Origin of the sequence: Paraburkholderia bannensis NBRC 103871, assembly GCF_000685015.1 — a bacterium.
GTDB lineage: Bacteria > Pseudomonadota > Gammaproteobacteria > Burkholderiales > Burkholderiaceae > Paraburkholderia > Paraburkholderia bannensis.
Window position 1 is genome coordinate 57,473 of the sequence record NZ_BAYA01000015.1, and the last position, 57,274, is coordinate 114,746.

Consider the following 57,274-nt stretch of genomic DNA (forward strand, 5'->3'; position numbering starts at 1 on the left):
TTTGACCGGATTGCCCGCCACTTTAATGTGCCCCCACACGGGGTCGTCGATCGTCATGAGCATTTTCCGGGCGGCAACATGAGGACATTCAAACAGATCCGGGACATCGTTCACGTTCGAGCACGGCACGCCGCCGGCGCGCAGTATTGCAAGCGCCGACTCGCGGGAACAATCGGCCAGCCACGCGTCGATCTCGACATTCAGGGCGTGCACATGCTGTTTGCGCAACATGCCATCGGCGAATCGCGGGTCACTCGTCAGATCAGCCCGGCCGATCGCGTCCGCGAATCGCTTCCAGATGTGCTCGCCCAGCACTGCAATGACGATATAACCGTCTTTCGCACGATAGGTGCCAAACGGCGCGGTGACCGCATGGACGCCAGGGGGCGACGTCTGCTTCGTTGCGGAATACATGGCGACCGAGATCTCATTGAGAACCAGCGAGGCGTCGTACATCGAGATGTCGATCTTCTTGCCTGTCCCCGTCGTCTGCCGATGAAAAAGCGCCAGCACAACGCCATAGAGCGCCAGAATTCCACACTCGATATCGGCAAGCGAAAAGCCGAGATAGGTCGGCCGGTCGCTGGTGCGTTCCGGGCGATACATCAGTCCACTCATCGCCTGGCCCACGATGTCGAACGCCGGAAAGTCGCCGTACGGACTGGACAATATGTCGTCGTGTCCGAAACCGGAAATCGCACCGTAGATCAGCCGCGGATTAATCCTGCTCAACTCTGCGTAGCCAATCCCGAGTCTGTCCATGACATTCGGTCGAAGGTTTTCGATCACGACGTCTGCCTGCGCCGCGAGTTCCTTGAAGAGGCGCTGCCCCTCGGCGTGCTTGAGGTCGAGCGTGACGCTTTTCTTGTTCCTGTTCGTGCGCAGAAATGCGAGGCCGTTCGGCTTGCCATCGACGTCTGCCTTTACCGGACTCGTGCTGCGCGCAAAATCGCCGCCCTCCCGCGCCTCGATCTTGACAACTTCGGCGCCCGCATCCGCAAGCCACATAGAAGCAAACGGGGCTGCGATGAAGTTTTCAACCGTCAGTACCCGTATGCCCTCCAACGGACGCCCAGCGCCGATCTTCGCGTCGACACGCGCGCCCTGAAATGCCTCGTCCATCTCGTCTCCTTTTCGATCTTCTCGTGAACATCTTTTGTGTAGGCCAATGCTAGGTGCGTCGACGATCACGTTCAAATGCTGATTCGCGAAACCGGCGTTGCAGAATCGCGAACGCGAAAAACGCCTGATTCGAAAAAGATCAACAGGGGATTCGAAAAACGGCACTCGAATTAAGACTCCCCGCTGCCTAAGATGGGTCATCCAGCCTGGCGACGTTGCATCGAGCTTGTACAAGCGCCGCCAGCGTTTTTCCACGATTTAAAGGCAAATTCCGATGAGCAGTCTTGCAGGAAAGGTAGCCGTAGTGACCGGTGGAACCGGCGGGATCGGCAAAGGAATCGCGTTGCAGCTTGCCGCTCGCGGTGCAACCGTCGTGATCAGTGGACGAAATGCAGCAAAGGCGGAAGTCGTCCTTGGCGAACTACGCCAGGCAGGCGGCAAAGCAGATTTTCTGGCTGGCGATGTTCGATCGAAAGCGGATATGGACGCGTTGGCCTCGGAAACTGCGCGCCGTTATGGCGGCATCGACATTGTCGTCGCCAATGCGGGCGGCAATGACGACGAGGCTCGTTCGCCCGACGTGCGTGGCCCATTCGCCAATATCGATCTCGCGCGTGTCGCCGCATTGGTCGCGGAAAACACGGCTGCCAAGTTGCTGCCCGTGCAAGCCGTGTTGCCATTCATGCGTCCGCGTGGTGGCGGTAGCGTGATCTTTGTCACGTCGGAAGGTGGCCGTGTACCGACACCGGGCCAAACTGCCGTCTCGACGTTTGCGGGGGGACTGATCCGGGCGAGTAAGGTCATCGCCAAAGAACTCGCACAGGACAGGATCAGGGTGAATTGCGTGTGCGTGACGGTCGTGCGCGATAGTCCGTCGTGGGACGCCGTGTTCGGCGCCGACAGCAAGGTCTCTGCACAGCATCGAAAACAATACGAAAAAGTCGTCGCTGGCTGCCCGCTTGGCGTTGCCGCGCCCACCGATATCGGTCAGGTCATCGCCTTCCTGGCATCCGACGAGTCTGCTTACCTCACAGGTGCAACGCTTAGCCCGACGGGCGGACTCACCATTCATTGAGCAGGTCGCCCGGCGCCAGCTGAAATGCGCGCGTCCGTTCAAGTACAGTTGGAGAAAACATAATGCGCGGCATGGTGTTCCAGGGAGATTGCAAGGTCGATGTTCTCGATTTTGAAGACCCTACGCCTGGTTACGGAGAAGCCATCATCGAAATGAAGGCGTCCGGGATGTGCGGAACCGACCTTCACTATTACCGTCACGGAATGGCGGATTCTCTGGCCATGCTCGGCATGCGCGATCGCATGGACTCCGAACAGATTATCGGCGGTCATGAGCCATGCGGCGTCATTGCTGCGCTAGGCCCGGGTGTGGATCCGAAGGCGTTTCGCGAAGGCGACCGCGTCATGGTGTTTCACTATTCCGGATGTAGTTGCTGCGACCATTGCCGCACCGGCTGGACTCAGCTTTGCGACCACGGATCGCGCATCTATGGCGTCCTGAGTCACGGCGGACACGCCAATTATATGAAGGTCCCCGTATCGTCGCTGGTACATCTGCCGCAAGAGTTGTCGTTTAAGGCGGGCGCGGCCATTGCGTGCGGAACCGGCACAGCATACGGTTCGCTGTTACGCCTGGGAATCAGTGCCCGCGACACTTTGGCGGTATATGGCCTCGGCCCCGTTGGTCTTTCGACAGCTCAACTCGCAGCCGCTATGGGCATCGAGGTGATCGGCGTCGACATCAACCCTGGACGCGTCCAGCGTTCGAAGGAATTCGGCGTCACGCACGGCATCGACGCGAGCCAGGTGGATCCCGTTGAAGAAATCCTCAAGCTGACTGGCGGTAAAGGCGTCTCTTGCGCAGTCGAGTGCGCGGGAGCCGAACTACCCCGCACTCAGGCCATTCGCAGTACGAAAGTCTGGGGACGTGTCGCACTCGTCGCGGTAGGCGGAAACCTCACGGTCGACGTGATGAAAGATCTGATCGGGAAGCAGAGAACGCTGATCGGATCATTTACCTTCTCCGAAGTCGGGATGACAGACTGTGCCCACTTCATCGCTAATCACGGCGTCGAAGTGGACAAGCTCTTCACCGATGAATGGAAACTTGAGCAAGCTGGTGAGGCCTATGCTCACTTCAATCAACAGGCAAGTGGCAAAGGCGTCATCGTTTTTTGACGGCACCTGTACCGGTGTTGTCCCGAATCTGGATAGTGCCCTTTTGTAAGGGCGATGGAGAGTTTAATGACCAAGAGAACGATCGAACTTAAACATCCTCGAGAGTTCTATATTGGCGGCAAGTGGGTGGCACCGTCCACCTCCGGCACTTTCGACGTACTCGATTGTTCGACGGAAGAAGTCGTCGCAACCGTGGCGAAAGCCGAATCGGCAGATATGCAGCACGCCATCCGCGCAGCACGCGAAGCCTTCGATAAAGGGCCGTGGCCGCGAATGACGCCGCAGGAACGCGCTGTCTATCTGGAGCGATTCGCGGAACGCCTTGAAGCGCTCAATGACGAATTTGCCCGCGTATGGTCGATTGAGACGGGAATCGTCTACAAGGTTGCCCAACCGCGCCTTGGCCTGTTTATCAGCGGCGCATTTCGCCAGTACGCCGCCATGGCATCGACTTTCTCGTTCGTCGAAGAACATCGATCGGTGACCGGAAATGCGGGCTATCGCGTCTACGAACCGGTCGGCGTCGTGGGCGAAATCATTCCATGGAATGGCCCAGCCGGTTTGATGGCCTACAAGACGGCGCCAGCGCTGCTGGCAGGCTGTACGCTGATCATCAAATCGTCGCCCGAAGCGCCCTGCTCGGCCTATCTGTTCGCCGAGATTTGCGAGGAGATTGGCTTGCCGCCTGGCGTGGTCAATGTCGTGACCGCCGATCGCGATGTGTCCGAAGAGCTGGTTCGCCATCCCGACGTGGACAAGATCACGTTCACGGGATCGACTGGCGCGGGCCGCCGCATCGCTTCCATCGCTGGCGATCGCGTGGCGCGCGTCACGCTCGAACTGGGTGGCAAATCGCCCGCCGTCATTCTCGACGATTACGACATCGAGACCGCCGCGAATGTGCTCGGGCCGTCCTATTTCGGCTACAACACCGGTCAGATCTGCCACAGCCTGACGCGCGTAATCGTTCCCCGTGCGAAACACGATGCAATGGTTGAAGCGTTGTCGGTTGCCGCCAGACGGATCGTGGTGGGCGATCCGTTCGCACCTGAGACGACGTCCGGCCCGCTCGCGACTGCACGGCAACGAGAAACGGTCGAGCGCTTCGTCGCCAGGGGCATCGCGGAAGGCGCAACGCTGGCAACCGGCGGCAAACGGCCAGCCGGATTGGAGCGCGGGTTCTTCTTCGAACCGACGGTGTTCGGCAACGTGGACAATCGTTCGACGATCGCGCAGGACGAAATCTTCGGCCCGGTGCTCAGCGTCATTCCCGCCGACGACGAAGCCAGCGCAATTCAGATGGCGAACGATACGCCGTTCGGACTGAATGCGGCAGTCTTCACAAACGATAGCGCCCGCGCGCTGGACGTCGCGCGGCAGATCCGTGCGGGTACGGTCGGCCACAACGGCCCGCGCACTGACTTCTCGATTGGCTTTGGCGGTTTCAAGCAGTCGGGCATCGGGCGCGAAGGTGGCGTTGAAGGCCTGACTGCCTTCATGGAGTCGAAAACCATCGTCATGGCTTGACCGCCTGCGTGTGCAATCCGGCGAGCGCTTCGCTTCGTCGGGTGGAATCGGGGCGGTCGCGCGAAAGGCGCCCCACGGGAGGCCGCCCCACGGAAGGCCGCCCCCTCGCACCGCACACGCTTGCGCATCGGCGTCATGCCGACCACGACAGTATTTCCTCAGGTGTAACCAATAGCCTAATCGCGAGGGCCCTCCAGCCCTCGCGCCATCGTATGGACGAGACATTTACTTCGACTCTCTTTGGTGCTGCCCCCGTCAAGCCACGACTCGAGAGCGCGGATGCGTCGCTGCGGCGGCTATCCAGGGCACTCGAGCGGATCAAGAGTCATTACACCGAGCCACTCAAGGTTGCTGAACTCGCAGCGCTAGTGGGAATGAGTCCTTCCGCGTTTCACGCGCATTTCAAGCTCGCCACCTCCCTGAGTCCGCTCAACTATCTCAAGACGCTACGCCTGGAAAAATCGCGCGACTTGATGCTGACCACCCTGCCACGCGTACATGACGCTGCACGCGCCGTAGGTTACGTCAGCGCTTCGCAATTCAGCCGCGAATACAGCCGCCTGTTTGGTGCGCCGCCGCTGCGTGACATTCGACGCCTGCGTGCCGCCATGAGCGACCGCCACTCCCAATAGCAGATCATGAAGCTAGCAGTATCCCGCATGCGTCTGTTCACGCTCAGACACCTGCGCAGGGACTTATTGCCCTGGGTCGTCGCGCTCGCAGTCGGCATCGACTATTTCGACAGCACGATCTTTTCGTTCTTTGTGAACTACATTGCCGGCGGCATCAATGCGTCCGCAGACGAACTTGTCTGGGCGGCAACCGCCTATGCGACCACATCCGTTCTCGGTATTGTCCAGCAGCAATGGTTAATTGAGCGGCTGGGCTTTCGGCTCTATCTTGCTGGCTGTTTGCTGATGTTCTCGCTGGGATCGCTCGCTGCGTCGCTTGCCGATTCGTCGATTGAACTCGCGATTGCACGCGGTTTTCAAGGCTATTTCATGGGGCCGATGCTGGGCACCTGTCGCATCATGCTGCAAACCTGCTTTACGCCGCAGGAGCGCTCGCCAGCCACACGCCTCTTCCTGACACTGATCCTGCTTGCAAGCGCACTCGCACCGTTGACCGGCGGTTATCTTGTCGCGCATTTCGACTGGCGCGCATTGTTCACGGCCTCCACGATAATGAGCGCCGTGTTGGTGTGTCTTGCCTTCGTCATCGTTCCGCACGTCGGAAAGCGGCCTTCCGAGCGACGGAGCGCGACGCACCTGTGGCCTTACCTCGTGTTCGCGACTGCCCTTGGCGCTTTGCAGATCGTCGCTCAACAGGTGCGTTTCGAACAACTCAGCAACTCTCCGCTGCTCGTCATCATGACGGCAACCGGTGGCTTCGCGCTCATCTGGTTCGCGTTGCACCAATGGCGCGACCCCAAACCCCTGGTGCGCCTGAATGCCCTGCGCGAGGGCCCATATAGAATCGGCATGGTGCTGTATGCGCTCTACTACATCATCAGCAACGCGCTCGGCTATTTGATCTCCCGGTTTCTCGACAGCGGGCTGGGCTATCCGGTCGAATATGCTGGCATGCTGGTCGGGCTGACTTCGCTAACGGCCATCCCGGTCGCTCTTGCCTACATTCGCTACTCGAAGCGCGTCACACTCAAAAAGTGGCTGATTGTTCCTGGGTTCCTGATCGCAGCGTTCATCGGCGCCTGGATCGCACGCTTATCGCCGGACGTCAGTACGCCGTGGCTTCTCTTGCCGCTCACGTTGCGCGGGCTCCTGCTGATGTTTATCGCCCTTCCCACCGGGAGCATCGCATTCCAGGTGTTTTCGAAGGACGAATTCACGCACGGCTACCGGTTCAAGAATATCGTCAAACAACTATCGTATTCACTATCGACGGCCTGCATCATCATCCTCGAACAGCATCGCCTGGCGCTTCATACAACACGTATTAACGAATTCGCGAGTGCCGGCAATCCCCTTTTTCAGAACACGCTGAATCTGGTGACGCACACGTACGAAGCCCTTGGGTATGACGCCGGCAATGCCCAGACGCTCGCGCTTTCCCAGCTGGCGCGGCTCGCGCTGCATCAGGCGGAATTCGCCAGCGTACTGGATGGATTTCAGCTCATGGCCGTGATCTCGCTATTGGGTGGCGCCATTGCCCTGTTCCAGCGGCATGTTCGATAAGACATCGATTGCGCATTGTTATGCGTACCAGTGCGTAAACCGCCTGGATTGGGGCTATCCCCGATGGCAGCCACTTGCCCGTCCGAATACATTATCTAACTAACGTTAGCTCAATAACCGGATCGGCGTGAAAACTCCTGTCACGTTGGCGGGCCTCGTCAAGGGCATCGCGAAGCAGTCTCTATCGGCTATCGCACCGTCCTGCAAACTGCACACGCAAACTCAGACAGCAATGGAAACCACCCCTATCTCACTCAGCCTGAAATCGGTTCGCGACGAACTGGATCTTCGGCCTGGCCGCTTATTGATCGATGGCGAGTGGCGCGCGTGGGACGATCAGAGGTTCGACCAGGTGCACCCCAGCACCAACGAAGTGATCGCTAATTTCGCCGATGCTGGCCCGCGCGGAGTCGAACAGGCCGTCGCGGCGGCACGGCGTGCCTTCGACGAAGGGCCGTGGCCGAAGATGCGCGCTCAGGATCGCAAGCGGATGCTTCAGCCCATCGTCGAACGTATCTACGCAGCGGAAAAGGAAATCGCCGAGCTTCAGACGCTCGACAACGGCGTCCCGTTCACCTTCAGCCGTCACTCGCGTCTGTCGCCCACCGCTGCCGCAGATATCTTCGACCACTTTCTCGGCTGGATTGACAAGATCAATGGCGAGACCTACCCGCAGTTTTCCAGCGCGTCGAATATGCAGTACATGACGTTCCGTGATCCGGTTGGCGTGGTCGCTGCGATCCTGCCTTATAACGGGCCGGTGATGACGTTCGCGATGAAGGTTGCGCCAGCGCTCGCGTGCGGCTGCACGGTGGTCGTCAAGCCGTCGGAGTACACAAACCTCGCGGTGCTCAGGCTCGCGGAAATCATCGCGCAAAGCGATCTCCCGCCTGGCGTATTCAACGTCGTCACGGGCGGCGCCGAAACAGGCATGGCGCTGTCGTCTCACCCGGGCATCGACAAGGTCACCTTCACCGGCAGCCCGGCTGTCGGCGAGCAGATCACGATTGCCAGCGTGTCGAACATGAAGCGCCTGTCGCTAGAGCTCGGCGGCAAGAGCGCCGCATTGGTGTTCCCCGACACGGAAAGCGTCGCCGCTACCGCCAGAACGCTGATGAGCCTGTGTTCGACATTCCTTTCGGGGCAGGTCTGTTCGACGCCGACGCGCGCCGTCGTGCACCGGTCGATCATGGACGAGTTCCTGCACCACGCCGCAGAGCAGGTCAAACAAGTGCGATTCGGCGATCCGTTCGATCCCGCCACCACGTCAGCCCCCATCATTTCAAGGCGTCAAAGGGAGCGCATTCTTGGTTACATCGACATTGGCAAACGGGAAGGCGCAGAGCTGAAATTCGGCGGAGGAACGCCCGGTGGCGCGCTGGCCGATGGCAACTGGATAGAGCCCGCGCTATTTGCGAATGTACGCAACGACATGACGATCGCGCGCGAAGAGATCTTCGGCCCGGTTCTCAGCGTGATTCCGTTCGAAACCGAAGAAGAAGCGATCCGTATCGCCAACGACAGCCCATTTGGACTGGCTGGCTGTGTCTATACCGCCAGCGTCAAGCGTGCGTTCCGCGTCGCGCGCGCAATACGCAGTGGTTCGATAGGAGTGAATGGCTATGCGAGTGCGCCCAATGCGCCGATGGGTGGCGTGAAGCGCTCCGGCGTGGGTCGCGAAGGCGGCTGGTCGACGATCGAGGCCTTCACCGAACTCAAGACCATCAACTTCAATCTCGACGACTGAGACAGCGACATTTCGCGGGAGCTTCCACTCATGACTGACACGTTCGACTATGTGATTGTGGGCGCAGGGAGTGCCGGCTGTGTGCTGGCTATGCGCCTGTCTGAGGCGGGTCACTCCGTGTGCGTCCTGGAGGCAGGCCCGCGCGACCGCAGCCCCTATATCCACATCCCGGCTGGCTACATCAAGAACCTGTTCAATCCCAAAGTCATCTGGGATTTCAAAAGCGAGCCCAATCCCGCCACGGCGAATCGCGCGCTCAGCCTGACACAGGGCCGCGTGCTGGGCGGCTCGGGCTCGATCAACGGCATGGTCTACAACCGCGGCCAGCATGCCGATTTCAACGGATGGGCCGAGCGCGGCAATCCTGGCTGGCGCTATGAGGACGTGCTCCCCTACTTCAAGAAGGCCGAGACGCGTATTGGCGAAGGCGACGATCGCTATCGCGGTCGCCATGGCCCGCTGCCGGTCACCGACCCTGTCCCGTCGAGCCCGCTATGCGATCTTTTCGTCGAAGCCGTGAAAAGCCTCGGCTTTCCCTATGTACGCGATCACAACGCCGAGGCTCAGGATGGCGTCGGGCCGTGGCAGTTCACGATTGACTCGCGCGGCCACACGATGCGTCGTATGAGTGCGGCCCAGGCCTATCTGCGCCCAGCGGTCAAGACCGGCCGCGTGGACGTTCGTCCAGACAGTCCAGCCACGCGCGTGCTGCTGGAGAACCGACGTGCGGGCGGCGTGCGCTATCGCGCAGGTGGCACCGGTTCGCCGGAGCGCGAGGTACGTGCGAGACGCGAGGTCATCGTCGCGGCAGGCGCGCTGAATACGCCGCGCCTGCTGCAGATTTCCGGCATCGGTGCGGTCGACCATCTGCATTCGATAGGCGTGAAGGTCGCAGTCAATCTGCCGGGCGTCGGCGCGAATCTATGCGATCACTACAACTTGCGCGTCGCTGCGAAAGTCAACGATATATCGACGGTGAACGAACGAGGCCGCGGGCTGCCGCTTGTCTGGGAAATCGCGAAATACTTCGCTGGTCGGCCGAGCATCCTCAGCATGGGGCCGGTGCCGATGCGCTTCTTTTTCCGATCGGATCCCTCATTGCCGACACCGGATTTACAGGTGTCGTTTACGCCTGGCAGCTATCGTGAAGGCTTGCCCGGCCTGCTCGACCATTATCCGGGCATGACGCTTGGCGGCCATAAGCAGCGTCCGGAAAGCCGTGGGTATGTAAAGGCCCTATCGACAAACATCGACATCGATCCGCTGATCCAGCCGAATTATCTGGCAACGCAGTCGGATCAGACGGCCATGATTGCGGTCGTGAAGATGGCGCGCAGGGTGTTGCAGGCGCGTCCTTTCGCGCCCTACTACGTCGACGAGATTTTCCCGGGCAACGACATCCGCACGGATCGGGAAATTCTCGACTTCGCTCGCGAGCGCGGCGGCACCGTGTACCACCACAACGGCACCGCGCGGATGGGCCCGGACAGCGATCCGTATGCTGTCGTCGACGCGCGCCTGCGCGTAAGAGGCATCGAGGGCCTGCGCGTTGCGGATGCCTCCATCATGCCCGCGCCGATATCCGGCGCAACCAATGCCTCCGTCATCATGATTGGCGAAAAGGCCGCGGACATGATTTTGCAGGACGCCGCCCAGCCGTTGCAACGCGGCGCAGCGCACCCGGCGAACGAAAGCGGCGCCACGACCGGGTGGGAAATGACGGCGCGCTCATGCGCGTTCTAGTCCGACGCTCGACGCTCCGTGCAGCCACGGTGCGTCAAGCGGTATCGAGTGCATCATCGCGCACGGGGAACCATCCCGCGGTCGCCTTGATCGCGCCCCATAGTTTGTCAGGAATGCGAAGCTCTGCGGGTTCACGGGTGAGATCCAGCGCGATATCGATCGCCGCGTCGCTTCGCATCCGGCTGAGTTCCACCCATTCCGGCGTCGTGGCCAGGCCTCGCCCCAGCGCCACCAGCGGCAAACCGAGCGTCAAGGCCTTGCGTGCCTGCTCCGGCTGGCCAATGCCACCCGCCGCGATCAGCGGCACACGCTGGCGGACACGCTCGACGATCTGCTCGATCGTGGTCTGATTGCCCGCATAGTCCTGCGGCTTGCCAGCAAGCAGGTCGTAGAGCGAAACGTGCAGGTAATCGATACCCATGTCGATCAGCCGATCCACCAACGCGAACGCGTCGCCGATCCGTAGTGCCCCTTCTCCCGACTCTTCCGGAGACAGGCGATAGCCCACGAGGAACGGACGTTCCGTATGCGCGGCTACGACGCGCTTGACTTCTCGCACCACTGCCAGCGGAAAGCGCAGGCGATTTTCCAGCGATCCGCCCCATTCGTCGGTGCGCTGGTTATACAGCGGAGAGAGGAAGTTCTGGATCAGGAACCCGTGTGCGCCATGCAGTTCCACACCATCGAAACCCGCTTCTATCGCGCGCCGCGTGGCTTCGCCGAACGCACGAATCACCGCCAGTATTTCGTCATGATCCAACGCCCGGCTGCTGTGCTGGCCGTCGTTGAACGGCCCGGGCGTCGCTTTCGTCGCGCTGGCGCTCACCATGTGTCCACCAGGGATCAAGCCATGCACAGCCTTGTTCCCCGCGTGAAATATCTGCAATACGGCTGGCGCGCCACCGCTTTTAGCAGCCTGCGCAAGCTGGCTCAAACCGGGAATATACCGATCATCGTAGGCGGCAAATTCGTGCGTGAAACCAACGCCGTTTTCCGTCACGTGCGTGCAACCGGTCAGCACCAGCCCGACAGCACCGGCTCGGGCACGATACCAGGCGAGTTCCTGATCGGAAACCGTCGCGTCCGCGTTGGCTGACCAGGTCGTCATCGGCGCCATGACAAGACGGTTGCGTAGCGTCATGCCGTTGGGAAAGGAAAATGCCTCGAACAAGGGATCGATTGTCTGAATCATGGGCTGCAATGACATCAAATAAGGTTGGTCGCCGTCGTTGTGCGATACACGATCGACCGCGCGACAGGGACACCGCATCGGCGGTGTCCCTGCACGGATTACAGATGTTCCTTGAAGAACGGCACCACGCTCTTGAGCGCCAGCGCAACCGGCTCGGGCTTGTCGTACAGGTCGTAATGCGACCAGCCTTCGGCCACGACGATATGCTTGTCCTTCGATGCCGCACGGCCGTAGATTTCCCAGCCATCGCGATATGCACCAAAAGCGCCGGGCTTGTCGCCGATCACCACCATCAGCGGCTGCGTGAGCAGCACTTCGGCATGCAGGAATGCATCCCAGCCCATCGCGGCGCTGTTGAACGAAAACAACCCACTGGTCGCGCCATTCGGTTTCTGTCCACGATCGGACTTGTAATAGTCCGTGGCTTCCAGCACGTCGATATCCGTCACGCCATTCTTGCGGCCTTCATCGACCGATGCAGGCAGATAGTTGATGACGTTGCGCGGCGCGCCCTTTGCTTCCGCCGTGCGCTGCTGGCCCATCGCCTCCAGCGCGCCGACGGGATCGAAATTGCTGAAACCCTCGCGAATCAGGCGGCCAAAGTTCACGCCGGTGATCGACGTCACCGCCTTGATGCGGTGATCGGTCATGGCTGCATGAATCGTATAGGCACCGCCGCCGCACACGCCGATCGCGCCGATGCGGTTCTCATCGACATAAGGCAGCGTGACGAGATAGTCGATGGCAAAGCGGATATCCGACACACGAATCGACGGATCTTCGATAAAACGCGGCGACCCGCCACTTGCGCCCTGGAAGCTGGCATCGAAGGCAACGACGACGAATCCTTCCCGCGCAAGCGCTGCACCGTAGACGTTGCCGGCGGTTTGCTCCTTGCAGCTGCCAATCGGGTGCGTGCTGACGATAGCGGGATACTGCTTCGTCTCGTCGAATTCGGGCGGCAAATAGAGGTCGGCCGCCGTATCCCATCCCAGGTTCCTGTAGCTAACGGTGCGAAAGTTACTGGCGTTCATGACGTGTCCTGGTTTTCAGTGACCGAGCGTGCGCTGGAAGAACGGCGCGAGTACGGAAACGGCCTCGTCGACATACTGCGGCACGTCGTACAGCGACATGTGGTTCGCGCCTTCGACAACGTGAAGCTGTTTGTCCTTGCTCGCGGCGCGAGCGAGCAGGTCATCGCTCATCCACTTGCTGCCGGCCACGCTACCCGCCACGATCTGCAGCGGTTGGGTCAGGAACGCTTCGGCCTTGTTGTAGGCGTCATAGGTGATGATCTGGTTGAGGCTGCGAGCCGTCATGAAGCCAGGCGCGTTGGGATGCTCGCAACGCGGTGTGTGGTAGTACTCCCACGCTTCGCGCAGTTCGGCGTTCGGGGCGTCTTCCTCGCGCATCGGTGCGAGCGGCAGCGTGGCCAGCTGCGCGTTGACGGCGTCGCTCGTGCGCGCCTGCGAACCGGCGCCAATGTAGGCAATCGCGTCCGCGTCCGCAACCGTGTTCTCCCAGCCATTGCGGAACATCTGGCCGATGTTGACGGCGCTCACGGTGCCCACGGCCTTGATGCGGCGGTCGTCGATCGCGGCGTTCGCGGTGTAGCCGCCGCCTGCGCAGATACCCATTGCGCCGATCTTCTCGGCGTCGACATACGGCAGCGTCACCAGATAGTCGATCACGGCGCTGATGTCTTCGGTACGGATGTACGGGTTTTCCAGTTGACGCGGCTCGCCCGTGCTCGCGCCCTGGTAGGACGCATCGAAAGCAATCGCCACGAGGCCGTTTTCCGCGAGCTTGCTGGCATACAGGCCAGCGGTCTGTTCCTTCACACCGCCGCCCGGATGCGCGACCACCACTGCCGCATACTTACGGCTGGCGTCGAAACCTTCCGGCAGATGGATATTGGCAGCCATCGTTACGCCCTGGCCGTTGAGGTTCTTGAAGGTAACGCTTTGCATGATCGGTTTGCTCCTGTGTGGGTAAGTCCGTTGCAATGGAGTTCATCATAGGCGCGTCTTTGGATAGGAAAAACCGCCTTTCCAACACATCAGTGTTAAGCTATACTTGACAATATGACGATTGAAGCCTCTCTCCTGCCCGCACTCGCCTCGTTTGTGAACATTGCCCGCCATCGCAGCTTCACCCGCGCGGCGACGGAAATGGAGGTGTCCCGTGCGGCGCTCTCGCAGCAACTCAAGGCGCTTGAACAGCAGCTCAACGTACGTCTGCTGCATCGCACGACACGCGATATGTCGCTTACGGAGGAGGGACAGCGTCTGTTCGACACGCTTGCGCCCGCGCTCGCGACGATCGAACGGGCGGTGGCTGGACTTGGCGAAGCCCATTCTGAACCCGCCGGGCAAATCCGCGTGAGCACGTCGCGCATCGCGGCGCGCCTGCTGCTGGAGCCGCACATGGCGGACTTCCTCGCACGCTATCCCAAGCTGCGTCTCGAACTCGCGATGAACGACGGTTTTTCGAACATCGTGGCAGAAGGCCTGGATGCGGGCATTCGTCTTGGCGAGAGTCTCGACGAACATATGGTGGCCGTGCCGGTCACCCCCATGCTGGAGATGGCCATTGTCGGCTCGCCAGAATACTTCGCGCGTCACGGCACGCCGGAAACCCCTGCCGATCTCATGCGCCACAATTGCCTCTCCTATCGATTCACGTCGAGCGGCACAATCGACCGCTGGTCGTTCACCACACCCGGCACTGAGGCCCAGACGGTGGTCTACGAACCGCAGGGCAACGCCATCTTCAACGACGACGACAGCATGCTGCGCGCGGCAATACAGGGCGTCGGACTCGTGCAGCACATCGACCTGTGTGTACGGCATCATCTCGCCAATGGGTCGCTGGTGCGCGTACTCAAGCCGTGGTGCCGCCCTTTTCCCGGCTTCTATCTCTACATCCCTTCGCGCGCGCAAATTCCTGCAAAAACACGTGCGCTGATGGACTTTCTGGTCACGCAACGCGAACAACTAGAACGAGAGCGTGAGTCGCTCTGATTCGCGTGCAACAGCGCTGAATGCGTCTTCCCCACTATAGGCAATTTAGCCGGGCTCGCATCGCTATCCGCAGCGTCTACCAAAGTACGGAACACGCGCACCACACGCATTGCGCCCGCCGATCACGGCGGGTTCAATGCATGTTGGTCCGTTCAAATCCGTTTTGGAATTCAGCATGCGATACGAAGAATTCGAGTACCTCCGGTTCGATCCCCAGCCCGACGGCGTCATGCTCGTTACGCTGAATCGCCCCGATTTCATGAATGCCACGAACAACCGGATGCACTGGGAACTGACCCAGGTCTGGGGCGTGCTCAACGACGATCTGCAGGTCAAGGCTGCAGTCATCACCGGCGCGGGCGACCGCGCGTTTTCCGCTGGTGGCGATCTCTCCGTCGTGGAAGAAATGTCGAACAGTCACGAAGCCACGATGCGCGTGATGAAAGAGGCCTCCGACATCGTCTACAACATGCTGGCCTGCGATAAGCCCATTATTTCGGCGATCAACGGCACGGCGGTGGGCGCTGGCCTCGCCGTGGCGCTGCTGGCCGACGTGAGTGTGATGGCGGAAGACGCACGCCTGACCGACGGTCATACGCGCCTCGGTGTCTCAGCAGGCGACCACGCCGCGATTGTCTGGCCGCTGCTGTGCGGCATGGCCAAGTCGAAGTACTACCTGATGACGGCCGATTTCATCGATGGCAAGGAAGCGGAGCGCATCGGCCTCGTCACGTTCTGCGCGCCTCGCATAGAAGTCCTGACGAAATCGCTTGCCATCGCGGCCAATCTCGCACGCGGCAGCCAGACCGCCATTCGTGCCACAAAAAAGTCGCTCAACAACTGGATGCGCCTCGCCGGGCCGATTTTCGACAATTCGCTCGCGATGGAAATGCTGTGTTTCCTCGGCGAGGATGTGAAGGAAGGGCTGGCCGCGCTGCGCGGCAAACGACAGCCTGAGTTTCCGTCGGCCCGCTTACCCTCGTAGCGCGCGGCCGGATTGCCCGACGCGCGATACTGCGCGTTTTACCTAACTAATAATAGTTAATAACATGAGACAACTCACCCTGCTGCTGGACGGTATGACGCATACCGAAGGCGCGCGCTGGCACGACGGACGCTTCTGGTTCAGCGATCTGTACTCCGAACGGGTTTGCTCGATCCTGGAGGACGGCAGCGACCTGCGAACCGAAATGCACGTCCCCGAGTGCCCTTCCGGCATTGGCTGGCTGCCCGATGGCCGCCTGCTCGCCGTCTCCATGCACGATCGCAAGCTGCTGCGGCGCGAGCACGATGGCGCGGTGGTCGTCCATGCAGACCTGTTCCCCCATCTGGAGTTCGAACCGAACGACATGGTCGTGGACGCACAGGGCCGCGCGTGGGTGGGCAATCTCGGCTTCGACGTCATGAAGCTGGCGCCGCGCCGCCCGGCCCGGCTGGCGCGCGTCGATCCGGACGGCACGGTCACCGTGGTCAGCGAAGGGCTGCATTTCCCCAACGGCCCGACCGTGATCGACCACCGCACGCTCGTGGTCGCCGAATCGTTCGGCAACCGGCTCTCGGCGTTCGATATCCAGCCCGATGGTTCGCTATCGGCGCGCCGGGACTGGGCGCGTTTCGGCCCGGTGCCGCAAAACGACGATGTGATCCAGTCGATGGCCGAAATCACCGTCGCGGCGGACGGGATCTCGCAGGTCGATGCCGAAGGCGCGATCTGGGTCGCCGACTTCACGAAGGCGCGCGTGCTGCGCGTGGCGCCCGGTGGCGACATTCTCGAAACGATCGAGACCGGCGATCGCAACTGTTATGCGTGCGCCCTGGGCGGCGCGGACGGACGCACGCTGTTCCTGTGCGTCACGCCCGCCGATTTCAACCCGGACGTGCGCCGCGCCAACCCGCTGAGCGCCGTGCTGTCCACTCGGGTCGACGTCGCCGTCGCCTGAGCGCATTACCCATTCACGTGGAGTCTTCATGACGGATTCATCCAACCCGGCTCAAGCAGCCCGCGCCAGGGCGCTCGCCTGGATCCAGCAAGGCGGCAAGCGCCTGCTCATCGGCGGACAGTGGATCGACGCGGCATCGGGCAAGACCTTCGAGGTCATCAACCCGGCGACCGAAGAGCGGCTCTGCCATGTGGCCGAAGCCGACAGCGCCGACGTCGATGCCGCTGTGATCGCCGCGCGCAAGGCCTTCGAGGCGCCATCCTGGGCCGCACTGTCACCGCACGCGCGCACCCGCGCGCTGCTCAAGATCGCCGACAGGATCGAGCAGCACATCGACGAACTGGCCGCGATCGAATCGCTCGATAACGGCATGCCGCTCTGGTTCGCCCAGGGCGCGGTGACGGCCACGGTCGACATCTTCCGCTACTACGCGGGCTGGTGTTCGAAGGTGCTGGGCAGCACGATCCCCTCGGACGGCAGCACGCTCATCTATACGCTGCGCGAACCGCTGGGCGTGTGCGGCCAGATCATTCCGTGGAACGTGCCGATCCTGATGGCATCGATCAAGTTCGCCAACGCGCTGTGCTGCGGCAACACGGTGATCCTCAAGCCCGCCGAACTGGCGTGCCTGACCTCGATCCGTCTCGCGGAGCTGATCCAGGAGACCGACCTGCCGCCTGGCGTCATCAACGTGCTGCCCGGTTTTGGCGCGACGGCGGGCGCCGCGCTCGCCCAGCACCTGGGCGTGGACAAGATCGCGTTCACGGGCTCCACGGCCATCGGCAAACAGATCGTGCGCGACGCCACGTCGAACCTGAAGAAAGTGACGCTGGAACTCGGGGGCAAGGCGCCCAACGTGGTCTTCGCCGACGCCGACATCGAAAAGGCCGTGCAGAGCGCCGTCAAAACCTTCTGCGGCAACTCGGGCCAGGTGTGCTCGGCGGGCACACGCCTGTTCGTGCAGGAGAGCATCCACGACCAGGTGTCGGAGCGCGTGGCGCAACTCGCGGCCACGTGGAAGGCCGGCGACCCGTTCGCCGCCGATACGAAGCTCGGGCCGTTGATCTCGGCGAAACAGCGCGAGCGCGTCTGGTCGTACATCGGCGCGGGCCAGGAAGGCGGCGCGTCGCTGCGCCTGGGCGGCAACGGGTGGAGCGGCGCTGGCTACTTCGTTGAACCCACCGTGTTCGACAACGTGCGCAACGGCATGCGCATCGCACAGGAAGAGATCTTCGGCCCGGTGCTCTCAATCATCCCGTTCAAGGACGAGGAAGACGCCGTGCTGCAAGGCAACGACACGAGCTACGGCCTGTCCGCCGCCGTCTGGACGCGCGACGTATCGCGCGCCCACAAGGTCGTGCGCGCGCTGAAGGCCGGGCGTCTGTGGATCAACACGTTTGGCGAGTCCGATCCGGCGATGGCATTCGGCGGCTACAAGCAATCGGGCTGGGGGCGCGAGTTCGGTCAGGAATCAATCGAGGCCTACACGCAGACGAAATCGATCATGGTCCGCATGTGAGCGCGGCTTCCCAAAACATACATCAAGGAGACACGCCGTGGATATGAGCACGCCTGCGTTCGTACAAGGCACGAAAAAACTGCTGATCGGCGGGCAATGGGTTGAACCCGGTTCGGGCCAGTACATCGAGGCCATTAACCCCGCCACGGGCGAGCGGCTATGTCAGATCGCCCGTGGCGATGCCCAGGATGTCGACCGCGCCGTGGCCGCCGCACGCCGGGCCTTCGAAGGGCCGTGGAGCCGCTTCACGGCACACGAGCGGCGCAAGCTGCTGCTGCGCGTGCACGACGTCATCCTCGACAACTTCGACGAGCTGGCGCTGATCGAAACGCTCGACATGGGCGCGCCGCTTGCGCGCACGCGTGGCTACAAGGAATGGCTTTCGCAGCTATTGCAGTTCTATGCCTCGCAGACGGGCGCGGGCACGGTGGCGGCTAGCCCGCTGTCCATTGCGCCAAATTTCACAGCGCTCAAGCAACTGATGCCAGTGGGCGTGGTCGGCGGCATCATCCCCTGGAATGGTCCGCTGATGGGCCTCTGGTGGATCTACGGCCCGGCGCTCGCCACCGGTTGCACCGCCGTGCTCAAGCCCGCCGAGGATGCGTCACTGTCCTCGCTGCGTGTGTCCGAACTGATGATGGAGGCCGGTGTTCCCGACGGCGTCATCAACGTCGTCACCGGCTATGGCAAGGACGTGGGCGAAGCGCTGGCCGGGCATATGGGCGTGGACCGCGTGGCCTTCACGGGTTCGGTGGGCACGGCGCAGGCGATCGTGCGGGCGTCGGCAGGCAACCTCAAGCGGCTGCAACTCGAACTGGGCGGCAAGTCGCCCGACATCGTGTTCGCCGATGCCGATCTCGACAAGGCCGTGCCCGGCGCGTCGATGGGCGTGTTCACCAACACGGGCCAGGTCTGCGTGGCGGGCACGCGCATTCTCGTGCAACGCGCCGTGCATGACGAATTCGTGCAGCGCATGGCCGCGTTCGCCAAAACCATCAAGATCGGCGACGGCCGCGAGCCGGGCACCCAGATCGGCCCGCTGATCTCGCAGCGCCAGCTTGAACGCGTCATGCACTACGTGGACATCGGCGGCAAGGAGGCCGAACTGGTTCATGGCGGCCGCCGTCTTGGCGGTGAACTGAACAAGGGCTTTTTTGTCGAGCCCACGGTCTTCGCCAACGTGCGCAACAACATGACCATCGCGCAGGAGGAGATCTTCGGCCCGGTGGCATCGGTGATTCCGTTCGACTCCGTGGAGGACGCGCTGCAACTCGCCAACGACACGCCTTATGGCCTCGCGGGCGGCGTGTGGACGCGCGACCTGTCCACCGCGCACAAGGTCTCGCAGGGCATCCGCTCGGGCACGGTCTGGGTCAACTGCTATGGCGTGATCGATCCGGCCGTGGGTTTCGGCGGCACGAAGATGAGCGGTTATGGCTGGAAAGGCGGCAAGGAGCACGTGGAAAGCTTCCTCTACCCCAGGGCCACTTACATCAATCTGGACTGACTGGACTAACGATAGACGCGGCCACGTCACGGACGCCGCGCATTCCAGTCACGAAAACAATTCAGGAGACACACATGAAAGGCATCGTTTTCAGGGGCGACAGGAAACTCGACATCCTCGATTTCGACGACCCCACGCCCGGCCCGCTCGACGCGGTCATAGAAATGAAAGCGTCGGGGATGTGCGGCAGCGATCTGCATTTCTATCGCAACAAACCGGCCGACGTCATCAAATCGCTAGGCTTCAAAGACCTGGCGTCGCGCGGCATGTCGGAGGACACGCCGATCATCGGCGGCCATGAGCCGTGCGGCCAGATCGTCGCGCTTGGCGCGGCGGTCGATGCGCGCGCCTTCAAGGTGGGCGATCGCGTCGCGGTATTCCACTACGAAGGCTGCCAGCACTGCGACCACTGCCGCACCGGCTGGACGCAGATGTGCAGCCACGGCGCAGATATTCACGGTGTCATCAAGCACGGCGGCCACGCGCACTACATGCGGGTGCCCGTGACCTCGCTCGTGCATTTGCCCGATGAGGTTTCGTACGCCACGGGGGCCGCCGTTTCCTGCGGCACCGGCACGGCCTGGGGCGCACTGCTGCGCCTGAACATCAGCGCGCGCGACACGCTGGCCGTGTTCGGTCTCGGGCCAGTCGGGCTCTCGGCGGTGCAACTGGCGGCGGCGATGGGCGTGGAAGTCATTGGCGTCGATATTTCCGCCGAACGCGTCGAACGCGCCAGGGACTTCGGCGCGGCACACGTGGTGGACGGCAGCAAGGAGGATCCGATCGAAGCCATCCTCAAGCTGACCGGCGGCCTGGGCGCGACCTGCGCGATGGACTGCGCGGGCGGCGACATCCCGAAGCAGCAAGCGGTGCGCTGTACGCGCCCGTGGGGACGCATCGCCCTGGTGGCCGTCAGTGGCAATCTCAACGTGGACGGCATGAAGGACGTGATCGGCAAGCAGCGCACGATCGTCGGCTCGTACACGATGTCCGAAGTCAGCATGAAAGACTGCATTCACTTCGTCGCCGATCACGGCGTGGACGTGGACAAGCTGTTTACCGACCGCTGGAAGCTGGAGCAAGCCGACGAAGCCTATCGTCTGTTCGACGGCCAGGCGGGCGGCAAAGGCGTGTTCCTGTTCTGATTTCCCGAACTCCCAGACGCATCCAGAAAGCAAGGAGACAAGCGTGACCACCGTGCACGACACCTCATCCACCACTCCGGCGAACTGTCCGCCGTTAGAGCAGGAAGTCGTTCGCTTCATTCAGGAACTGAAATACGAGCATCTCGACGCAGACGCACACGCTGGCTTGAACCGGCTGCTGCGCGACCAGATCGCCTTGCAGATCGGCATATCGAAGATGCCCTGGTCGGAGCAACTGCTCAAATACGCCAGGGCGCAGCAGCGGCTGGGCAAGAGCCGCGTGAGCGCCTCGGCCGTGACGATGAGCGCTGCTGACGCCGCGTTCGTGAACGGCTCCTATGGCCACGGCTTCGAATACGACGACGCGCACGGGCCCAGCTACAGCCATCCGGGTAGCTGCGTGATCCCGGCGGCGCTCGCGATTGGCGAGGAACTGGGCTCGTCGCTCGAAGACGTCCTCACGGCGATGGTCGCCGGCTACGAGGTCTACGCGCGCCTGGGCGTGCTGGCCCAGCCCGATCTGCTGCAGCGCGGCTTTCATCCGCACGGCACGCTCTCGAATTTCGGCGCGGCTGCTGTCGCCGCCAAACTGCGCGGCTTCGATGCGGAAACCACGCTGCACGCGCTGGCGATTGCGTTGAGCCACGTCTCGGGCACCACCGAGTACACCTCCACCGGCGGCTCCATCAAGCGCATCCACGCAGGCATCGGCACGCGCAACGGCATGCAGGCGGCCGACATGGCGCGTGCAGGCATCACCGGCCCGCGTGCGTTCCTGAGCGGCAACAAGGGATTTTTCCGCACCTTCCTGCAGCGCGCGGCGGGTGATGCGCCCGAGCGACGTTTTGCACTCGACCAGCCGTTCGAGGTGAGCACGGTCTGGCTCAAGGCGTATTGCGCGTGTTATTGCACGCATGCCTATATCGACGCGCTGCGCCCGTTCGCTACGCGCCGCGACGATATCGCCGACGTGCATCTGAAGATCACGCCGCACTTCAACGTCGTGGTCGGGACGGCCAATGCCAACGCCTATGAGCCGAAGAACATCGAGCACGTGCAGTTCAGCCTGCCCATCCAGGCCGCCTTCACCCTGCTCGACAAGGGCAACGGCTTCCTGATCCACCGTGACTATCTGGCGGGGAACGTCGATATGGCGCCCGTCATCGCGATGGCTCGTAGCATCCGCGTCAGCGAAGAGCCAGCACTGGAAAAGCAGTATCCCGGCCGATTCGTGGCCGACGTGACCGTAACGTTCAAGGACGGCCACGCGGAACATGTGTTCGTCGAAGATCCGATCGGCACCGACCGTAATCCAATGCCCGAGCAGGAACAGGACGCCAAGTTCATGGAACTGACCCGCGATATTCTGGGTGAAGGGCGCGCCCAGAAACTGCTGACGACGCTGCGTACACTCGACCCCGCGATGCAGACTGCCCAACTGACTCAGATGTGGGCGATGTAACGACAAACGGCTGGTCGAGCAGAATACACCTGCCCGCCAGCCGTTTTCTCTTGAACCCCGGCTTTACATGCCCGAGTAATTCGGGCCGCCACCGCCTTCAGGCGTAACCCACACGATATTCTGCGAAGGGTCCTTGATATCGCAGGTCTTGCAATGCACGCAGTTCTGCGCGTTGATCTGCAACCGCTGTCCCCCTTCCTCGCTCTCCTCGACAAATTCATACACCCCCGCCGGACAATAGCGCGCCTCCGGCCCGGCGTAGCGCGCCAGATTGAGCAGCGTCGGCAGGCTCGCATCCTTGAGCGTCAGATGCGCGGGCTGATTCTCCTCATGATTCGTATTGCTGATGAATACGCTGGACAGGCGATCAAAGGTCAGCTTGCCGTCCGGTTTGGGATAGACGATGGGCTTGCATTCGCTCGCGGGCTTCAGATATGCGTGATCGGGCTTGTGACGGCGCAGCGTCCACGGCATGCGGCCACGCAGCACGAGTTGCTCGAAGCCGTTCATCAACGTGCCGGTCTTCAGGCCATATCTGAACCAGTTCTTGAAGTTGCGATCCTTCTTCAGTTCGGTGTACAGCCAGCTTGCCTCGAAGGCTTCAGGATAGGCCGACAGTTCGTCATGCCGACGCCCCGCTACGACGGCGGCATAAGCGGCCTCGCCCGCCAGCATGCCGGTCTTGATGGCGGCGTGACTGCCCTTGATACGGCTGACGTTGAGAAAACCCGCATCGCAGCCCACCAGCGCGCCCCCCGGAAAGACGAACTTCGGCAACGCGCCGATACCGCTCGCGTTGATGGCGCGCGCGCCGTACGACAAGCGCCGCGCGGTGATTTCGCCCTTGTCGTTCTCGAAGTAGCGGCGAATGCGCGGATGCGTTTTCCAGCGCTGGAATTCCTCGAACGGACCCAGCCAGGGATTGCTGTAGCCGAGCCCCGTCACGAAACCCACCGCGACCCGGTTGCCGTCCAGGTGATAGAGGAAGCCGCCGCCATAGGTCGCGTTGTCCATCGGCCAGCCGGCGGTATGCATGACCTCCCCCGGCCGATGCTGCGCCGGATCGATCTCCCACATTTCCTTGATGCCGAGCCCGAAGCTCTGCGGATCGCGCCCCGCGTCGAGCCGGAAGCGCTCGATCAACTGCTTGCCGAGGTGGCCGCGCGCGCCTTCGGCAAAGATGGTGTAGCGCGCATGCAGTTCCATGCCCATCTGGAGGTTAGCGGTGGGCTCGCCGTTCTTGCCGATGCCCATGTTGCCCGTCGCCACGCCCTTGACCGAGCCGTCGTCGTTGTAGAGCACTTCGGCGGCTGCGAAACCGGGGAAAATCTCGACGCCGAGCGACTCGGCCTGCTGCGCCAGCCATCGGGTCAACGCGCCCAGGCTGATGATGTAATTGCCGTCGTTGTGCGCGAACGGCGGCAGCAGCAGATTGGGCACGCGCCATGACGATTGCTCGCCGAGAAACACATACGCGTCCTCGGTGACGGGCTGGTTCAGCGGCGCGCCAAGCGCCTTCCAGTCGGGAAACAGCTCGCTGAGCGCGCGCGGATCCATGATCGCGCCGGAGAGAATATGCGCGCCAGGCTCCGAGCCTTTTTCGAGCACCACCACGGATACGTCCTGGCCGTTTCCGGCGGCAAGCTGCTTGATGCGAATCGCCGTGGCGAGGCCGCCGGGGCCCGCCCCGACGATCGCCACGTCGTACTCCATGGATTCACGAGGGCCGAACTGGGCCAGAAGGTCTTTGCTGTTCATTGCTTTCTACTCATGTGGGACGGTCGTGCTTTGTCGATTGCACGCTTGATTTCACGCTTGATTTCACGCTCAAGCCAGCCAGGATCAAATGACGTTGCGCTGCCGCAGTCCGGCGATGGCCTGGGCGTCGTAACCGGCAGCGGCCAGAATCTCGTCGGTGTGCTCGCCCGTCAGCGGAGCCCGCGTGCGGATCTCGGGCGGGGTGCGCGACAGCGAGACAGGCGTGGCGAAAATCGGCACCTTTTTCGGCGCGCCGGGGTAGTCCATCCAGTGAATCAGATTGGCGGCTTCGATGGTCTTGTCCTGGAGCGCCTCGCGCGGCGAATTGACAGGGCCAGCGGGAATGCGCGCGCGTTCGAGTTGCGCCAGTGCTTCGGCTTGCGAGAGATCCAGGCACCACGCCGACATCACCTCGCTCAGAAACTCGCCGTGCTCGCCGCGCAGCCGGTCATCGGCAAAGCGTGGATCGTCGAGCAGTTCGGGGCGGCCTACGAGTTGCGTCCAGCGTTTGAACATCGGGCGCCCGATCACCTGAGTAATGAACCAGCCGTCTTTCGCCTTGAAGATGTCCGAGGGCGCGTAGCTGGACGCGCGGTTCAGCGTGGCGGCGCGGTCGAGGCCCAGCAGCGCTTCCTCGATCAGCGCGCCGCTGGCCATGTTCAGCCCCGTGCACAGCAGCGATGCGCTCACCTCCTGCCCCGTCCCGCTGCGCTGACGCTCATAAAGCGCGAGTACGGTGCCCAGCGCGCAGGAAAAGGCGGTGGCGAAATCCACCACGGGCACCATCGCCTTTTGCGGCTGATCCGGCGTACCCGCGATATGCACCGCGCCGCTCAACGCCTGGCCCACACCGTCGAAGCCCGGGCGGTCGCGCACCGCCTCGCTGTTGCCGAACGCGTTGGCGGCCACGAGGATGATGTCGGGCTTGATGCGGCACAGGCTCTCGTAGTCGAGCCCGAGGCTCGCGAGCGTGCGCGGCGGCATGTTGGCGATCACCACGTCGGCGTCGGCCACCAGCCTGCGCACGATCTCGCGGCCTTCCTCGCTATCGAGATCCAGCGTCATGGAGCGCTTGTTGCGGTTGACCTGCAAAAACAACGCGCCTTCACCCTGTTCCGTGACAGGGACGATGAAGCGGTCTTCGCCGCCGCCCACGCGGTCGATGCGGATGACTTCGGCGCCATAGTCCGCCAGCAGCGCCGAGCAGTACGGCCCGGCAATAAAGCGGCCAAAGTCGAGAACCTTGATTCCTTCAAGCACTTTCATTGTTGTCTCGCGTGAAGACCGGCCCGACCCGAAGTCAATGACCGATCACGTTGAATTCCGATTGCAGTTCATGCGCCATCGCCAGCAGACGCGGCCCCAGTTCGCGCGTGACGCGCGCGCGGCTCATGACGCGGCTCGCGCCGATGCAGACCAGCACAAAGGGCGCGTTCCCCTCCAGCAGAACGGAAGCGGCCAGGATGCCCAGCTCCGGCTCCCATTCGCCGATCGCGGTGCAATAGCCCGTCTCGCCGACCTGCGCGATGCCCTCCAGAACACGGCGGCGAAGCCTCGCCCAATCGCGCGGCGTGCGCCTTTCGACGTTCTCGAGCAGATAGCTGCGCTCCAACTCGGGGAGCGCTGCGAGCAGCGACCAGCCCATCGGCGACAGCGCGATGCCGACCCGCATGCCCACATGGAGCGGCAACATGAACGGCGACGCCACACTGCGCCGGCATTCGAGCACGACGAGATCGAGGCGGTCGCGCACGGCAAGACACACATGCAGCCCGTGCTGGTGCGCAAACGCCGCCATGCGCTGGGCCGCCAGCCGCTGAATGGCCGAATGCGCGATGGCCGGATAGCCGAGGCCCAGCACGGCCGCGCACAGCCGGTACTTGCGCTGCACGCTGTCGTACCTCAGATAACCCAGGCTCGCGAGCGACTGGGTGATCCGCGACACCGTGGAGGGCGGCAGCCCCGTGCGTTGCGCGAGCTGCCCGTTGCCCAGCCAGCGCTCCTGCGGCCCGAAGGCCGCAATCAGCGCGAGCGCACGCACCAGCGGCGTGACCACCTTGGTCCCTGGTGAGCGGCTCAGTGCAACCGACAACCGCTCCGCTGGCGCATCGGGCAGCGCGATCTGCACCTCGCTCAGCGGCTGGCCGACGCTCATGATCTGGTCTGCGTCAGGCCGAAGGCGCCACGGCGCGCACTTCGTCGAGCGCGGCGGGATTGTCGAGCGACGACAGATCGCCCGGCGGCAAACCGCAGTACACGCTGCGGATCACGCGGCGCATGATCTTGGAGCTACGCGTCTTCGGCAACTGCTCGACCACATGCACGCGGCCAGGCCGGAACGGACGGCCCAGGCGCTTGTCCACGTGGCTGGAAACAGCGGCCTCCAGATCTGGGCGCGCGCTCGACGAGCCGGGCTTCGGCACCACGAAGACGACGAGCTTCTGCCCCTTCTGCTCATCCGCCACGCCGATGGCCGCTGCCTCGGCCACGTCCGGCAGTTCGAGCACCACCTCCTCGACCTCGGCCGGGCCAAGGCGCTTGCCCGCGACCTTGAGCGTGTCGTCGGAGCGTCCCATCATGAAGTAGTTGCCATCGGCCGTGCGCAGCGCCAGGTCGCCGTGCACCCAGACGCCTGGGATGGTCTGCCAGTAGGTTTCCAGATAGCGGTCGTCATCGCGCCAGAACGACTGCGTCATGCCGACGAAGGGCGCGCGAATTGCCAGCTCGCCCACTGCGCCAGTCACGCTGTTGCCCGCCGTATCGACCACATCCACCGCCACGCCGGGCGAAACCGTGTTGAAGCCGCTGGGCGGAATCGGCCGGATCGGCACGCTCGCCAGCAACGCGCCCGACGCCTCGGTGCCGCCGGTGTAGTTGATGACGGGCGCCGTGCCGTCGCCGAAGCGTTGCAGGAACCAGTTGAAGTGCTCCGGCGCGATGCCCTCGCCCGCCGTGATGAGCAGGCGCACGGTGGAGCGCTCGCCCTGCAGCGCCTGCGCCTCGTGGCTCGCCATGCCGCGGATCAACGTGGGTGCGGAGCCGAAGTGGGTGACCTTGTGGCGCTCGACCACGCGCGACATGCGCGACCAGTCGGGATAGTCAGGCGCACCGTCGTAGCACACCAGTGTCGCGCCGCGCAGCAGCGCGCAGCCCAGCACGAGGGTGCCCGCGATCCAGCCCATGTCAGCGGGCCAGCAGTACACATCGCCGGGATGCACGTCGAAGTGGATCAGCGAATCGTGTGCGATCTTGATCGGGAAGCTGCCGTGCGTATGCACGACGCCCTTGGGCTTGCCCGTCGTGCCTGAGGTGTAGATCACCATGAACGGCGTGTCGGGCGTGACTGAGACAGCCTCAGTACCCTGGCCGCGCGCGGCGCTCGCCGTGTCCTGCCAGTCGAGGTCGCGCGGGTCGGCCGCATGCTGGGCGGCTTCTGCCTCGGCGCGCTTCCAGATGACGTGCTCGACCAGCGGCAACTGACGCCACGCGTCGCGCAGCGCGCCCTCCACATCGACCCGCTTCGTACGGCGCGAAAAGCCCGTGGACGCGATGACCATGCGCGCCTCGGCGGCTGCCAGGCGGGCCACGATCGCATCGACGCCAAAGCCGCTGAAGAGCGGCACGACCAGCGCGCCCAGATGCACGATCGCCAGCAGGGAGACCGTGGCCTCGATGCCGTTTTCCATCAGCAGGCCAATGCGGTCGCCGCGTTTGAGGCCGCGCTGCGCGAGGCCCGCCGCGAAGTCGCGCACGCGCGTCTCCAGTTCCGCGTAGGTCAGCGCGCTAACGCTGCCGTCCTCGCGCTCGGCCACGACCGCCTTTTGTTGCGCCGTGGCGGGATGGCGGGCCCATGCATAGATCGTGTTGACCCAGTTGAGCCGCCCGCCCGGGAACCAGCCCGGAAACTGCGGCCCGCGCGACAGATCCACGTAGGCCGTGGGCGGCTCGTCCCAGACGAACGCGCACTCGCGCATGACGGTAGTCCAATAACGCTCGGGCTCATCGATCGACACGCGCATCAGTGCTTCATACGAGGGCACGTCCAGCGCCCGCATCAGCTTCACGATGCCGGCGTTCTGGAGTTCGCGCTCGCCCGGTTGCCACACGTGGCTTGATTCAGGATTGCTCATGATCTGTATTCCGTCTTCGATGTTTTATACGGCGCGCTCGACGATCATGGCGATGCCCTGGCCGCCGCCGATGCACATCGTCTCCAGGCCATAGCGCGCCTTGCGGCGCTGCATCTCGTGCAGCAGCGTGGTCATGATGCGCACGCCCGTCGCGCCCACCGGATGACCCAGCGAAATGCCCGAGCCGTTGACGTTCAGGCGATCTTCCAGCGCCTCCATCGAACTGCCCCAACCCGAGACGCAGGCCAGCGCCTGGCAGGCGAAGGCTTCGTTGAGTTCGATCAGATCCATCTGGTCGAAGGTCAGCCCCGTGCGGGCGAGCAGCTTCTGCACCGCAGGCACCGGGCCGATCCCCATACGCGCGGGGTCGCAGCCCGCCGCCGCCCAGCCGACCAGCCAGCCCATCGGCGTCAAGCCCAGTTCTTCGAGCTTGTCTTCCGCGACGATCAGGCAAGCGGCGGCCGCGTCGTTCTGCTGGCAGGCGTTGCCCGCCGTGACCACGCCGTCCTTCATGACGGGCTTGAGCCTGGCGAGGCTCTCTGCCGTCGTCTCGCCGCGCACGCCCTCGTCCTTGCTCACGATCACGGGGTCGCCCTTGCGCTGCGGCACGGCCACGGACACGAGTTCCGCGTCCAGCTTGCCCGCCGCCTGAGCCGCCGCCGCGCGCTGATGGCTGCGCGCAGCGAAGCGGTCGGACGCTTCGCGCGAGATGCCATATTCGCGCGCCAGCGTCTCCGCCGTCTCGATCATGCCGCTGATGCGGCCAAAACGCTCCTCCGGCTGCGAGCGCTCGCGGCCGCGATCCAGACGGTCATGAAATTTGACCGAGCCCGCGCGTTTGCCCCAGCGCATATCGGTGGTGTAGTACTCGACGTTGCTCATGCTTTCCACGCCGCCCGCCAGCACGACATCGGCCGCGCCGGTCTGCACCATCATGGCCGCCGTGGCGATTGCCTGCACGCCGCCGCCGCAGCGCCGGTCGAGCTGCATGCCCGCCACCTCGATCGGCAGGCCGGCCTGCAATGCGACCCAGCGGCCCGTGCACGGCGTTTCCCCGCTGGCATAACTCTGGGCGAACACGACGTCGTCGATTCGCGCTGCGTCGATGCCGGTGCGCGACACGATCTCGCGCGCCACGGTTGCGCCCAGTTCCTCGACGGGAACGCCCTTCAACGCCCCGCCGAATGCGCCCACGGGCGTGCGCAGCGGGGAGACGATGGCTGCTCGTTTCATTTGAATTGCCTCTTGAATCACTGAAGAGTTTCGACGCCAGCGCCGGTTTGCCCTGCGCTGGCCGTTGTCATGAATGTTCGTCCTGAACGTCGATGCGCGTTCGCAATCAGCCGTAGCGGCCGCCCGTGACGTGCAGCACTTCGCCGCTGATGAAGCCCGCGCGCTCACTGGCGAGAAACGCAACGGCGTCGGCGATATCGTCGGGGCGTCCCACCCGCTTGATCGGCTGCGCGGCCACGGCGCGCTCCTTGATGGTTTCGTAGGTCGGCAGCGCCTGCACCATTTCCGTTTCCATGAAACCCGGCGCCACGCAGTTGGCCGTGATGCCGTAGCGGCCTTCCTCCATCGAAAGCGCCTTCGCCATGCCGATCAACCCGGCCTTCGCGGCGGAGTAATTCGCCTGCGTCGGGTTACCCAGATGCGCGCGCGAACTGATGTTGATGAGACGCCCCCAGCCCTGCTCGATGAAATGCGGCATGACTGCTTTCGCGGCCAGAAAAGCACCCTTGAGCATGACCGTCATGACAAAGTCCCAGTCGTCCTCGCTCATCTTGACGAGGTACTTGTCGCGCGGCGCGCCAGCGTTGTTGACCAGAATATGCACGCCGCCGAAATGCGCCACGGTTTCATCGACCAGACGCTGCACGTCGGCGGCCTGTGTGATATCGCCTACCACGCAGTGCGCGGCCAGGCCTTCGTCCCGCAGCGTTTTCGCGGTCGCCTGCGCGAGTTCCCCGTTGATATCGGTGATAACGACGCTCGCGCCTTCCTGTGCGAGCCTGCGCGCCGTGGCGGCGCCCAGTCCGCGTGCCGAACCGGTGACAATCGCCACCTTGCCGCTCAAACCCAGATCCATTTTCCAGACTCCTAACTATTGTGATGTTCAGGTCAGATCGACCCGCGCGTTGTTCAAGACGATCACGCCGCGCTCAAGCGCCGTGACGCGCAGCGACACCGTGCTGCCACGCACCCACATCTCGGTGCGCAGCGTGTCGCCGGGCCACGCCGGTGCGGTGAAGCGCACGCGCATGCCGGTGAAATGCGTGTCGTCGTAAGCCAGCACCGCGCGCAGCACGGCATGCGCCGCCACGCCCATGAGCGCCATGCCGTGCAGGATCGGGCGAGCGAAACCCGCCGCCGCCGCAACGGCCGGATCGGCATGCAAGGGATTCAGATCGCCGCTCAAGCGATAGATCAAGGCGAGCTGGGCGGGCGTGGCCAGATCGCACACGAAATCGGGCGCGCCCTCGGGCATCGCGTGCGGTGCAGGCGGCGCGCCCGCGCTGCCGCCTTCGCCAAAACCGCCGTCGCCGCGCAGCAGGCTCAACTGCGTCACGGTGGCGAGCAGCTGGCCCGTTTCGGCATCGGCAATCTCGCGCGTTTGCTGCAGGAAAGCGCCTTTGCCCTCCCCTTTGTCCCACAGGCCGGTGATGCGGGTCGCGCCCTTGACGCGGCCGCTGGCAGGTAGCGGCGCATGGAGGCGGATTTCCTGCTCGGCATGCAAAAGCTTTTGCCAGGTGATGCCGGTATCGGGCTCGCGCGCCCAGAAACCCGGATAAGCCAATACGTTGGCCATCGTCGGCACGGCGCGCAGCGACTCGCCGTCCTTGCCCTCGTAGACATAGCGCAATTGCCCGGCGTCGAGCGGATCGGTGCCCAGGCCCAGACCCAACGCGTAGAGCTGGGTATCGCGCCGGGAGAACGCGTGTTCGACGACAGGAAACGGACGTGCCAGAAGTTGGGCGGGATTGAGCGACGTGGTGGGCATGACAGACATGGCAGCGTTGAGGATTAGCCCCCACGATGAAACCGGCCGCTTTCCCGGTCAACGGGTTTGCACCGAGCGTTCCGTACCTTGGCACGACGCACGGGCGCCAACGTAGGTGCCGCATCGCGAACGGCTCTTGCCAGGCGCATCGACGCCATTCCATTTCCCGGAACAGGCGCAGCAAAAGCGTTGCCTCGCTCGCAGGGCTGACGCAGCATGAGCCATCTTCATTCATCGATTGAACAGCCGACATGATTCGCGATCAGGAAACGCTCAACGGATTACTCGACACCATCGCCCGCTTCGTGCGCGAACGCCTCGTACCCAACGAGGAGCGCGTGGCCGAAACCGACGAAATCCCCGCCGATATCGTGGCCGACATGAAGGCGATGGGCTTGTTCGGCCTCACCATTCCCGAACGCTTCGGCGGCCTCGAACTGACCATGGAAGAAGAAGTGCTGGCCGTCTTCGAACTGTGCCGTGCTTCACCGGTTTTCCGCTCGCTGCTGGGCACGACGGTGGGCATCGGTTCACAGGGGATTCTGTTCGACGGCACGCCCGAGCAGCAGGAAAAATACCTGCCGCGCCTCGCGACCGGCGAACTGATCGCCTCGTTTGCGCTGACCGAACCGGAGTCCGGCTCCGACGCGGCGTCCCTGCGCACCACCGCAATCAGGGACGGCGACCACTACGTGGTCAACGGCACCAAACGCTTCATTACCAATGCGCCGCAAGCGGGCATCTTCACGCTGATGGCGCGCACCAACCCGGACGACAAGGGATCGGGCGGCATCTCCGCATTTATCGTCGATGCCAAAACACCCGGTATCAGCTTTGGCAAACGCGACAAGAAGATGGGGCAGAAAGGCGCCCATACCTGCGACGTGATCTTCGATAACGTGCCCGTGCCCGCCGCGAACCTGATTGGCGGCAAGGAAGGCCAGGGCTTCAAGACCGCGATGAAGGTGCTGGACAAAGGCCGCATCCACATCGCCGCCGTGTGCGTGGCGGTAGCCGAACGCATGCTGTCGATGGCACTGTCCTATGCGATGGAGCGCAAGCAGTTCGGCGAGCGCATTGCCGACTTCCAGCTGGTGCAGGCGATGCTGGCAGACAGCCGTGCGGAAATCTACGCGGCCCGCAGCATGGTGCTGGACGCCGCGCGCCGTCGCGACGACAAACTGCCCGTGAGCACCGAAGCGTCCTGCGCCAAGCTGTTCGCCTCGGAAATGTGCGGCCGCGTGGCCGACCGCGCAGTGCAGATTTTCGGTGGCGCGGGCTATATGGCCGAATACGGCATCGAGCGCTTTTACCGCGATGTGCGCCTCTTCCGCATCTACGAAGGCACGACGCAGATCCAGCAGATCGTCATCGCTCGCAACATGATCCGCGAGGCACAGTAACCCTGTCCGGCCATTGCGCCGTCTCGCGAAACAGGCTGCGATCGCGCCCCTACAGCGATCGCAGCCCGGCGTCCTGCACAAAAGAGTAAACCCCAATCGACACAGCAAGACACGCGAATTCTAATGATCGTTAGTTTGGTGATTATGCTAGCCATGCGTTTCCCAGAGACAGATCATGTATTGCTCGAATTCCTCTGATGTTCTTTCCGTGACCGAAACTCGCGCGGATAAACACGGCCCGATCGTGACGCCGTTTGCGCGCGCGCTCGCCATGCTGTGCGCGTTTACGCCCGCCGAACGCTGGCTCTGCAATAGCGATCTTTCGGAGCGAACCGGCATTCCGGCTTCGACGGTGACGCGACTGACCCGCACGCTGGTCGCTGCAGGCTATCTATGCTGCGATAGCGGCAAAAGACGTTTCCGCCTCGGGCCGTCGGCGTTGGCGCTGGGCTACCGCGCCGCAGCCGATATCGAGACCCACGAAGTCGCCCATCAACGCATGCACCTGTTCGCCGAGCGCCATCAGGTGCATGTTCATCTCTGCGCCCGCAACCGGCTCGATGTGGTCGTGATCGACAGTTGCTGCACCAGCACCATTCCGGCCTCGTTGCAACCGGCGATCGGCACGCGGTTGGCGCTCGCATCGTCGGCGGCGGGCTGGGCGCTACTCGCCAGTCTCCCCGATGGCGAGCGCGACTATCTGCTCAGAAGCGCCGCACTGCAACCTTCGCGCGAGCGCAGCGCGAGCACGAACCGCCGCCCCAGCGAAGCCATTGGCCAGGTGCGCGAAGAAGGCTTCTGCGTCGCGCTCGGGCAGTCGGGGCAACCCATGACGATGGTGGCCGCCCCGGTTCAATTGCCCGGCGAGTCGCCGCTGGCGGTCAGTTGCATGGGGCCATCCATGCTCGTCGGCCGGGCGCGCAGCGAGCGCGAGCTGGGCCCGGCGCTGGTGCGCATGGCGCAGGAAATTCAGCATTCGAGGGCCTTGTCATGAATGTCCCCACCAGCGATTCAACCGACAACTCGACGCTGATGACCGTGGAACGCGGGCTGGAAGTCCTGCGTGCGTTTCGCTCGAATCGCGCGCCGCTGAGCAATGCCGAACTGGTGCGGCGCACCGGGCTTTCCAAGGCTACGGTTTCACGCTTGACGTCCACCTTGATCCAGACGGGTTTCCTGCGGCTCGTCCCCGGCAGGCGCGAATTCGAACTCTCAATCGGCGCGCTGGGAATTGGCCATGCTTATCTGGCAACCAACGAGCTCCTGCAGTCTGCGCAGCCGCTCATGCAGGAACTGGCCGACCGTCTGGATGTGTCCGTCGCGCTGGGTATCCAGGATGGCATCGACATGCTTTATGTCGATTACCGGGTGAGCCGCAAGGTCGCAACGCTGCGGCTGGGCATCGGCTCCGTATTGCCGATGAGCACCACATCGATTGGGAGAGCTTATTTATGGGGCCTGCCTGAAGATGCGCGCGAGTCCCTGATCGAGGAGCACAAGCGACGCGCTGGAGCGCAAGGCGAGGCGCTGGAGCACGCTATCCGCGCATCGTTTTCCGAACTCGAATCCACCGGCACGTGTGCTGTGCTGGGTGGTTTCCAGCGCAGCACGTTTGGCGTGGCGCTGCCCGTGCGGCTGGGCCGCGACCGCACGCTCATGAGCCTGAGCTGCGGCAAGGCGGATGTCGATTTCAATCTGGAAGCCGAGCGCGATCGTATCGCTCCAGCGCTCAGGGAAACGGCCAACCGTCTGGAAGCGTACCTGTCAAACTGCGACAGCGGTCTCTAGCTGAATCGGAAACGCCGCTTCTGAGGCGGCGTGCAGCGCCTGCGAGATAACGCGCAAGTCAAGTACCAGCAAAACCGCGCACGCCCGCCTCCAGCGATGGCGACTGCGTCCGGTAGCAGTGCTGCATCCAGCGTTCATACCGCAAACCGTCGGCAAGAGGCAGTTCCATCGAGCGGCGCGCCATCTGCTTCATGCTGGCGAGCGCAAGCGCGTCGGCCTGGGCGATCTCCTTGGCCAGTTCCAGCGTGGCCGCTTCCAGTTGCGCAGCAGGCACGGCCTGCACGGCGAGACCAAGCGCGAGCGCTTCGCTGCCCGTCATGCGGCGGCCCGTCACCAGGTAGAGCATGGCGCGCTGCAACCCCAACTTGCGCGGCAAGCGCTGCGAACTGCCGCCGCTTGGCAGCAAATTGCGGCGAATATGTTCGTCGCCGAGTTGCGCAGCTTCATCGACAATCGCCAGATCGCAAGCCAGCATCAGCTCGAACCCGCCCGCCACGGCGTAACCGTTGACGCTGGCCAGCACGATCTGAGGGGCGGCCTCAAGGCGCTCGTAGGTGTCCTGCATCAGATCCTGATGACGCATGTGCGCGGCCCCATCGTCCAGTACGCCGCTTGCGAGCCACTTGAGGTCGTTGCCCGCACAGAAGGCGCGGCCACTGCCGCGAATCACCAGCACCTTGACCTTGCTCGCCGCCGCTGCGCAATCGAGCACCGCCTCGTTCAAGGCCCGCAAGGTGGGGCCGTCGAGCGCGTTCATGCGCTCGGGCCGTTCCAGCGTGAGGCGACGCACCTGCGGTGCGGGTTCGTCGATCGACACGGTCATGGCGCTCCCCTCCTTGTCGGGTGACGCGCCGTGCTCACGCGAAGCGCGCGAGATCGTCGACGCCCGCACGCGTGGTGCGGAACTGGTTCACCGGATGCTCGACTTCGGCGTAACCGAACGAGATGCCGCAGATCATCTGCTGCGTATCGGGAATGTCGAAATACTCGCGCACGAAATGCGCGTGGCGAGCCAGCGCGCCCTGCGGCGTAGTCGCTACGCCGTGCGCATGAGCCGCGAGCAGGAATGCGGAAATGAAACCGCCCGCATCGACGAGCGCATACGGGCCCAGCGCAACCGGCACCGTGACGATGGCCACGTGGGGCGCGTCGAACATGCGGAAGTTGCGCATGGCTTGCTCGGCGCTGCGTTCGGTGTCCTTCGGCCCAATGCCCAACGACGAATACAGCGCGATGCCCGCGCCGCGCCGGCGTTCGCCATAGACGCCCTCGTAGCGCGGCGGAAAGGGCAAATCGGATTCGTTTTCAGGGTGGCTGCGCGCGCGCTCCATCAGCGCTGCGCGAAAGCTTTCGGTGCTTTCAAGTGTTTCCGTGATGACCAGTTGCCACGGTTGCACATTGCACCACGAGGCCGAACGGCCTGCCATGCCGACAATGCGGCGGATCAGCGCGACGTCCAATGCCTTGTTCTGGTAGGCGCGGCAGGTGAAGCGGCCGTCCGTCAAGCGGTCGAATGCCGCGAGATCAGGAGTATGCGATGTCATTTAAAAGGAATCCTTATCTATTCTGGCCACGGCGCGTTCAGATGAACGTGCCCCGTGCGCGCCAGGCTTCGATGCGCTCGTCGGGCAGCCAGGCCCGCAAAGCCGCGATGGCGTTATCGGTGTTCAGTGGCGCGGGGGCGTCAGGCCGTGCGGCAGGCGTGCGCGAAAAGCGCGGGCCAGGCGCCGGATGCGTCACGCCGTCGAGATCGAAAAAGGTGCCGCGCGCCTGGAGGTGCGGATGCAATGACGCTTCATCGAAGTCGAGCACGGGCGCGAGACACACATCCAGTTCGCCGAGTTCCCGCGCCCATTCATCGCGCGTGCGCTCCCTGAAGCGGGCCGCGAGCGCCTGCTTGGCCTCGGGCCAGTTCTCGCGGTTCATCGGGTCCAGCAACAGCGGATGATCCTGCAAGCCAAGCTTGTCGAGCAGTAGCTTGTAGAACTTGCTCTCGATCGGCCCGATGCTGATGTACTTGCTGTCGGCGCAGGCATACACCTCGTAAAACGGCGCGCCGGTATCGAGCAGATTAGTGCCGCGCTCCTTGCTGAGCATGCCCGCCGCGTGCAGGCCCATGGTGACCGTCATGATCGATGCGACGCCGTCCACCATCGCCGCATCCACCACCTGGCCCTGCCCGCTGCCACGGGCTTCCAGAATGCCCGCGAGCAGCCCGAACGCCAGATACAGGGACCCGCCCGCATAGTCGCCCAGGACGTTGAGCGGCGGCGTGGGCGCCTGTCCGGCCCGGCCCATGGCGTTCAGAGCGCCGGTGATCGAGATGTAATTCAGATCGTGCCCGGCCACCTGGGACAGCGGGCCGTCCTGGCCCCAGCCGGTCACGCGGCCGTAGACCAGACGCGCATTGCGCGCGAGGCACGCGTCGGGCCCGAGGCCCAGACGCTCCATGACGCCGGGGCGAAAGCCTTCGATCAGCGCATCGGCGTCAGCGATCAACTCCATCACCATCTCGACCGCGGCGGGATCCTTCAGGTCGACGCGAATGGATTTGCGATTACGCAGGCCCAGATCGAACTGCACGGGGCGCGGCGCGCCCAGGCCCGAGGGTTCCTTGCGGTCGACACGAATCACCGTGGCGCCCAGGTCCGCCAGGAACATGGCAGCGAGCGGCCCCGGGCCAATGCCCGCAATCTCGACGATCTTGATGCCCGCGAGTGGGCCCTTGCGGGATGGCGCAGCAGGCATCATCAAATCACTCCTTCGTCACGCAACTGCTGCAGACGCTGCTCCGGCAATTTGAGCAGGCTGCGATAGATTTCGTCATTGGACGCGCCCAGCTCCTGCGCGGGCTGATCGAACTGCGCGGGCGTTTTCGAGAACTTGATGGGCAGCCCCATGCCCATGGCGTCGACATCGGCGAGCCCCGGGTGTTCCAGTTTCACCACCGCGCCACGCGCCTGCAGCACCGGATCCTTGAGCACGTCGAGCGGCGAGCGCACCGCCGCTGCTGGCACGCCGCGCTTTTCCTGCAGTTCGCGCACGACTTCTTCCGTGCTGCGCTCGCGCGTCCAGGCCTCGATGATTGCGTTGATTTCGGCCGCATGGTTCATGCGCGGGCCGCGCGTGGCGTAGCGCTCGTCCGTGGCCATGTCGGGCCGGCCGACTGCTTCCATCAGGTTGCTGAACCACTCCGGCTGAAAGGCCACCATCGCCACGTTGCCATCAAGCGTGCTGTACACGCCAAACGGCACGAGACGATCGTGGAAGTTACCCGATCGCTTGGGATAGCCATGGCCGATGAATACGTCGAAATGCTCCTCGGCCACCATCGACGAGAGGCAATCGAGCATGGAAACCTGCACGCATTGTCCTTCGCCCGTTCTGCCGCGATGGATCAGCGCGGCGAGAATGCCGTTGACGGCGTAGAGCGGCGCGATCAGATCGGCCATCGGCAGGCCCGAGCGCGTGGGCGGGCCGTCGGCGAAACCGGTCACGTCCATGATGCCGGACAGCGCCTGCACGATGATGTCCATGCCTTTGAGATTCGGGTACGGGCTGGGCTCGCCAAAGGCCTTGATGGACGCGTAGACGATCCGTGGGTTGACTTCGCGCACGCTGTCGTAGTCCACGCCCAGGCGCGCCGTGACGCCTTCGCTCGCGTTCTCGATTACGACATCAGACTCGCGCACGAGATCCATGAATAGCGCTCGGCCCTGCTCCGATTTCAGATCGAGCGTGATGCTTTTCTTGTTGCGCGCGCGATTGAGGATCGTGAGCGACACCTCGTCCTCGCGCCGCACGCCGAAGTGAATCCCTTCCTTGCCCACATACGGCGGGTTATTGCGCGCGATATCGCCGCCGCCGGGCGACTCGATCCGGATCACCTCGGCGCCCATGCCACCTAACAGGAGCGACCCATACGGCCCGGCGAGCGCGACGGTCAAGTCGAGAACGCGAATACCTTCCAACGGTCTTGTTGCGGACATGCTTGTCTCCTCTCGGCCCGGGTTCGCGTGCCGCCCCGGGGCCTGCGCGTTAGCGCGATGCTCAATGCTGTGTCTAGTATGACTTCGGCAAGCCAAGCTTGCGCTCGGCGATATTCGACAGAATCAATTGCGGCGTCACGGGCGCGATGTAGCCGATCCAGGCTTCGCGCATGAAGCGCTCGACGTGATACTCCTTCGCATAGCCAAAGCCGCCGTGCGTGAGAATCGACGTCTGGCAGGCGTTCATGCACGCTTCGGATGCCAGCAGCTTCGCCGCATTGGCTTCGGAGCCGCAGGGCACGCCTTTGTCGTAGAGATCGGCGGCCGCAAAAATCATATGATTCGCCGCCTCCAGTTCCGCCCAGTTGCGTGCCAGCGGATGCTGAACGCCCTGATTCTGGCCAATCGGACGGCCGAACACGACGCGCTCCTTCGCATACTGCGTTGCCAGCTTGAGCACGGCGCGGCCGATACCGACCTGCTCGACCGCCACCAGCACACGCTCGGCATTCATGCCGTGGAAGATGTAGCTCAGGCCCTTGCCTTCCTCGCCAATCAGTTCGTCTTTCGATACCGGCAGGTTGTCGATGAAGAGTTCGTTCGTATCGACGGCGGCGCGGCCCAGCTTGTCGATCTCGCGAATGTCGACATAGTTGCGATCGAGCTTCGTGTAGAACAGGCTCAGCCCTTCACTGTGCTTCTTGACCTGTTCGATCGGCGTGGTGCGCGCGAGAATCAGCATGTGATCCGCGACCTGCGCCGTCGAGATAAACACCTTCTTGCCCGACAGCAGATAGTTGCCGTCCGCCTGCTTTTTCGCCACCACCTTGAGCTTCGTGGTGTCGAGCCCGGTGTCGGGTTCCGTGACCGCGAAGCATGCCTTGTGCTCGCCGCGCGAAAAAGGCGGCAGCCATGCCTGCTTCTGCGCTTCGGTGCCGAAATGCACGACTGGTTGCAAGCCGAAGATATTCATGTGAATGGTGGACGCGGCCGCCTGGCCGCCGCATTCGGCCACCGTGCGCATGAACAGCGCCGCCTCCGTCACGCCCAGGTTTGCGCCGCCCACGTCTTCCGGCATGCAGATGCCGAGCCAGCCGCCGCTTGCCACGGCCTCAAAGAACTCGTGCGGAAACTCGTGGTTCTTGTCCTTGTTGCGCCAGTATTCAAGCGGAAAGTCCGAGCAGATTTTTTGCGCCGCATCGACGATGGCGTGCTGATCGGCGCTCAGTTGGTAGTCCATAGCTTCACTCTTTATGAACAGATGAAATCAGGCCGCCTGCGCGGGACGCAGCATCATCAGGCCGGTACGCACCGCCGTGCACACGATCTCGTCGCGCTGGTTCTTCGCCACGTGCTTGAAGGTGACGATGCCCGAATCCGTGCGGCTCTTCGACAGACGTGTTTCAAGAATCTCGGTTTCGACGCGAATCGTGTCGCCGTGGAACGTGGGCTTGGGGAAAGCGATTTCGCCAAAGCCCAGATTGCCCAGCGTCGTGCCGAGCGTCGTTTCGTACACCGTGATACCCGCCACGAGCGCCAGCAGAAACATGCTGTTGACAAGACGCTGACCGTAAAAGGTGTTCTTGCTGTATTCCGCGTCGATGTGCAGCGGCGCGCAGTTATAGGTCATCGCCGAAAACAGGACGTTGTCGGTCTCGGTCACAGTACGGCGGATTGCGTGCTCAATCACCATGCCCGGCTCAAACTGTTCGAAATAAAGGCCTGCCATTTTGTCTGTCTCCTGTGTGAGCCGGCGTCGGCGACCTGGCGCCTCACGCTGGCTTCGATTAAGTCGCGGCGCGCAATCAGCCGTTGAATGACTGCGCAAGTTCGATGATTTCGCGCGCAGTCTTCGCGTGAGCGATGTCGATGTGCTCGCCGTCGTAGATGCACGAGGCGCGGCCTTCGGCCTGAGCCTTGTCCAGGGCGTCGATCATCCCCTGATAAAACGCCACTTCTTCCTCGCCGGGGCTATAGGCCCGATTGACGATCTCCACGTTGGAGGGGTGCAGCACCAGTTCGCCGCTCATGCCCAGTTGGCGGTCGTTGGCCGCCGATACTTTCAGTCCGTCAAGATCGTGCACCTGCTGCCACACGCCGCCGATTGGCAATTTTCCCGCAGCGCGCGCCGCCATGACGACACGCGATTTGAGGTACTGCGTTTCGCGGCCATTGAGTGACCAGACCGTCTTGAGTGCACGGGCCACATCGGCGTTTTTCGCCGTCGCGCCCACGATTGCCGGCACGCGCTCGTGTTGAGCGATCTCGTACGCCAGTTGCAGCGAACGGGCCGTCTCCAGCAGCGGAATCACCTTCGTGTGCCCGACTTCGACACCTGCGCGATATTCCGCCTCGGCCAGCATCGACGAAACGGTGTGGATGTCTTCAGGGCCACAGGGCTTGGAGATCACGATGCCCTCAACCACCGGATTGACGATCGCGAGGATGTCATCGAAGTCGTAAAGGTGGGCGCTGCGGTTGATACGCACCCAGATTCGCTGCTTCTGCCCGGCCAGCCAGGCGAGCTTCGACTTGACGATCTCGCGCGCCTCGACCTTCTGCGCGAGCGGCACGCTGTCTTCCAGATCCAGGATCAGCGCATCGGCCCGGGAGGTGATGGACTTTTCGATCCACGTGGGCTTGTTGCCCGGAACAAAAAGAAAGGAGCGTATGGGTTTCATCTGCGTCGTCATGTCTATCTCGGCCTGTCGGTGAATTCAACTGTCAGGTTTTACCTAACAACTGGTAGTTAGTTTCGACGTAAGCGAAACAGCTGTCATTGGGGGTTTACACCAACACACCAAGACAGACGCGAATGTTGCGACGCGCCACCCGTGGTGAGTTTTTCAGGGCTTATGGATAACACTCATGGAACATCGCCTCCCTGAACACCACACTACCGAACAAACATTAGGTAGTTAAATCGCATGATCCTGGATCGAGCAAATTGGAGATGAGATGAAGAACCCCACGCAAGACATACCGACGCAAACCGTCGATAGCGCTGAACCGGCGCTATCCATCCCCAACCGCATTCGGGTCGCACACGACAGCAAACTTGCCTGGTACATCCTGGCGGTGCTGACCCTCACCTATTCGCTTGCATACATCGACCGTCAAATTCTCAACCTTCTGGTCGAGCCGATCAAAAATTCGCTGGCGATCTCAGACACGCAACTGAGCCTGGTTCAAGGGATTGCCTTTATTGCCGCTTACCTGGTTGCATCGCCACTATTCGGACGGCTCGTCGATCTGACCAACCGTCGTAATCTGCTCGTCGTCTGCATCTGTCTTTGGTGCGTCTTCACGGCACTGTGCGGGAGGGCCGATACGTTCGAAGGGCTGTTTATCGCGCGCCTGGGCGTGGGCGCCAGCGAAGCCTGTGTCTTTCCCCTTGCGCTCTCCGTTATCGCCGACTGCTTTTCGGCTAAAAAAATGGCGCGTGCGATGAGTTTTTTCGTGCTCGGCCCAATGCTGGGCGGCGGTCTTTCGCTCGTGGCCGGCGGCTTCGTGATCCAGTTTGCGCACACGCTTCATCAGCAGCTACCCATCCTCGCCCAATTCCAGACCTGGCAGCTCGCGTTCGTACTAGTTGGACTGCCGGGGATACTCTTTGCGCTGCTCGTGCTGGTGACAGTCCGCGAACCGGTGCGCAGCAGCATCAAGAGCGAACGAGTCGACGAACGACATTTCACTACCCGCGATTCGGCCGATTGGCTCTGGCAGCGACGGGGGTTTTATGTACGGATATTGCTCGGTGTCGGCATGCTCGCGATCGTCGTGCTCGGCATGCCGGCATGGATGCCGACGTATTTGATTCGCGCGCATGGCATGCCGGCTGCCGTGGTCGGGTTCCGCTTCGGTTTGCTGGTCGTTGGTTTCGGCATTGCCGGGGCGCTTAGCGGGCCGTGGATCGCACGCCATTTAGAGCGGCGCGGCTATACCGATGCGCCGCTGCGCACCGCTGCTTTTGCGATGATTCCGATGATGCTGTGCTGCGCAGCTATTCCTTTTGCACCCGGCACGACGGGCGCGCTCGCGGCGGCCGCTGGCACCGTGTTTTTCTTCAGCCTGCCCACGGGCTGCATGAGCGCGGCGCTGCAACTGGTCGCACCAAGCCGCATGCGTGGCACTATTGGCGCGATCTATTCGTTCGTTGCGCAATTGATCGGCTTTGGCGCGGGCCCGACGTTGATCGCCATGTTGACCGACCATGTATTTGGTAATACTAAGATGGTTGGCCAGTCGATTGCTATTGTGTGCCCGATCGCGTCGGTGCTTGCGGCGTGGCTGCTCTTTACCGCGCTGCCGCACTACCGCCGGTTGCTGGCTGAAGCCATCTAAGGAGGCGAGGCGCGGCTGGAGCGGATAAACAGGCACTCGGACGTCGCGCCATGCCATGCAACGCAATGCGCGACGTCAACAATGCAGGATCAGGAGGACGCGCTCAGTTCTTTCTTGCGGGAGCGCCGCGGCCGGGTCGCAGGTGCGGCGCCCTCGAAGAACATCGTGATGAACTGGTCGGCGATCTTGTCGAGCGTTCCCTTCTTGGGATCGAACCAGGTTTGCACCGAATTGATGAAACCAAGAACGAAGACGCGGCTGAGCGCGATATCGATATCTTCGCGCAGATAGCCTTGCGTGCGCAGGTCGTCGAAAACAGTCGTCCACAACTGCTGGTGCCGCTCGCGCCGCTTGATCTGGCGCTCGCGCACACTGTCCGGCAACTGGGTCAACAGGCGATTGTGCGCCAGCGCGTAGTCGCCAAACTTGATCAGCGCGCTCATCTGCCCAACCAGCGCCGCCTTGAAACGATCCACGGCATTCGCATCGGGGGGCAAGGCTTCGAAGTGCTCGTTGATGTGCTGGACGATGCTCTGCGCACCGTGCTCCATGACCACGTCAACGAGTTCTTCCTTCGACGAAAAGTGATAGTAGATACTCGCGGCCTCGATACCGGCCTGATCCGCGATGACGCGCATTGTCGTGGCCGTATACCCCTGCGTTGCAAACAGCCGGGCCGCCAGCCGCAACAGCGTTTCTCGGGTATCTGCACTGGGATTTACATTTCGCTTTCTCACGTCTGTTTATCAGCTTTGCGCTGTCCTGTTCTTCGCTGCCGCCCGGTTATGCGCCGCACAGCCGGTTTTTCGATTGCAAGGTTACCGTATTTTTTCTGCCCGGAACAGACGCCTTGTCACAGTACGGAACGTTACGCCAGGGCCCATTGACACATGCGCACCCGTGGGCAAAGTTCGGCGTCTTTGCCCCGGCAGCGCTGCAGCTCAGATCGGCGGCGATTCCGGCGTAGTCGAGAAATGGTGCTGACGGATACGCCATTCGCCGCCTTGCATGGCGAGTGTGAGCGTCGTGCGTAGACGCGAATGCGAAAGCGTTCCGCCAGACAGCACAAACGAAAATTCGCCGTAGCCCTGGGCAAGAAAACAATCTTCAGCGAGCCAGACGAACGCCTGATCGACGAGCTTGAGCGCGGCCGACTCGATCAGGCCTTCGTACGACGCGAAATAGTCGCGAATCGCGCCAGCGCCTACTGAGTGCCCCGGTCGACCACCGAAGAAAAGCGCGTCGCTGGTGTACACGTTCGTCAGCAGATCGGCGTCCCAGTGTGCCGCAGCGGCATTCCAGCTTGCCTCGATCGTGGCGAGCGCTCGACGGGCGTCGTCGGGAGTCTGAATCATCAGGAGTGTTCCTTCTTAGTGAGGACGGCGGAGCGCCACCATCGCGGGTCTCAGCAACTTTTGCGCCCGATCCTAACATTCGTTAGCTCCCGTGCAAATAGATCTCCAGGTATTAATACGCATGGCGATTCATTGCATTTATCACAAAACTAACACTAGTTAGATTGATGCCGTCCGATTGGCACGTACTCTCCAGGATTCAGGTATGCCCGAGACCATCGTTGAGCAGCTCGCCAGATTCACATTAGAAACACAGCTGGAAAACCTTCCCGCCAATGTCGTCGAAGAGTGCAAACGCATCCTGCTCGATTCGATAGGCTGCGCGTTAGCCGCAACGGGTGAACCCAAAGGCCGCATCGGCATCGACTACGCGCGCACAATGGGCGGCAATGGCGAAGCAACCATCATCGGCTCGCGCACAAGAGCCTCGATTTTCGGCGCAGCATTCGCAAATGGCGAACTGATCAACGCGCTCGACATGGACGCAGTCGTGCCGCCTGGCCACGTTACCCCTTATGTGTTGCCCGGCGCGCTAGCCATCGCGGAAACGCGCAATGCGCCCGGCACTGCGCTAATCGAAGCGATTGCCCTGTCGCACGAAATGTCGTACCGGCTAGGCAAGGCGATGGACTATCTGCGCGACACGCGCGACGGCAAGGTCGCGCCACCGCCCGTCTACGGATACAGCAGCACGGTATTCGGCGCGACGGCGGCAATCGTCAAGCTCAAGGCGCTTGCACCCGCCGTGCTCGTCGACGCGCTCGGCATTGCCGGCTGCACCGCGCCGGTGAATTCGCAGGTCGCCTGGTTCCAGCACGCGCCCAGTTCGACGATCAAATATCTGCTCGCCGGCGCACTCGTCCAGACAGCTATGACCGCCGCGCATATGGCGGAGTTCGGTCATCGCGGCGACAGCCAGATCCTGGACGACCGCGAGTATGGTTTCCCTCGCTTCATCGGTACGCGACGCTGGGAGCCGGAGCGCATCACGGCAAATCTCGGCGTCGACTGGCTCTTTCCCAGCGAGCAGGCCTATAAACCCTATCCCCACTGCCGCATCCTCCATGCGCTGCTCGACAGCCTCACGGAGATCGTCGAAACACACGACATCGCACCGGCCGAGATCGACGGGATCAAGGCGTGGGTCGAGGGCTTCGTGGAGCAGCCGGTCTGGCTCAACCGTGAGATTGCCCAGGTGCACGATGCGCAGTTCAGCATTGCGCACGGCTTGGCTCTTGGCGCACACCGTCTACCGCCGGGCAAGGCGTGGCAGGAACCGGAACGGGTGTTCAGCGCATCGGTGATGAATCTGATGGATAAGGTCACACACGAAGTCCATCCGAACTATGTCGAACTGCTGAGCGGCCATGCTGCCAGCCGCCCCGCGAAAATCGAGATCCATGCGCGCGGCAAGACGTTCGTCGGAGAACGGCGCTATCCCAAGGGCAGTCCGTCGCCCGACTCTGCCAGCTACTTGACCAACGAAGAACTCGCCGCCAAATTTCGCCGCAACGCCGAAGACGGTTTGTCCCCCGCACGCATCGAAGACGTGATCGACATCGTCTGGAATCTGGAAAAACTCGACAGCGTTGCAACACTCATGCAATTGCTCGGCCAGGACGGCAGGCAAGCTGGCTGATTCATCCACATTTTTCATCACACCCAACCCGGAGACACATAGCGTGAACGCTGAATACAACAAAACAGGAGCACGTGACTGGATGATTCATTCGCCTATCAAGGGTCTTACTGCTCTCGTTGTGGGCGCGGGCAGCGGCATGGGCGAAGCGAGCGCGAAAACCTTTGCAGCGAACGGCGGTGCAGTTGTCGTAGCCGATCTGCGTGCAGCAGAAGCCGAACGCGTCGCAGCCGAAATTACGCGCGAAGGCGGTCTGGCGATTCCCGTAGCACTCGACGTTTTACGTCAGGCGGATATCGACGCGGCCGTCGACAAGACCATACAGAAGTTCGGCAAGCTCGACGTTGTCATTAATACGGCGGCACTCGTGCGCTCCGCGATGCTGGAAAGCGTTTCCCTGGAGGATTGGCGAGCCGGTTTCCAGGTGAATGTGGACGGTGCGCTCATGGTCGCGCGCAGCGCGCTGCCGTGGCTTAAACAAAGCGCGCATGCGGCCATTGTGAACACGGCCTCGCTAGCGGGCGTACATGGCTATTCACAGGGCGGCGCATACGGGCCCAGCAAAGCGGCACTCATCACGCTGAGCCGCCAGATGGCGCACGAATGGGCGGCCTATGGGGTGCGCGTGAACGTTGTTTTGCCAGGCGTCATCGATACGCCGATGGCACGCGCTTCGGTGCCGCAGGAGATCCTCGACCAGCTCGCCACGATGCTGCCGATGAGCCGCGTTGGCCAACCCGAGGAAGTGGCGGATCTGATCGTCTATCTCGCGTCCCGGGCCGCGGGCTATATCACGGCCCAGGCAATCGCCTGTGACGGCGGCATGTCGCACATGATGTTCGCGAAGCCGATGGGGAAATAAAGCTGAGTTCCGTGCGATTCTTCCCCCGTCTCCAGTCAATCTGTTTGGAGTCCCTATCATGTCGATTCGCACGGTCACGATAATCCGATTCACGCCTCCGCTGCGCCGTGCTCGCGCTGCTCAGGCCGCACGCATCGTCGGACGACGTGGCGGCAATGGCGGGAAAACACGCCAGGCGCCGTCCTCATGTAAAAAGAAGCAGAGGGCGATGTCGCCGCCCGGCCCGCGCGCCTCCACCTCAACGTAACGGCCATGCGATGCATTGCGAAGTGCCCGGATCCGAAACGGTACGGCATGCCTGGGTGTCAGCCAGCGTTCGACAATATCGCGCAACGACATTTCAACCGATTCCATCCACGTCTCCATGCAGTCCGGCATCCCAATACCACCGCGGGTGGATGCCTGCGCTTATCGTGCGATTTGCAAGCCGTCGGCGTCAACACGCATCCAGCCGCCGTTCCGTACTCCGGGTGCCGGGGCGCTGTGCGAAGGTCGTCAAATTGCAAAGGCAACGGCAAAGGGCGCAACGCCACACGTCGTGCGTTCACCCATGCTCAAGCAGTCTGGCGGCCAATTTCACACATCGACGACGTATTGAATCGGAGTACGGAACACGCGCGCCATTGCCATTGACGCGTGACCGGCGCGAGCGGAACTTATGCGTGAGTGTTCCGCTCGACGAGCAGTGATTGTCCTGTCACGCAAAGCGGGACCGCCACCGCAGGGAAATTTACGCAGCGTAAGTAAGACAGGTTCGATGGTGATGACTTTGACGCAAGCGCATTTGCACGACACGCAGGCCTCAATGCGCGTATGGAGAAGCGCTGATGGCACACGCCTCGCTGGCGACGCCTGGGGCGACCCAACCGGCGCGCCCGTGATCTTGCTGCACGGCAGCGGACAAACCCGCCACGCCTGGACGCGCACCGCCAAGGCGCTGGCCGACGCGGGCTGCCATGCGATCACCTTCGACGCGCGCGGACACGGCGACTCCGACTGGTCGCCGGTCTGCAATTACAGCCAGGGTGCGATGGTTCGCGATCTCGACAGCATCGTGGCCACGCTCGACGGACGCCTGCCCGCACTGGTTGGCGCGGGCATGGGCGGCAGCACCAGCCTGCTCGCCGTGGGCGAGCGTCATGTGAATGCAAGCGCACTCGTGCTGCTCAACATCGCACCGCAAACGGAGAGTACGGCCGTCGCGCGGCTGCAAACGTTCATGCGGCAACAGCCCGGCGATTTCGAGGCTGCGACTGCGTTGAGCGCAGAAGGCCTCATGCAGACCGTACGCTGCGGCGAGGACGGCAAATATCGCTGGCACTGGGATCCAGGCTTCGCTGCATGGCCACGCGACCTGACGCGCCGCGAGTCGCGGCTTTCGACGTGTGCGCGCAACCTCGCGCTGCCCACGCTGCTGGTGCGCGGCGAATCTTCCGAGGTGGTTAGCGAAGCGGGTGCGCAGGCCTTTCTGCGCTTATGCCCGCGCGCGGAGTACGTGAATTTGCGCGACGCGGGACATACGGCCGCCGGAGCGAGCAACGATGTATTCGGCAAGACGGTGCTGCGCTTTCTTCTAAGGCATATCAACGCCACGTGCCAGATGTCGTAGCGCGCTATGCATCGCGCGTGCGGCTGCGGGTTAACGACTTGAATCGCAGCCCGCCCATTCAAGCCAGCTTACGCCGCCGCTTCGTTGCGTGGCCGGTCAAGTAGCTGCCGGATCAAGGCAGACGCGAGAGGATTCAGTTCGCGGCCACGCGCGGTCGCAATATGGATGTGCCGCACGGCCCAAGGCTCGGCGAGTTCCAGCACCGTGACGCGTCCGAACAGTTCGTGGCTGACAAGACATTCGGGCTGAATGGTCACGCCCAACCCGGCTTCGACGAGGCTCACGGCCACGCCCGCGCTGCTGACCGTATAGGGCGGTTCGAACTCGTCGCCCAGGCGCCGCGCTGCAACGCGCAACGCGCTTTGCATGGCGTTGACGGCAATGACGTGCTCCGGCAGCAGGTCGGCGAACGAGACGCTCGCGCGCGTACTCAGGTGATGTCCGTTGGGCACGACGGCAATCAGGCGATCGGTACGATAAGGCGTGACGTCCACGCCGCCCAGATCGAGTTCGTGCGAGGCGGCGAACACGCCGACATCGGCCTCGCCGCGCGCGACGGCTTGCACGATATCGGCGTTCTCAAGTTCGTGAACCACGAGGTCGACCAATGGGTATTCGCGCTTGAAATCGCCCAGCTCGCGCGCGACGAAGGGCACGATGATCGTGCGTGCCGACGCGATCGCCAGCTCGCCGCGCATGCCCTCGGTGAAGGACGCGACTTCGGCGCGCATGTCGTCGAGGTTTTCGAAGATCCGCCTGATGTAGCGCACGAGTACGGCGCCGGCCGGGCTCGGCACGACGCCTTTCGGGCCGCGCTCAAGCAGCTTGATGCCGGCGATGTCTTCAAGATCCTGGATGCGCTTGGTCGCCGTGGACGCCGCGATGTTCTCGCGAATGGCGGCAAGGCCGATCTGCTGCTCCTCCACCGCCGAAACAAATAGCTTCAGCGTAAACAGGTCGACCTGCCGGATCAGATGCAGCCGGTTGAAGGTGCTCATGTCTCCTCTCTTGCCCGCTTTTCTTACCCCACTGGCGAACTTGCACGGGGCGATGCGGTTATCGTACACCGTCTTGCCCCGGCTCCGCGCTCAGGGCCATGCCTGTTCCGGCATCGGCTGCGGCGTTTGAGTACGCGCTGAATGTGCTGTCAATGCTGCAAATTCAGCAGGCGTTCGAGCTGATCGTTGTCCGCGCCGATCTCGCGCGCGGCATGCAGCGGCGGCGGACGCTTGCCGTCGAACGAAAGCGGCAGGCCGACGAGACCGATCTCGTCATCGGATGGTGTTTCGATGATGCCGAGCGCGCGCGTCTGCTCGTGCCCGACCACCTCGGCCGTCGTCTGGATCGGCGCCACCGGGATGCCGCCCGCCTGCAAGCGCGCCTGCCAGGCCGCACGCGTGTCGGTCGCAAGACGCTCGCCGATCAGCCGGTCGATCTCGCCGCGATTTTTCAGGCGCGCGGCATTGGTCGCGAAGCGATCGTCACCGGCCCACTCCGGGTGGTCTAGCGTCGCACACAGCCTGGCGAACAACGCGTCGTTCGCTGCGCTGATGATCAGGTGGCCGTCCGCCGCCGCGTACGCCCGATGCGGAACGATAAAGGCCACGCCCGAACCGTGGCGACTGCCCTCCTCGCCATCCGCGCTGTAGTTCGCGATGCCGACCGACATCCACGCAATCGCGGTCTCCAGCAACGAAGCCTGCACGGTCGCGCCACAATGCTTGACCTGGCGGCGATACAGCGCGGCAAGAATGCCGATCACCGCCCACATGCCGGTGCCGAAGTCCACGATCGACACCCCGGCGCGCACGGGCGCCTGCTCCTCCTCGCCGGTGATGCTCATGATCCCCGAGAACGCCTGCATGAGCGGATCGTAACCGGGCAAGGTATTCATGGGGCCTGCATGGCCGAACGCGCCCACTTCGCAGTAGACGAGCTCGGGCTTGGTGACGCGCAGGCTGTCCGCATCGAGCCCGTACGCAGCGCTGGAACCGGGCCGCAGATTATGGATGAACACGTCCGCGTGCTCGGCGATCAGTTGATGCAGCGTCGCGAGCTGATCCTGATCCTTGATATCGAGGCAGATCGTGCGCTTGCCGCGATTGAGCGCGTGATAAGCCGCGCCACTACCTTTCCACTTGCTCGGCCCCCAGCCGCGCGCCGAATCGCCCGCCGGACGCTCAATTTTCCAGACTTCCGCGCCCAGCGCCGCGAGTATGCGCCCGCTGAACGGCGCCGACGCACTGTCGCTCAACTCCACGACCACGACGCCCGCTAATGGCAAATCACGCAACATGGTTGTTCTCCCTTGATTGGCACTGGCTATCGCCTGGCTGCGTGGAGGGCGTCCATGCGCCGCCCGAGCGGATCATCGCGTCGATCTCGACGGCGCCATAGCCGTACTCCGCCAGCAATTGCGCCGTCTGTTCGCCCAGGCGCGGCGCCGGATACCGCATTGCCGGTGCACTTTCGCTCCATTGCTGAGGAATCCCTAGCGTTCGAATGAGTCCCTCCGTCGGATGCTCCTGCTCGGCGAAGAAACCCACAGCCTTCATATGGGGATCGTCGAGCAGCGTCTGCGGCGTATTCATTTCGATGACGGGAATGTCCGCCTCGCTCAGCAGTTCCACCCATTCGGCTGTGGTCTTCGCTTCGAAGACTTCCGCGAGAAACGCGTACAGATACGCGATATGCTCGGTACGCGCGCCGATGGTAGAGAAACGTGGATCGTCGGCCATCTCCGCATGACCGGACAGCACGAAAAAGCGTCGCCAGTGATGATCGGCATATACATTGACGCCGATATAACCGTCACGTGTGCGATAGGGCCGGCGATCGGGATTCATCATGCGCGCATAGCCCCAGTCGCCAAGGGGCGGCACGAACGTATGGCCGTACAGATGATCGCCCAGTACGAAATGTGCGAACGTTTCCAGCATCGGCACGAATACCTGCTGGCCCACACCGCTTTTCTCACGCCGGTACAGTGCCATCGCCACCGCATTGCTGGTGGCCATGCCAACGACGCGATCCGCGATCGCCGTCGCCACGTAGTCGGGCGGCCCCGACTTGCGGCTTTGCAGAACTGGCATGCCCACCGCCGCCTGGATCAGATCGTCGTAGGCGGGGCGCGCCGCATAGGGGCCGTTCTGGCCAAAGCCGAACGCACCGCAGTAGATGATGCGCGGGTTGAGACGCCGCACGTCTTCGTACGCGATGCCGAGCTTCGCCATCGTGTGCGGGCGCATGCTGTACAGCAGCACGTCGGCCTGCTCAACCATATGCCTGAGCGCGCCGATGCCGTCCGGATGCTTGAGATCGAGCACGAGGCTGCGCTTGTTGCGATTCAGATGCAGGAAGATCGGCCCCATGCCGGGATGGCGCGACGGCCCGATATTGCGCGTCGTATCGCCCTCGCGCGACTCGATCTTGCAGACATCGGCGCCCATGTCGGCCAGCAGCAATGAGGCATACGGCCCCATGAAATTGGACGTCAGGTCGAGAATGCGTACGCCCTCAAGCGGTCCGGCCATGACGCCTCCCGCTGCGGCATACGCCTTGAATAGGTATCACGGTGCCTCCTCCGTCTTTGCGACTATGCCGGCGCATGGCCGGCTCACTACCGGATCTTTACTGGTCGGTCGGTACGAACAGCGGCAGTCTCTGCTCGCCGCGCTGCGCAAAACGCACTTCCACGCGCTGACCGATTGCAATGGCGTGCGGCTCGGCGTCGATCTGCGAGAACAGGAAATAGCCCTCGTCCATCTGGATGAAACCGACTGTGTACGGGACGATGCCCGCCCACACCGGAGTCGGGCCGCGCATGATCGTGCTGTACGACCATACCGAGCCGCGGCCGCCCGACTGCTGCCAGTCGAGCGATCGTGACCCGCAGTGCGTGCAGAACGAGTGCGCGGGCCACACGGCCTGCGCGCATTCGTTGCAGTGCTGGAAAGTCAGCCGGTCTTCAGCCAGCGCGGACCAGTAGGGTTCTGCGTCCGGCAAGCGGTAAGGCTGCGGCCAGCTATTGAGTGAATGGGTGTCTGTCATGTCATGCTCTCAATCGGATTAGGTCGCGGACGACAACAGCAGCACCGCGCCCGCCGCCAGCATTCCGCCCGCGCCCTGCACGAGGACGGTCTCCGGTCGCTGCGCGGGTGCGAGTCCCAATGGGTCGCCGCGCAACTGGCGTACGGCCTCGACGATACTGTCCATGTTGCACGAGATACCTGGCTGCCCGAACGATAGCCATCCGCCGTTGGTGTCGGTGGGCAGATCGCCGTCCACGCCCGTACGGCCTTCGCGATAGAGGTCGATGCCGCGCCCCTTCTTTGCAAAGCCCAGATCCTCCATCACCATCGGACCCATGTGCGCGAAGTTGACCGAAATCTGCGCCATGTCGATATCGGCCGGGCCGAGGCCCGACATCGCATAGGCCTGACGCGCCGCCTCTGCCGTCGCCGTGGTGGTCAGATTGGGAAATGCGCCGAGGCTGTCGAACCGGCACTCGCGCATGTTCATGCGATCAGTCAGATATTCGTGCGTGGTCGCCGACCCATAGCCCATCAGGTACACCGGATTGCGCGCGGCGCGCGCGTTTTCCGGCGACGTGACGACCAGTGCGCCGCCCGTGCCGCCGCCCCAAGTCGAGCACATCCAACGCCGCAGCGGTGTCGCCACATACGGCGAGGAAAGCACCTTCTCGCGATCGATCTCGCCGAACTTTGCTTTCGCCGCGTGCGGATGATGACGCCCCCAACGCTGGTTCGCGACCGCGACATCGGCAAGATCCGCCTCCGTGATGCCGAACTCGTGGAAGTAGCGATGCGCCGCCTGCGCGTAGAGCGCGGGAATTGTCGGACCGTAGGGGATTTCGAATTGCGGGTCGGCGTCGGCTTCAGCGCCCATCGCGACCGCGTCGACGAACAGTTCGGTCGCATCGCTTTGCAGGCACAGCACGTACTCGGCGCGGCCCGCAGCGATCATCTGCGACGCAATCGCCAACGTCGAGGTCAAGCCCGCGCCGTGCATCGTCAGCTCGCTCGTGAGCGTCACCGGCATCTGCATGTGCGAGATGAAGATGTTGCTCCACTGCGAACGCTTGTCGGCCCACGGCGAGCGGCCCGTGAATACCGCGTCGACCTGGTTCTTGCGAATGCCCGCGTCGGCAAGCGCGTTGAGCGTTGCCTCGGCCGCCAGTTGCAAGGGGTCTTTCCTGTTCGCGAGCGAGGCGTAGGCATCGCCCATGCCGACGATCGCCGCTACCGGTTGGGGACTCATGCCGGTGCTCCTCAGACCTTGAAGTCGGGCTGCGCTTCGGCGATCAGCGCTTCGAGGTCTGCGCGACGGCGCAGCATCAGCAGGCTCCATTCGCTGCGCTGCACGACTTCGCCGCGCTGGTTATACGCCTGGATCAGCATCGTGCCCACGCCGAATTTGTCGTCCTTTTCCTTCTTCGCGATCACTTCGGCGCTGGCGTAAACCGTGTCGCCGATCTTCACCGGATTCAGGAAGCGCATCTTGTCGACGCCGTAGTTCGCCTGGATGGCCGGCCCGAATTGCAGCAGGCCCGAGATCAGCGAGAACGTCAGCATGCCCTGCACGATACGCTCGCCCCAGCGGGTCTTCTCGGCGTATTCCTTGTTCGAGTGGATCTCGATCCAGTTGCCGGTGAACATACAGAACATCACCACGTCGCTTTCGGTCACCGTGCGGCCCGGCGAGCGAAACTTCTGCCCGACCTCCAGTTCGTCCAGCGGGATGTTGATGCTGTTGTTGACTACGCTCATTGCCACGTCTCCTGAAAATTCCTTGTGCGAGACGGCAATCACTGCCCGTCTCGTGTCTGTCTTTCGATGCTGGATTGCGCGCTTATTGGCGCATCGACTTCGCGATGATCGTGCGCTGGATCTGCGAGGTGCCGCCGCCGATGGTCGATTGGATGCTCTCGCGCAGATATCGCTCCATGTCGGCTTCCGGCAGGTTGGCGTAGCCGCCCAGAATCTGCATGCCTGCGAGCGCGCATTCCTTAAGGGTTTCCGAGCCGTACAGCTTCGCCATCGACACTTCGCGACTGCACGGCACATGCTTCGCGGCCATCTGCGCGGCGCGGTAGCAAAGCAGGCGCGCGGCGTCGACCTTGGTCTGGCAGTCGGCCAGCATGTGGCGGATCACCTGGAAGTCGTAAAGCTGATGGTCGAACTGGATTCGTTCGTGCGCGTAGCGCGAAGCCGTTGAGACGGCTTGCTGGGCGTTACCCGTGTAGGCGGCGGCCACCGCGCAGCGTTCGAGTTCGAGATGCTCGGTGATGATCTTCCAGCCCTGACCTTCTTCGCCCAGCAATGCGTCGCCCGGCACACGCACTTCGTCGAGGAAGATTTCGGTCGTACCCGTCGCGTGACGCGACAGCGTCGGCAGCTTGTTGATCACCATGCCCGGCGTGTCGTTCGGGATCAGCAGGACGGAGAGGCCCTTGTGCTTGTCGTCCGTGCTGGTGCGCACCAGCATTGCGATCACGGTGTCCTTCGCGGCCGCGCCGCTGCACCAGAGCTTCTGGCCGCTGACAATCCAGTCGCCGTTGCTGTCACGACGTGCGCGCGTCTTCGTATTGGCCGCGTCCGAGCCCGCATCGGGTTCCGAGATCGACACCGAGAAGCGGATCTTGCCGTCGATGAACGGCTGCACATACTTCGCTTTCTGCTGGGGCGTGCCGAACTTGGTGATGTTCATCGCCGTGAAAGTCGGCACGAGCACCGAACACGCAAAGTCAAAGCCGAATTTGCCGAGGCCTTCCGCCATCAGCGAATAGTCGAAAATATCGCCGCCCGAGCCGCCCTCTTCTTCCGGGATCAGGATGCCGAGCCACCCCTGTTGCGCGATCTTCTGATAAGCCTCGTACGGATAGTCGCGATTCATGTCGCACTTGCGCACGTACTCTACGGTGATCTCGTTGTCCATGAACCGGTTGACGGTGTCGAGCCACATCGTCTGCGATTCGTCCAGAAAGTTCGCTTGCATTTGTCTTCGCTCCAGTTGACGTGTTTGCCTCGTTCTTCTGCCGGGCATCACTGTTTGTAGATTAGGGCCATGCCTTTCACGATCCAACTGGTCAATTCCGAAGCCATGATTCGAATTTCCCGAAGACCGATATATCGTTTTGGTTACCTAATCAATTGGATGCAATGTATCCACGACACGCGATTACATTGCTATCTCATTCGATAACCCGCGATTCACGCAGCGCGTCGAGTTCCCCGGCGCTGAATCCCCAATCCAGCAACGCCTCCGTCGTGTGCTCGCCGGGCTTTGCGGGTGGGCGCTGAACGGCGCCCGGCGTGCGACTGAAGCGCGGTGCGGGTGCGGGCTGCACGATGCCATCGCGCTCGACGAACGTGCCACGCGCGCGCAGGTGAGGATGAGCCGGTGCTTCCGTCATCGATAGCACGGGAGAAAAGCACACCTCAAGGCCCTCGGCCAATGCGCACCATTCGTCGCGCGTACGCGTGCGGAAGATCGTGGCGAGTTTTTCGCGCATCTCGGGCCAGCGCGAGGTGTCGTGCTGGTCGGGCATGTCGGCCTGTGCAAGCCCAAGCAGTTCCAGCATATTGCGCCAGAAGCGGGCTTCATTGGCCCCCACGCTGAGCCACCGGCCGTCCTTCGTCTCATACACGTTGTACCAGGGCGCGCCCGAATCCAGCCGGTTGCTGGCGCGCTGGTCCTTCCAGTAGCCGCTGGCGTGCAGGCCGTAGCAAAGCGTCATCAACGAGGCCGAGCCATCCACCATCGCGGCATCGACCACTTGTCCTTCGCCCGAGCGGCGGCTCTCCAGAATCGCCGACACGACGCCAAGTGCGAGATATAACGAGCCGCCGCCGAAGTCGCCCGCGAGATTCAGAGGAATGGCGGGTGGCCCGTCGGCCGGCCCAATGGCGTGCAGCACGCCTGTGAGGGAGATGTAGTTGATGTCGTGACCCGGCGCCTGAGCGAGCGGGCCATCTTGCCCCCAGCCCGTCATGCGGCCGTAAACCAGCGCGGGATTCGCAGCGAGGCATGGGTCGGGACCGAGGCCCAGTTTCTCTGCCACGCCAGGGCGAAAGCCTTCGACCAGCGCATCGGCTTTCGCGACCAGTTTCAGAACGGCCGCCACGGCATCGGGCCGCTTCAGATCGAACGACGCGCTACGGCGACCACGATTGAGCAGGTTGAATCGCGGGTCGCCCGGGACGCCGCCATCGTAGCCGGGCGGGCGATCGATACGGATTACGTCGGCGCCCAGATCCGCCAACAACATGCAGCAGAACGGCACGGGCCCAACGCCACCCAGTTCCACGATTCGAACGCCGCTCAGCGGGCCTTGGTTGTCGCGCATTATCGGAAGTCTCCATTGGGGGCATTCCAGATTACTGCGTGCACCGCACGCGACCAATGGCGAAAATTCGAAGTGCCGCTTCGATATCGGCGAATCGCATCGACCAGGTTTGCGGGCCTGTCCTGCGCTCAACGCTGGGCGCGTGCCGTAGCTTCGAGACTTTCACGATGATCGGGATGCGCAATAGCAATCATCCGCGGAATGCGTTGCGCAAGCGACAGACCGCGCAGATCCGCCACGCCGTATTCGGTGACGATCACACAGGCATCACTGCGCGGCACGGTTACCGGGCCCGAGACGCGCGTAACGATCCGGCTATGCGCGCCCGCCGTCGAAGGCAGCGCGACGATCGGAACGCCGCCGGGGCTGGCCTGCGCCGCGCGCAGAAAATCGCCAACGCCGCCAACCGCTCCCACGTATGTGCTCGCGACCATTTCGGCATTCACCTGGCCGCTCAGGTCGACCTCTACCGCTGAGTTGATCGCGACGAAGCGCTCGATCCTGCCAAGCACTTTGGGGTTATGCGTATATTCCGTGCCGCGCAGTTCGAGCGCGGCATTGCGGTGCGCGAACTGGCGCACGCGCGCCGAGCCGATGATGACGCCGCCCACCGTGATGCCTGGGTCGATCGTCTTTCTTGCGTTCGTGACCACCCCGGCCTCGCACAGCGCTGCAACGCCGTCACCGATGCTACCCGTGTGCACGCCAAGATC

General features: G+C 62.9%; 51 protein-coding genes (2 of these 51 cut by a window edge). 21 read left to right on the plus strand and 30 right to left on the minus strand.

Translation table 11 applies throughout. The features are described from left to right. Positions 1 to 1,122, minus strand: the 5' portion of a protein-coding gene (locus tag BBA01S_RS22580) for a CaiB/BaiF CoA transferase family protein (protein ID WP_042297707.1). Its footprint begins 132 nt before the window's first position; 1,122 of the gene's 1,254 nt are visible here — the first part of the coding sequence; the start codon lies at positions 1,120 to 1,122; its stop codon lies beyond the left edge, outside the window. Positions 1,123 to 1,396: 274 nt separating this feature from the next. Between BBA01S_RS22580 and BBA01S_RS22585 the strand changes: the two genes are divergently transcribed. The 7 genes from BBA01S_RS22585 (at position 1,397) to BBA01S_RS42225 (ending at position 10,527) form a co-directional block, all read left to right on the plus strand. Beyond that, on the plus strand, positions 1,397 to 2,197 hold the full coding sequence (locus tag BBA01S_RS22585) for an SDR family NAD(P)-dependent oxidoreductase (RefSeq protein ID WP_027818442.1): 801 nt from the start codon (positions 1,397 to 1,399) through the stop codon (positions 2,195 to 2,197). Between the two features lie 62 nt (positions 2,198 to 2,259). Then, entirely contained in the window at positions 2,260 to 3,315 is a 1,056-nt protein-coding gene (locus tag BBA01S_RS22590) for a zinc-dependent alcohol dehydrogenase family protein (protein WP_027818443.1), read from the plus strand. Positions 3,316 to 3,381: 66 nt separating this feature from the next. After that, entirely contained in the window at positions 3,382 to 4,842 is a 1,461-nt protein-coding gene (locus BBA01S_RS22595; protein WP_027818444.1) for an aldehyde dehydrogenase, read from the plus strand. Between the two features lie 212 nt (positions 4,843 to 5,054). Beyond that, positions 5,055 to 5,474 carry a helix-turn-helix domain-containing protein gene (locus tag BBA01S_RS46015; RefSeq protein WP_084162439.1) on the plus strand — a complete coding sequence of 140 codons (420 nt, stop codon included), beginning with the start codon at positions 5,055 to 5,057 and terminating at the stop codon, positions 5,472 to 5,474. A gap of 6 nt (positions 5,475 to 5,480) precedes the next feature. Beyond that, on the plus strand, positions 5,481 to 7,037 hold the full coding sequence (locus BBA01S_RS22605; RefSeq protein WP_027818446.1) for an MFS transporter: 1,557 nt from the start codon (positions 5,481 to 5,483) through the stop codon (positions 7,035 to 7,037). A 232-nt stretch (positions 7,038 to 7,269) separates the two neighbouring features. Further along, entirely contained in the window at positions 7,270 to 8,784 is a 1,515-nt protein-coding gene (locus BBA01S_RS22610) for an aldehyde dehydrogenase family protein (protein WP_042297709.1), read from the plus strand. Between the two features lie 30 nt (positions 8,785 to 8,814). After that, on the plus strand, positions 8,815 to 10,527 hold the full coding sequence (locus tag BBA01S_RS42225) for a GMC family oxidoreductase (protein WP_084162441.1): 1,713 nt from the start codon (positions 8,815 to 8,817) through the stop codon (positions 10,525 to 10,527). Positions 10,528 to 10,561: 34 nt separating this feature from the next. Here BBA01S_RS42225 and BBA01S_RS22620 read toward each other — a convergent pair whose 3' ends face one another. The 3 genes from BBA01S_RS22620 to BBA01S_RS22630 form a co-directional block, all read right to left on the minus strand. Further along, positions 10,562 to 11,719 carry an NADH-dependent flavin oxidoreductase gene (locus BBA01S_RS22620; RefSeq protein ID WP_027818448.1) on the minus strand — a complete coding sequence of 386 codons (1,158 nt, stop codon included), beginning with the start codon at positions 11,717 to 11,719 and terminating at the stop codon, positions 10,562 to 10,564. 98 nt (positions 11,720 to 11,817) lie between these two features. Beyond that, positions 11,818 to 12,753, minus strand: a complete 936-nt coding sequence (locus tag BBA01S_RS22625; protein ID WP_027818449.1) for an alpha/beta hydrolase — start codon at positions 12,751 to 12,753, stop codon at positions 11,818 to 11,820. Positions 12,754 to 12,768: 15 nt separating this feature from the next. Beyond that, positions 12,769 to 13,689, minus strand: coding sequence for an alpha/beta hydrolase (locus BBA01S_RS22630; protein WP_027818450.1), 921 nt, complete (start codon positions 13,687 to 13,689; stop codon positions 12,769 to 12,771). A gap of 114 nt (positions 13,690 to 13,803) precedes the next feature. Between BBA01S_RS22630 and BBA01S_RS22635 the strand changes: the two genes are divergently transcribed. The 7 genes from BBA01S_RS22635 to BBA01S_RS22665 all read left to right on the plus strand — a co-directional run bounded on the left by BBA01S_RS22635 (position 13,804) and on the right by BBA01S_RS22665 (position 22,315). Continuing rightward, positions 13,804 to 14,742, plus strand: a complete 939-nt coding sequence (locus BBA01S_RS22635; protein ID WP_027818451.1) for a LysR family transcriptional regulator — start codon at positions 13,804 to 13,806, stop codon at positions 14,740 to 14,742. A 175-nt stretch (positions 14,743 to 14,917) separates the two neighbouring features. Further along, on the plus strand, positions 14,918 to 15,727 hold the full coding sequence (locus BBA01S_RS22640; RefSeq protein WP_027818452.1) for an enoyl-CoA hydratase/isomerase family protein: 810 nt from the start codon (positions 14,918 to 14,920) through the stop codon (positions 15,725 to 15,727). Between the two features lie 64 nt (positions 15,728 to 15,791). After that, the gene (locus tag BBA01S_RS22645) at positions 15,792 to 16,682 is read left to right on the plus strand and encodes an SMP-30/gluconolactonase/LRE family protein (protein ID WP_027818453.1); all 891 of its coding nucleotides are present in this window, start codon (positions 15,792 to 15,794) and stop codon (positions 16,680 to 16,682) included. A gap of 28 nt (positions 16,683 to 16,710) precedes the next feature. Then, complete coding sequence (locus tag BBA01S_RS22650; protein WP_027818454.1) at positions 16,711 to 18,201, plus strand: aldehyde dehydrogenase family protein; 1,491 nt, start codon at positions 16,711 to 16,713, stop codon at positions 18,199 to 18,201. A 43-nt stretch (positions 18,202 to 18,244) separates the two neighbouring features. Further along, entirely contained in the window at positions 18,245 to 19,708 is a 1,464-nt protein-coding gene (locus BBA01S_RS22655; protein WP_042297710.1) for an aldehyde dehydrogenase family protein, read from the plus strand. A gap of 74 nt (positions 19,709 to 19,782) precedes the next feature. Beyond that, positions 19,783 to 20,853 (plus strand): zinc-dependent alcohol dehydrogenase family protein, encoded by a 1,071-nt coding sequence (locus BBA01S_RS22660; RefSeq protein ID WP_027818456.1) that lies wholly within the window; start codon positions 19,783 to 19,785, stop codon positions 20,851 to 20,853. 52 nt (positions 20,854 to 20,905) lie between these two features. Then, positions 20,906 to 22,315: an MmgE/PrpD family protein gene (locus tag BBA01S_RS22665; RefSeq protein ID WP_027818457.1), complete on the plus strand. Its 1,410-nt coding sequence runs from the start codon at positions 20,906 to 20,908 to the stop codon at positions 22,313 to 22,315. Between the two features lie 63 nt (positions 22,316 to 22,378). Here the strand turns inward: BBA01S_RS22665 and BBA01S_RS22670 are convergent, their stop codons facing one another. From BBA01S_RS22670 to BBA01S_RS22700, 7 genes are all read right to left on the minus strand, one after another. Continuing rightward, positions 22,379 to 24,073: an electron transfer flavoprotein-ubiquinone oxidoreductase gene (locus BBA01S_RS22670; protein WP_027818458.1), complete on the minus strand. Its 1,695-nt coding sequence runs from the start codon at positions 24,071 to 24,073 to the stop codon at positions 22,379 to 22,381. 84 nt (positions 24,074 to 24,157) lie between these two features. Then, entirely contained in the window at positions 24,158 to 25,339 is a 1,182-nt protein-coding gene (locus BBA01S_RS22675; RefSeq protein ID WP_027818459.1) for a CaiB/BaiF CoA transferase family protein, read from the minus strand. Positions 25,340 to 25,373: 34 nt separating this feature from the next. Then, complete coding sequence (locus BBA01S_RS22680; RefSeq protein WP_027818460.1) at positions 25,374 to 26,228, minus strand: IclR family transcriptional regulator; 855 nt, start codon at positions 26,226 to 26,228, stop codon at positions 25,374 to 25,376. Between the two features lie 13 nt (positions 26,229 to 26,241). Further along, positions 26,242 to 28,203: an AMP-binding protein gene (locus BBA01S_RS22685; RefSeq protein ID WP_042297711.1), complete on the minus strand. Its 1,962-nt coding sequence runs from the start codon at positions 28,201 to 28,203 to the stop codon at positions 26,242 to 26,244. A gap of 24 nt (positions 28,204 to 28,227) precedes the next feature. Beyond that, a complete protein-coding gene (locus BBA01S_RS22690) occupies positions 28,228 to 29,436 on the minus strand; it encodes an acetyl-CoA C-acetyltransferase (protein WP_027818462.1) in 1,209 nt (402 codons plus the stop codon). Between the two features lie 106 nt (positions 29,437 to 29,542). Further along, positions 29,543 to 30,292, minus strand: a complete 750-nt coding sequence (locus BBA01S_RS22695) for an SDR family NAD(P)-dependent oxidoreductase (RefSeq protein WP_027818463.1) — start codon at positions 30,290 to 30,292, stop codon at positions 29,543 to 29,545. A 27-nt stretch (positions 30,293 to 30,319) separates the two neighbouring features. Further along, positions 30,320 to 31,213, minus strand: a complete 894-nt coding sequence (locus tag BBA01S_RS22700; protein WP_156966038.1) for a MaoC/PaaZ C-terminal domain-containing protein — start codon at positions 31,211 to 31,213, stop codon at positions 30,320 to 30,322. Positions 31,214 to 31,455: 242 nt separating this feature from the next. On the opposite strand from BBA01S_RS22700, the gene BBA01S_RS22705 reads away from it, so the two are divergent. The 3 genes from BBA01S_RS22705 to BBA01S_RS22715 all read left to right on the plus strand — a co-directional run bounded on the left by BBA01S_RS22705 (position 31,456) and on the right by BBA01S_RS22715 (position 34,395). Beyond that, positions 31,456 to 32,607 (plus strand): acyl-CoA dehydrogenase family protein, encoded by a 1,152-nt coding sequence (locus BBA01S_RS22705; protein ID WP_027818465.1) that lies wholly within the window; start codon positions 31,456 to 31,458, stop codon positions 32,605 to 32,607. Between the two features lie 208 nt (positions 32,608 to 32,815). Then, entirely contained in the window at positions 32,816 to 33,601 is a 786-nt protein-coding gene (locus BBA01S_RS22710) for an IclR family transcriptional regulator (protein WP_027818466.1), read from the plus strand. Beyond that, positions 33,598 to 34,395 carry an IclR family transcriptional regulator gene (locus tag BBA01S_RS22715; protein WP_027818467.1) on the plus strand — a complete coding sequence of 266 codons (798 nt, stop codon included), beginning with the start codon at positions 33,598 to 33,600 and terminating at the stop codon, positions 34,393 to 34,395. The genes BBA01S_RS22710 and BBA01S_RS22715 overlap by 4 nt, the downstream gene beginning before the upstream one ends. A 58-nt stretch (positions 34,396 to 34,453) precedes the next feature. On the opposite strand, the gene BBA01S_RS22720 is transcribed toward BBA01S_RS22715, so the two are convergent. The 7 genes from BBA01S_RS22720 to BBA01S_RS22750 all read right to left on the minus strand — a co-directional run bounded on the left by BBA01S_RS22720 (position 34,454) and on the right by BBA01S_RS22750 (position 41,077). Continuing rightward, on the minus strand, positions 34,454 to 35,218 hold the full coding sequence (locus BBA01S_RS22720) for an enoyl-CoA hydratase/isomerase family protein (RefSeq protein ID WP_027818468.1): 765 nt from the start codon (positions 35,216 to 35,218) through the stop codon (positions 34,454 to 34,456). Positions 35,219 to 35,252: 34 nt separating this feature from the next. After that, on the minus strand, positions 35,253 to 35,939 hold the full coding sequence (locus BBA01S_RS22725) for a nitroreductase family protein (RefSeq protein WP_027818469.1): 687 nt from the start codon (positions 35,937 to 35,939) through the stop codon (positions 35,253 to 35,255). Positions 35,940 to 35,976: 37 nt separating this feature from the next. Continuing rightward, on the minus strand, positions 35,977 to 37,143 hold the full coding sequence (locus BBA01S_RS22730; protein ID WP_084162459.1) for a CaiB/BaiF CoA transferase family protein: 1,167 nt from the start codon (positions 37,141 to 37,143) through the stop codon (positions 35,977 to 35,979). Between the two features lie 2 nt (positions 37,144 to 37,145). Further along, positions 37,146 to 38,384 (minus strand): CaiB/BaiF CoA transferase family protein, encoded by a 1,239-nt coding sequence (locus tag BBA01S_RS22735; protein ID WP_027818471.1) that lies wholly within the window; start codon positions 38,382 to 38,384, stop codon positions 37,146 to 37,148. A gap of 73 nt (positions 38,385 to 38,457) precedes the next feature. Then, positions 38,458 to 39,624 (minus strand): acyl-CoA dehydrogenase family protein, encoded by a 1,167-nt coding sequence (locus BBA01S_RS22740; RefSeq protein ID WP_027818472.1) that lies wholly within the window; start codon positions 39,622 to 39,624, stop codon positions 38,458 to 38,460. Between the two features lie 27 nt (positions 39,625 to 39,651). Beyond that, complete coding sequence (locus tag BBA01S_RS22745; RefSeq protein WP_027818473.1) at positions 39,652 to 40,113, minus strand: MaoC family dehydratase; 462 nt, start codon at positions 40,111 to 40,113, stop codon at positions 39,652 to 39,654. A gap of 76 nt (positions 40,114 to 40,189) precedes the next feature. Next, entirely contained in the window at positions 40,190 to 41,077 is an 888-nt protein-coding gene (locus BBA01S_RS22750) for an HpcH/HpaI aldolase/citrate lyase family protein (RefSeq protein ID WP_027818474.1), read from the minus strand. A 265-nt stretch (positions 41,078 to 41,342) separates the two neighbouring features. Here BBA01S_RS22750 and BBA01S_RS22755 point away from each other — a divergent pair, with 265 nt between their 5' ends. Next, positions 41,343 to 42,728, plus strand: coding sequence for a spinster family MFS transporter (locus tag BBA01S_RS22755; protein ID WP_027818475.1), 1,386 nt, complete (start codon positions 41,343 to 41,345; stop codon positions 42,726 to 42,728). 89 nt (positions 42,729 to 42,817) lie between these two features. Here BBA01S_RS22755 and BBA01S_RS22760 read toward each other — a convergent pair whose 3' ends face one another. Together BBA01S_RS22760 and BBA01S_RS22765 are read right to left on the minus strand one after the other, a co-directional pair. Continuing rightward, on the minus strand, positions 42,818 to 43,420 hold the full coding sequence (locus tag BBA01S_RS22760; RefSeq protein WP_027818476.1) for a TetR/AcrR family transcriptional regulator: 603 nt from the start codon (positions 43,418 to 43,420) through the stop codon (positions 42,818 to 42,820). Positions 43,421 to 43,669: 249 nt separating this feature from the next. Further along, entirely contained in the window at positions 43,670 to 44,083 is a 414-nt protein-coding gene (locus BBA01S_RS22765) for a YybH family protein (protein ID WP_027818477.1), read from the minus strand. A 205-nt stretch (positions 44,084 to 44,288) separates the two neighbouring features. Between BBA01S_RS22765 and BBA01S_RS22770 the strand changes: the two genes are divergently transcribed. Then, positions 44,289 to 45,722 (plus strand): MmgE/PrpD family protein, encoded by a 1,434-nt coding sequence (locus tag BBA01S_RS22770; RefSeq protein ID WP_027818478.1) that lies wholly within the window; start codon positions 44,289 to 44,291, stop codon positions 45,720 to 45,722. Positions 45,723 to 45,804: 82 nt separating this feature from the next. Further along, entirely contained in the window at positions 45,805 to 46,584 is a 780-nt protein-coding gene (locus BBA01S_RS42230; protein ID WP_042297714.1) for an SDR family NAD(P)-dependent oxidoreductase, read from the plus strand. A gap of 120 nt (positions 46,585 to 46,704) precedes the next feature. Here BBA01S_RS42230 and BBA01S_RS46020 read toward each other — a convergent pair whose 3' ends face one another. Continuing rightward, positions 46,705 to 46,938 (minus strand): hypothetical protein, encoded by a 234-nt coding sequence (locus tag BBA01S_RS46020; protein WP_084162461.1) that lies wholly within the window; start codon positions 46,936 to 46,938, stop codon positions 46,705 to 46,707. Positions 46,939 to 47,347: 409 nt separating this feature from the next. Here BBA01S_RS46020 and BBA01S_RS22780 point away from each other — a divergent pair, with 409 nt between their 5' ends. Further along, on the plus strand, positions 47,348 to 48,193 hold the full coding sequence (locus BBA01S_RS22780; protein WP_027818479.1) for an alpha/beta fold hydrolase: 846 nt from the start codon (positions 47,348 to 47,350) through the stop codon (positions 48,191 to 48,193). Positions 48,194 to 48,261: 68 nt separating this feature from the next. Here the strand turns inward: BBA01S_RS22780 and BBA01S_RS22785 are convergent, their stop codons facing one another. The 9 genes from BBA01S_RS22785 to BBA01S_RS22825 all read right to left on the minus strand — a co-directional run. Further along, the gene (locus tag BBA01S_RS22785) at positions 48,262 to 49,191 is read right to left on the minus strand and encodes a LysR family transcriptional regulator (RefSeq protein WP_027818480.1); all 930 of its coding nucleotides are present in this window, start codon (positions 49,189 to 49,191) and stop codon (positions 48,262 to 48,264) included. 149 nt (positions 49,192 to 49,340) lie between these two features. After that, entirely contained in the window at positions 49,341 to 50,489 is a 1,149-nt protein-coding gene (locus tag BBA01S_RS22790) for a CaiB/BaiF CoA transferase family protein (RefSeq protein ID WP_027818481.1), read from the minus strand. Next, complete coding sequence (locus tag BBA01S_RS22795; protein ID WP_027818482.1) at positions 50,479 to 51,726, minus strand: CaiB/BaiF CoA transferase family protein; 1,248 nt, start codon at positions 51,724 to 51,726, stop codon at positions 50,479 to 50,481. The genes BBA01S_RS22790 and BBA01S_RS22795 overlap by 11 nt, the downstream gene beginning before the upstream one ends. A gap of 97 nt (positions 51,727 to 51,823) precedes the next feature. Further along, positions 51,824 to 52,243, minus strand: a complete 420-nt coding sequence (locus BBA01S_RS22800; RefSeq protein ID WP_027818483.1) for a Zn-ribbon domain-containing OB-fold protein — start codon at positions 52,241 to 52,243, stop codon at positions 51,824 to 51,826. 18 nt (positions 52,244 to 52,261) lie between these two features. Further along, on the minus strand, positions 52,262 to 53,473 hold the full coding sequence (locus BBA01S_RS22805; RefSeq protein WP_027818484.1) for a thiolase family protein: 1,212 nt from the start codon (positions 53,471 to 53,473) through the stop codon (positions 52,262 to 52,264). An 11-nt stretch (positions 53,474 to 53,484) separates the two neighbouring features. Next, complete coding sequence (locus BBA01S_RS22810; RefSeq protein WP_027818485.1) at positions 53,485 to 53,982, minus strand: MaoC family dehydratase; 498 nt, start codon at positions 53,980 to 53,982, stop codon at positions 53,485 to 53,487. 82 nt (positions 53,983 to 54,064) lie between these two features. Then, positions 54,065 to 55,210, minus strand: coding sequence for an acyl-CoA dehydrogenase family protein (locus BBA01S_RS22815; RefSeq protein ID WP_027818486.1), 1,146 nt, complete (start codon positions 55,208 to 55,210; stop codon positions 54,065 to 54,067). 196 nt (positions 55,211 to 55,406) lie between these two features. Beyond that, positions 55,407 to 56,561 carry a CaiB/BaiF CoA transferase family protein gene (locus BBA01S_RS22820; protein ID WP_027818487.1) on the minus strand — a complete coding sequence of 385 codons (1,155 nt, stop codon included), beginning with the start codon at positions 56,559 to 56,561 and terminating at the stop codon, positions 55,407 to 55,409. A 128-nt stretch (positions 56,562 to 56,689) separates the two neighbouring features. After that, positions 56,690 to 57,274, minus strand: partial view of an acetyl-CoA hydrolase/transferase family protein gene (locus BBA01S_RS22825; protein ID WP_042297715.1) — the 3' portion only. 606 nt of this gene lie beyond the right edge of the window; the window shows 585 of its 1,191 coding nt (coding positions 607–1,191); its start codon lies beyond the right edge, outside the window; it ends in the stop codon at positions 56,690 to 56,692.

Bases quoted from the DNA above. Each gene is read 5' to 3' on its own strand.
- BBA01S_RS22685 (WP_042297711.1), bottom strand. From the start codon at position 28,203: ATGAGCAATCCTGAATCAAGCCACGTGTGGCAACCGGGCGAGCGCGAA.
- BBA01S_RS22690 (WP_027818462.1), bottom strand. From the start codon at position 29,436: ATGAAACGAGCAGCCATCGTCTCCCCGCTGCGCACGCCCGTGGGCGCA.
- BBA01S_RS22820 (WP_027818487.1), bottom strand. From the start codon at position 56,561: ATGCGCGACAACCAAGGCCCGCTGAGCGGCGTTCGAATCGTGGAACTG.
- BBA01S_RS22700 (WP_156966038.1), bottom strand. From the start codon at position 31,213: ATGTCTGTCATGCCCACCACGTCGCTCAATCCCGCCCAACTTCTGGCA.
- BBA01S_RS22610 (WP_042297709.1), top strand. From the start codon at position 7,270: ATGGAAACCACCCCTATCTCACTCAGCCTGAAATCGGTTCGCGACGAA.
- BBA01S_RS42225 (WP_084162441.1), top strand. From the start codon at position 8,815: ATGACTGACACGTTCGACTATGTGATTGTGGGCGCAGGGAGTGCCGGC.
- BBA01S_RS22740 (WP_027818472.1), bottom strand. From the start codon at position 39,624: ATGGACTACCAACTGAGCGCCGATCAGCACGCCATCGTCGATGCGGCG.
- BBA01S_RS22705 (WP_027818465.1), top strand. From the start codon at position 31,456: ATGATTCGCGATCAGGAAACGCTCAACGGATTACTCGACACCATCGCC.
- BBA01S_RS22815 (WP_027818486.1), bottom strand. From the start codon at position 55,210: ATGCAAGCGAACTTTCTGGACGAATCGCAGACGATGTGGCTCGACACC.
- BBA01S_RS22720 (WP_027818468.1), bottom strand. From the start codon at position 35,218: ATGACCGTGTCGATCGACGAACCCGCACCGCAGGTGCGTCGCCTCACG.
- BBA01S_RS22620 (WP_027818448.1), bottom strand. From the start codon at position 11,719: ATGATTCAGACAATCGATCCCTTGTTCGAGGCATTTTCCTTTCCCAAC.
- BBA01S_RS22670 (WP_027818458.1), bottom strand. From the start codon at position 24,073: ATGAACAGCAAAGACCTTCTGGCCCAGTTCGGCCCTCGTGAATCCATG.
- BBA01S_RS22755 (WP_027818475.1), top strand. From the start codon at position 41,343: ATGAAGAACCCCACGCAAGACATACCGACGCAAACCGTCGATAGCGCT.
- BBA01S_RS22765 (WP_027818477.1), bottom strand. From the start codon at position 44,083: ATGATTCAGACTCCCGACGACGCCCGTCGAGCGCTCGCCACGATCGAG.
- BBA01S_RS22810 (WP_027818485.1), bottom strand. From the start codon at position 53,982: ATGAGCGTAGTCAACAACAGCATCAACATCCCGCTGGACGAACTGGAG.
- BBA01S_RS42230 (WP_042297714.1), top strand. From the start codon at position 45,805: ATGATTCATTCGCCTATCAAGGGTCTTACTGCTCTCGTTGTGGGCGCG.
- BBA01S_RS22625 (WP_027818449.1), bottom strand. From the start codon at position 12,753: ATGAACGCCAGTAACTTTCGCACCGTTAGCTACAGGAACCTGGGATGG.
- BBA01S_RS22585 (WP_027818442.1), top strand. From the start codon at position 1,397: ATGAGCAGTCTTGCAGGAAAGGTAGCCGTAGTGACCGGTGGAACCGGC.
- BBA01S_RS22735 (WP_027818471.1), bottom strand. From the start codon at position 38,384: ATGTCCGCAACAAGACCGTTGGAAGGTATTCGCGTTCTCGACTTGACC.
- BBA01S_RS22645 (WP_027818453.1), top strand. From the start codon at position 15,792: ATGAGACAACTCACCCTGCTGCTGGACGGTATGACGCATACCGAAGGC.
- BBA01S_RS46020 (WP_084162461.1), bottom strand. From the start codon at position 46,938: ATGGAATCGGTTGAAATGTCGTTGCGCGATATTGTCGAACGCTGGCTG.
- BBA01S_RS22680 (WP_027818460.1), bottom strand. From the start codon at position 26,228: ATGAGCGTCGGCCAGCCGCTGAGCGAGGTGCAGATCGCGCTGCCCGAT.
- BBA01S_RS22750 (WP_027818474.1), bottom strand. From the start codon at position 41,077: ATGACGACGCAGATGAAACCCATACGCTCCTTTCTTTTTGTTCCGGGC.
- BBA01S_RS22745 (WP_027818473.1), bottom strand. From the start codon at position 40,113: ATGGCAGGCCTTTATTTCGAACAGTTTGAGCCGGGCATGGTGATTGAG.
- BBA01S_RS22695 (WP_027818463.1), bottom strand. From the start codon at position 30,292: ATGGATCTGGGTTTGAGCGGCAAGGTGGCGATTGTCACCGGTTCGGCA.
- BBA01S_RS22675 (WP_027818459.1), bottom strand. From the start codon at position 25,339: ATGAAAGTGCTTGAAGGAATCAAGGTTCTCGACTTTGGCCGCTTTATT.
- BBA01S_RS22725 (WP_027818469.1), bottom strand. From the start codon at position 35,939: ATGACATCGCATACTCCTGATCTCGCGGCATTCGACCGCTTGACGGAC.
- BBA01S_RS22655 (WP_042297710.1), top strand. From the start codon at position 18,245: ATGAGCACGCCTGCGTTCGTACAAGGCACGAAAAAACTGCTGATCGGC.
- BBA01S_RS22805 (WP_027818484.1), bottom strand. From the start codon at position 53,473: ATGAGTCCCCAACCGGTAGCGGCGATCGTCGGCATGGGCGATGCCTAC.
- BBA01S_RS22715 (WP_027818467.1), top strand. From the start codon at position 33,598: ATGAATGTCCCCACCAGCGATTCAACCGACAACTCGACGCTGATGACC.
- BBA01S_RS22770 (WP_027818478.1), top strand. From the start codon at position 44,289: ATGCCCGAGACCATCGTTGAGCAGCTCGCCAGATTCACATTAGAAACA.
- BBA01S_RS22640 (WP_027818452.1), top strand. From the start codon at position 14,918: ATGCGATACGAAGAATTCGAGTACCTCCGGTTCGATCCCCAGCCCGAC.
- BBA01S_RS22800 (WP_027818483.1), bottom strand. From the start codon at position 52,243: ATGACAGACACCCATTCACTCAATAGCTGGCCGCAGCCTTACCGCTTG.
- BBA01S_RS22790 (WP_027818481.1), bottom strand. From the start codon at position 50,489: ATGTTGCGTGATTTGCCATTAGCGGGCGTCGTGGTCGTGGAGTTGAGC.
- BBA01S_RS22605 (WP_027818446.1), top strand. From the start codon at position 5,481: ATGAAGCTAGCAGTATCCCGCATGCGTCTGTTCACGCTCAGACACCTG.
- BBA01S_RS22785 (WP_027818480.1), bottom strand. From the start codon at position 49,191: ATGAGCACCTTCAACCGGCTGCATCTGATCCGGCAGGTCGACCTGTTT.
- BBA01S_RS22660 (WP_027818456.1), top strand. From the start codon at position 19,783: ATGAAAGGCATCGTTTTCAGGGGCGACAGGAAACTCGACATCCTCGAT.
- BBA01S_RS22590 (WP_027818443.1), top strand. From the start codon at position 2,260: ATGCGCGGCATGGTGTTCCAGGGAGATTGCAAGGTCGATGTTCTCGAT.
- BBA01S_RS22795 (WP_027818482.1), bottom strand. From the start codon at position 51,726: ATGGCCGGACCGCTTGAGGGCGTACGCATTCTCGACCTGACGTCCAAT.
- BBA01S_RS22730 (WP_084162459.1), bottom strand. From the start codon at position 37,143: ATGCCTGCTGCGCCATCCCGCAAGGGCCCACTCGCGGGCATCAAGATC.
- BBA01S_RS22650 (WP_027818454.1), top strand. From the start codon at position 16,711: ATGACGGATTCATCCAACCCGGCTCAAGCAGCCCGCGCCAGGGCGCTC.
- BBA01S_RS22630 (WP_027818450.1), bottom strand. From the start codon at position 13,689: ATGCAAAGCGTTACCTTCAAGAACCTCAACGGCCAGGGCGTAACGATG.
- BBA01S_RS22635 (WP_027818451.1), top strand. From the start codon at position 13,804: ATGACGATTGAAGCCTCTCTCCTGCCCGCACTCGCCTCGTTTGTGAAC.
- BBA01S_RS22780 (WP_027818479.1), top strand. From the start codon at position 47,348: ATGACTTTGACGCAAGCGCATTTGCACGACACGCAGGCCTCAATGCGC.
- BBA01S_RS46015 (WP_084162439.1), top strand. From the start codon at position 5,055: ATGGACGAGACATTTACTTCGACTCTCTTTGGTGCTGCCCCCGTCAAG.
- BBA01S_RS22595 (WP_027818444.1), top strand. From the start codon at position 3,382: ATGACCAAGAGAACGATCGAACTTAAACATCCTCGAGAGTTCTATATT.